Annotated in this window: 59 protein-coding genes and 1 other RNA gene (1 of these 60 cut by a window edge); 28 read left to right on the plus strand and 32 right to left on the minus strand. The window is 69.5% G+C overall.

Translation table 11 applies throughout. The features are described 5' to 3' along the window. The coding region (gene acnA / locus M9945_RS00005; RefSeq protein ID WP_367942911.1) for an aconitate hydratase AcnA at positions 1-1,435 on the minus strand (1,435 nt) is incomplete at its 3' end. A 278-nt stretch (positions 1,436-1,713) separates the two neighbouring features. Here acnA and ccmA point away from each other — a divergent pair. The 5 genes from ccmA to M9945_RS00030 all read left to right on the plus strand — a co-directional run bounded on the left by ccmA (position 1,714) and on the right by M9945_RS00030 (position 4,692). Continuing rightward, positions 1,714-2,322 carry a heme ABC exporter ATP-binding protein CcmA gene (ccmA, locus tag M9945_RS00010; protein ID WP_367942912.1) on the plus strand — a complete coding sequence of 203 codons (609 nt, stop codon included), beginning with the start codon at positions 1,714-1,716 and terminating at the stop codon, positions 2,320-2,322. A gap of 88 nt (positions 2,323-2,410) precedes the next feature. Next, the gene (ccmB, locus tag M9945_RS00015) at positions 2,411-3,076 is read left to right on the plus strand and encodes a heme exporter protein CcmB (RefSeq protein WP_367928826.1); all 666 of its coding nucleotides are present in this window, start codon (positions 2,411-2,413) and stop codon (positions 3,074-3,076) included. A 97-nt stretch (positions 3,077-3,173) separates the two neighbouring features. Further along, on the plus strand, positions 3,174-3,947 hold the full coding sequence (locus tag M9945_RS00020; protein ID WP_367928827.1) for a heme ABC transporter permease: 774 nt from the start codon (positions 3,174-3,176) through the stop codon (positions 3,945-3,947). Further along, a complete protein-coding gene (ccmD, locus tag M9945_RS00025) occupies positions 3,944-4,114 on the plus strand; it encodes a heme exporter protein CcmD (protein WP_367928828.1) in 171 nt (56 codons plus the stop codon). Before M9945_RS00020 ends, ccmD begins: the two co-directional genes overlap by 4 nt. After that, positions 4,111-4,692 (plus strand): DsbE family thiol:disulfide interchange protein, encoded by a 582-nt coding sequence (locus M9945_RS00030; RefSeq protein WP_367942913.1) that lies wholly within the window; start codon positions 4,111-4,113, stop codon positions 4,690-4,692. The genes ccmD and M9945_RS00030 overlap by 4 nt, the downstream gene beginning before the upstream one ends. Before the next feature lie 22 nt (positions 4,693-4,714). On the opposite strand, the gene M9945_RS00035 is transcribed toward M9945_RS00030, so the two are convergent. Then, positions 4,715-5,173 carry a YbaK/EbsC family protein gene (locus M9945_RS00035; protein ID WP_367942914.1) on the minus strand — a complete coding sequence of 153 codons (459 nt, stop codon included), beginning with the start codon at positions 5,171-5,173 and terminating at the stop codon, positions 4,715-4,717. A gap of 171 nt (positions 5,174-5,344) precedes the next feature. Here M9945_RS00035 and M9945_RS00040 point away from each other — a divergent pair, with 171 nt between their 5' ends. From M9945_RS00040 to M9945_RS00050, 3 genes are all read left to right on the plus strand, one after another. Next, positions 5,345-5,593, plus strand: a complete 249-nt coding sequence (locus tag M9945_RS00040) for a hypothetical protein (RefSeq protein WP_367942915.1) — start codon at positions 5,345-5,347, stop codon at positions 5,591-5,593. Further along, on the plus strand, positions 5,548-7,611 hold the full coding sequence (locus M9945_RS00045) for a TonB-dependent receptor family protein (protein WP_367942916.1): 2,064 nt from the start codon (positions 5,548-5,550) through the stop codon (positions 7,609-7,611). Before M9945_RS00040 ends, M9945_RS00045 begins: the two co-directional genes overlap by 46 nt. A 118-nt stretch (positions 7,612-7,729) precedes the next feature. Next, the gene (locus M9945_RS00050; protein ID WP_367942917.1) at positions 7,730-8,083 is read left to right on the plus strand and encodes a YbaN family protein; all 354 of its coding nucleotides are present in this window, start codon (positions 7,730-7,732) and stop codon (positions 8,081-8,083) included. 64 nt (positions 8,084-8,147) lie between these two features. Here M9945_RS00050 and pal read toward each other — a convergent pair whose 3' ends face one another. From pal to M9945_RS00130, 16 genes are all read right to left on the minus strand, one after another. Then, a complete protein-coding gene (gene pal, locus M9945_RS00055; RefSeq protein WP_367931589.1) occupies positions 8,148-8,651 on the minus strand; it encodes a peptidoglycan-associated lipoprotein Pal in 504 nt (167 codons plus the stop codon). A 310-nt stretch (positions 8,652-8,961) separates the two neighbouring features. After that, a complete protein-coding gene (tolB, locus tag M9945_RS00060) occupies positions 8,962-10,278 on the minus strand; it encodes a Tol-Pal system beta propeller repeat protein TolB (RefSeq protein ID WP_367942918.1) in 1,317 nt (438 codons plus the stop codon). Positions 10,279-10,328: 50 nt separating this feature from the next. Further along, entirely contained in the window at positions 10,329-11,387 is a 1,059-nt protein-coding gene (locus M9945_RS00065) for a TonB family protein (RefSeq protein ID WP_367942919.1), read from the minus strand. A 6-nt stretch (positions 11,388-11,393) separates the two neighbouring features. Then, entirely contained in the window at positions 11,394-11,849 is a 456-nt protein-coding gene (gene tolR, locus M9945_RS00070) for a protein TolR (RefSeq protein ID WP_367931586.1), read from the minus strand. A 12-nt stretch (positions 11,850-11,861) separates the two neighbouring features. Continuing rightward, the gene (gene tolQ / locus M9945_RS00075; protein WP_367931585.1) at positions 11,862-12,578 is read right to left on the minus strand and encodes a protein TolQ; all 717 of its coding nucleotides are present in this window, start codon (positions 12,576-12,578) and stop codon (positions 11,862-11,864) included. Positions 12,579-12,780: 202 nt separating this feature from the next. Then, positions 12,781-13,662 (minus strand): NAD-dependent epimerase/dehydratase family protein, encoded by an 882-nt coding sequence (locus tag M9945_RS00080; protein WP_367942920.1) that lies wholly within the window; start codon positions 13,660-13,662, stop codon positions 12,781-12,783. 29 nt (positions 13,663-13,691) lie between these two features. Beyond that, positions 13,692-14,159, minus strand: coding sequence for a tol-pal system-associated acyl-CoA thioesterase (gene ybgC / locus M9945_RS00085; RefSeq protein ID WP_367942921.1), 468 nt, complete (start codon positions 14,157-14,159; stop codon positions 13,692-13,694). Further along, complete coding sequence (gene ruvB, locus M9945_RS00090; protein WP_367931582.1) at positions 14,156-15,193, minus strand: Holliday junction branch migration DNA helicase RuvB; 1,038 nt, start codon at positions 15,191-15,193, stop codon at positions 14,156-14,158. The genes ybgC and ruvB overlap by 4 nt, the downstream gene beginning before the upstream one ends. Next, positions 15,190-15,708, minus strand: coding sequence for a HEPN domain-containing protein (locus tag M9945_RS00095; protein WP_367931581.1), 519 nt, complete (start codon positions 15,706-15,708; stop codon positions 15,190-15,192). Before M9945_RS00095 ends, ruvB begins: the two co-directional genes overlap by 4 nt. Further along, entirely contained in the window at positions 15,705-16,319 is a 615-nt protein-coding gene (gene ruvA, locus M9945_RS00100) for a Holliday junction branch migration protein RuvA (RefSeq protein ID WP_367942922.1), read from the minus strand. Before ruvA ends, M9945_RS00095 begins: the two co-directional genes overlap by 4 nt. 19 nt (positions 16,320-16,338) lie before the next feature. Continuing rightward, positions 16,339-16,854 (minus strand): crossover junction endodeoxyribonuclease RuvC, encoded by a 516-nt coding sequence (gene ruvC, locus M9945_RS00105; RefSeq protein WP_367931579.1) that lies wholly within the window; start codon positions 16,852-16,854, stop codon positions 16,339-16,341. A 72-nt stretch (positions 16,855-16,926) separates the two neighbouring features. After that, positions 16,927-17,460, minus strand: a complete 534-nt coding sequence (locus M9945_RS00110; RefSeq protein ID WP_367931578.1) for a DUF1465 family protein — start codon at positions 17,458-17,460, stop codon at positions 16,927-16,929. Positions 17,461-17,837: 377 nt separating this feature from the next. Beyond that, positions 17,838-18,629, minus strand: a complete 792-nt coding sequence (locus M9945_RS00115; protein ID WP_367931790.1) for an inositol monophosphatase family protein — start codon at positions 18,627-18,629, stop codon at positions 17,838-17,840. A gap of 32 nt (positions 18,630-18,661) precedes the next feature. Next, a complete protein-coding gene (gene efp, locus M9945_RS00120; protein WP_367931791.1) occupies positions 18,662-19,228 on the minus strand; it encodes an elongation factor P in 567 nt (188 codons plus the stop codon). 97 nt (positions 19,229-19,325) lie between these two features. Next, positions 19,326-20,336, minus strand: a complete 1,011-nt coding sequence (locus M9945_RS00125) for a tetratricopeptide repeat protein (protein ID WP_367942923.1) — start codon at positions 20,334-20,336, stop codon at positions 19,326-19,328. A gap of 4 nt (positions 20,337-20,340) precedes the next feature. Then, on the minus strand, positions 20,341-20,988 hold the full coding sequence (locus tag M9945_RS00130; RefSeq protein WP_367942924.1) for a thiamine phosphate synthase: 648 nt from the start codon (positions 20,986-20,988) through the stop codon (positions 20,341-20,343). Positions 20,989-21,164: 176 nt separating this feature from the next. Here M9945_RS00130 and M9945_RS00135 point away from each other — a divergent pair, with 176 nt between their 5' ends. The 3 genes from M9945_RS00135 (at position 21,165) to M9945_RS00145 (ending at position 25,098) form a co-directional block, all read left to right on the plus strand. Beyond that, entirely contained in the window at positions 21,165-22,805 is a 1,641-nt protein-coding gene (locus M9945_RS00135) for an acyl-CoA synthetase (RefSeq protein ID WP_367942925.1), read from the plus strand. 127 nt (positions 22,806-22,932) lie between these two features. Continuing rightward, complete coding sequence (locus M9945_RS00140; protein WP_367942926.1) at positions 22,933-24,063, plus strand: flagellar motor protein MotA; 1,131 nt, start codon at positions 22,933-22,935, stop codon at positions 24,061-24,063. Further along, positions 24,064-25,098, plus strand: coding sequence for a peptidoglycan -binding protein (locus tag M9945_RS00145; protein WP_367930106.1), 1,035 nt, complete (start codon positions 24,064-24,066; stop codon positions 25,096-25,098). It abuts the gene before it with no gap. Positions 25,099-25,102: 4 nt separating this feature from the next. On the opposite strand, the gene M9945_RS00150 is transcribed toward M9945_RS00145, so the two are convergent. Beyond that, entirely contained in the window at positions 25,103-25,456 is a 354-nt protein-coding gene (locus M9945_RS00150; RefSeq protein WP_367930105.1) for a DUF1304 domain-containing protein, read from the minus strand. 247 nt (positions 25,457-25,703) lie between these two features. Between M9945_RS00150 and M9945_RS00155 the strand changes: the two genes are divergently transcribed. The 5 genes from M9945_RS00155 to M9945_RS00175 all read left to right on the plus strand — a co-directional run bounded on the left by M9945_RS00155 (position 25,704) and on the right by M9945_RS00175 (position 32,070). Then, positions 25,704-26,654, plus strand: coding sequence for a hypothetical protein (locus tag M9945_RS00155; protein ID WP_367942927.1), 951 nt, complete (start codon positions 25,704-25,706; stop codon positions 26,652-26,654). Between the two features lie 2 nt (positions 26,655-26,656). Next, positions 26,657-28,141 carry a carboxypeptidase M32 gene (locus M9945_RS00160; RefSeq protein ID WP_367942928.1) on the plus strand — a complete coding sequence of 495 codons (1,485 nt, stop codon included), beginning with the start codon at positions 26,657-26,659 and terminating at the stop codon, positions 28,139-28,141. A gap of 67 nt (positions 28,142-28,208) precedes the next feature. Further along, positions 28,209-29,867 (plus strand): FAD-binding dehydrogenase, encoded by a 1,659-nt coding sequence (locus M9945_RS00165; RefSeq protein ID WP_367942929.1) that lies wholly within the window; start codon positions 28,209-28,211, stop codon positions 29,865-29,867. Positions 29,868-29,985: 118 nt separating this feature from the next. Then, a complete protein-coding gene (purU, locus tag M9945_RS00170; protein WP_367942930.1) occupies positions 29,986-30,837 on the plus strand; it encodes a formyltetrahydrofolate deformylase in 852 nt (283 codons plus the stop codon). Positions 30,838-30,921: 84 nt separating this feature from the next. Continuing rightward, positions 30,922-32,070: an amidohydrolase gene (locus tag M9945_RS00175; protein ID WP_367942931.1), complete on the plus strand. Its 1,149-nt coding sequence runs from the start codon at positions 30,922-30,924 to the stop codon at positions 32,068-32,070. 169 nt (positions 32,071-32,239) lie between these two features. Here M9945_RS00175 and M9945_RS00180 read toward each other — a convergent pair whose 3' ends face one another. Beyond that, on the minus strand, positions 32,240-34,042 hold the full coding sequence (locus M9945_RS00180) for an ABC transporter transmembrane domain-containing protein (protein ID WP_367944727.1): 1,803 nt from the start codon (positions 34,040-34,042) through the stop codon (positions 32,240-32,242). Between the two features lie 220 nt (positions 34,043-34,262). Here M9945_RS00180 and rpmE point away from each other — a divergent pair, with 220 nt between their 5' ends. Further along, complete coding sequence (rpmE, locus tag M9945_RS00185; protein WP_367930099.1) at positions 34,263-34,484, plus strand: 50S ribosomal protein L31; 222 nt, start codon at positions 34,263-34,265, stop codon at positions 34,482-34,484. 102 nt (positions 34,485-34,586) lie between these two features. Here the strand turns inward: rpmE and M9945_RS00190 are convergent, their stop codons facing one another. Continuing rightward, positions 34,587-35,336: a YebC/PmpR family DNA-binding transcriptional regulator gene (locus M9945_RS00190; protein ID WP_367942932.1), complete on the minus strand. Its 750-nt coding sequence runs from the start codon at positions 35,334-35,336 to the stop codon at positions 34,587-34,589. 187 nt (positions 35,337-35,523) lie between these two features. Between M9945_RS00190 and M9945_RS00195 the strand changes: the two genes are divergently transcribed. Next, positions 35,524-36,360, plus strand: coding sequence for an MBL fold metallo-hydrolase (locus tag M9945_RS00195; RefSeq protein WP_367942933.1), 837 nt, complete (start codon positions 35,524-35,526; stop codon positions 36,358-36,360). A 3-nt stretch (positions 36,361-36,363) separates the two neighbouring features. Further along, positions 36,364-36,924: a hypothetical protein gene (locus M9945_RS00200; RefSeq protein WP_367942934.1), complete on the plus strand. Its 561-nt coding sequence runs from the start codon at positions 36,364-36,366 to the stop codon at positions 36,922-36,924. A gap of 4 nt (positions 36,925-36,928) precedes the next feature. Here the strand turns inward: M9945_RS00200 and M9945_RS00205 are convergent, their stop codons facing one another. From M9945_RS00205 to ssrS, 4 genes are all read right to left on the minus strand, one after another. Next, positions 36,929-37,696, minus strand: a complete 768-nt coding sequence (locus M9945_RS00205) for a TerC family protein (RefSeq protein ID WP_367930095.1) — start codon at positions 37,694-37,696, stop codon at positions 36,929-36,931. An 85-nt stretch (positions 37,697-37,781) separates the two neighbouring features. Then, positions 37,782-38,606: a YmdB family metallophosphoesterase gene (locus M9945_RS00210; RefSeq protein ID WP_367930094.1), complete on the minus strand. Its 825-nt coding sequence runs from the start codon at positions 38,604-38,606 to the stop codon at positions 37,782-37,784. Between the two features lie 64 nt (positions 38,607-38,670). After that, a complete protein-coding gene (locus M9945_RS00215) occupies positions 38,671-39,258 on the minus strand; it encodes a 5-formyltetrahydrofolate cyclo-ligase (RefSeq protein ID WP_367942935.1) in 588 nt (195 codons plus the stop codon). 28 nt (positions 39,259-39,286) lie between these two features. Further along, positions 39,287-39,442, minus strand: a non-coding RNA gene (gene ssrS, locus M9945_RS00220) — 6S RNA. Between the two features lie 149 nt (positions 39,443-39,591). On the opposite strand from ssrS, the gene M9945_RS00225 reads away from it, so the two are divergent. The 4 genes from M9945_RS00225 (at position 39,592) to msrB (ending at position 42,563) form a co-directional block, all read left to right on the plus strand. Next, positions 39,592-40,431, plus strand: coding sequence for an AAA family ATPase (locus M9945_RS00225; RefSeq protein WP_367930092.1), 840 nt, complete (start codon positions 39,592-39,594; stop codon positions 40,429-40,431). Positions 40,432-40,438: 7 nt separating this feature from the next. Further along, positions 40,439-40,885: an N-acetyltransferase family protein gene (locus tag M9945_RS00230; protein ID WP_367942936.1), complete on the plus strand. Its 447-nt coding sequence runs from the start codon at positions 40,439-40,441 to the stop codon at positions 40,883-40,885. Between the two features lie 4 nt (positions 40,886-40,889). After that, a complete protein-coding gene (locus tag M9945_RS00235; protein WP_367942937.1) occupies positions 40,890-42,080 on the plus strand; it encodes a VWA domain-containing protein in 1,191 nt (396 codons plus the stop codon). 81 nt (positions 42,081-42,161) lie between these two features. After that, complete coding sequence (msrB, locus tag M9945_RS00240) at positions 42,162-42,563, plus strand: peptide-methionine (R)-S-oxide reductase MsrB (protein WP_367942938.1); 402 nt, start codon at positions 42,162-42,164, stop codon at positions 42,561-42,563. 50 nt (positions 42,564-42,613) lie between these two features. On the opposite strand, the gene M9945_RS00245 is transcribed toward msrB, so the two are convergent. The 6 genes from M9945_RS00245 to hemC form a co-directional block, all read right to left on the minus strand. Continuing rightward, entirely contained in the window at positions 42,614-45,040 is a 2,427-nt protein-coding gene (locus M9945_RS00245; RefSeq protein ID WP_367942939.1) for a methyl-accepting chemotaxis protein, read from the minus strand. Between the two features lie 377 nt (positions 45,041-45,417). Next, complete coding sequence (locus M9945_RS00250) at positions 45,418-45,897, minus strand: TerB family tellurite resistance protein (protein WP_367930087.1); 480 nt, start codon at positions 45,895-45,897, stop codon at positions 45,418-45,420. Positions 45,898-45,932: 35 nt separating this feature from the next. Beyond that, a complete protein-coding gene (locus M9945_RS00255; RefSeq protein ID WP_367942940.1) occupies positions 45,933-47,552 on the minus strand; it encodes a heme biosynthesis protein HemY in 1,620 nt (539 codons plus the stop codon). A gap of 10 nt (positions 47,553-47,562) precedes the next feature. Continuing rightward, on the minus strand, positions 47,563-48,951 hold the full coding sequence (locus tag M9945_RS00260; RefSeq protein ID WP_367942941.1) for a phage tail protein: 1,389 nt from the start codon (positions 48,949-48,951) through the stop codon (positions 47,563-47,565). A gap of 145 nt (positions 48,952-49,096) precedes the next feature. Then, complete coding sequence (locus M9945_RS00265; RefSeq protein WP_367942942.1) at positions 49,097-49,798, minus strand: uroporphyrinogen-III synthase; 702 nt, start codon at positions 49,796-49,798, stop codon at positions 49,097-49,099. Continuing rightward, complete coding sequence (gene hemC / locus M9945_RS00270; protein ID WP_367942943.1) at positions 49,798-50,739, minus strand: hydroxymethylbilane synthase; 942 nt, start codon at positions 50,737-50,739, stop codon at positions 49,798-49,800. Before hemC ends, M9945_RS00265 begins: the two co-directional genes overlap by 1 nt. Before the next feature lie 59 nt (positions 50,740-50,798). On the opposite strand from hemC, the gene tsaD reads away from it, so the two are divergent. From tsaD to M9945_RS00295, 5 genes are read left to right on the plus strand one after another with little or no spacing between them, the layout of a single operon-like run. Next, entirely contained in the window at positions 50,799-51,896 is a 1,098-nt protein-coding gene (gene tsaD, locus M9945_RS00275; protein ID WP_367944728.1) for a tRNA (adenosine(37)-N6)-threonylcarbamoyltransferase complex transferase subunit TsaD, read from the plus strand. Then, entirely contained in the window at positions 51,893-52,891 is a 999-nt protein-coding gene (locus M9945_RS00280; protein ID WP_367942944.1) for an NAD(P)H-dependent glycerol-3-phosphate dehydrogenase, read from the plus strand. The genes tsaD and M9945_RS00280 overlap by 4 nt, the downstream gene beginning before the upstream one ends. A 48-nt stretch (positions 52,892-52,939) precedes the next feature. Continuing rightward, positions 52,940-53,236: a YciI family protein gene (locus M9945_RS00285; protein WP_367942945.1), complete on the plus strand. Its 297-nt coding sequence runs from the start codon at positions 52,940-52,942 to the stop codon at positions 53,234-53,236. Next, positions 53,236-53,679, plus strand: a complete 444-nt coding sequence (locus tag M9945_RS00290) for an EVE domain-containing protein (protein ID WP_367942946.1) — start codon at positions 53,236-53,238, stop codon at positions 53,677-53,679. Before M9945_RS00285 ends, M9945_RS00290 begins: the two co-directional genes overlap by 1 nt. Further along, on the plus strand, positions 53,616-54,341 hold the full coding sequence (locus M9945_RS00295; RefSeq protein ID WP_367942947.1) for a methyltransferase: 726 nt from the start codon (positions 53,616-53,618) through the stop codon (positions 54,339-54,341). The genes M9945_RS00290 and M9945_RS00295 overlap by 64 nt, the downstream gene beginning before the upstream one ends. Before the next feature lie 15 nt (positions 54,342-54,356). Here M9945_RS00295 and M9945_RS00300 read toward each other — a convergent pair whose 3' ends face one another. Beyond that, on the minus strand, positions 54,357-54,709 hold the end of the coding sequence (locus tag M9945_RS00300) for an IS481 family transposase (protein ID WP_367942948.1). The gene runs 604 nt beyond the window's last position; only the last 353 of its 957 coding nucleotides appear in the window; its start codon lies off the right edge, out of view — the gene reads right to left on this strand; it ends in the stop codon at positions 54,357-54,359.

The following is a 54,709-nucleotide window of genomic DNA, read 5'->3' on the forward strand; positions in this document are numbered from 1 at the left end:
CAACCACCTGGGAACCCGGTGCCAGCGAGGTCTTGACCCAGGGTTTCGACTTGAGGCCGAGCCTGACCGCATTGCGCGCCACCAGGCCGGCGGCAATCAGCACCGACGGGTTGGAGGTGTTGGTGCAGGAGGTAATCGCGGCAATCGCCACATCGCCATGGCCGAGATCGTATTTCTCGCCTTCCACCTTGTAGCGGCGGGTGGCGTCAGCCGTCTTCTTGTATTCGTTGGCGAGCGCATCGGCGAAGTTCTCGGCGACATTTTCCAGCGCCACGCGGTGTTCGGGGCGCTTTGGTCCTGCCAGCGAGGGGACGACATCGCCGAGGTCGAGTTCGAGCGTGTCGGTGAACACCGGCTCTTCGGCACGGGTGGTGCGGAACAGGCCCTGGGTCTTGGCATATTTCTCGACCAGTGCGACGCGGGCCGGCTTGCGGCCGGTCATGGTGAGGTAGCGCAGGGTTTCCTTGTCAACGGGGAAGAAGCCGCAGGTCGCGCCGTATTCCGGCGCCATGTTGGCGATGGTGGCGCGGTCGGCGAGCGACATGTGGACGAGGCCGGGGCCGAAGAACTCGACGAACTTGCCGACGACGCCCTTCTTGCGCAGCATCTGCGTCACGGTCAGCACGAGGTCGGTGGCCGTGACGCCTTCCTTCAGCTTGCCGGTGAGCTTGAAGCCGATGACTTCCGGCAGCAGCATCGAGATCGGCTGGCCAAGCATCGCCGCTTCCGCCTCGATACCGCCGACACCCCAGCCCAGCACGCCGAGGCCGTTGATCATCGTGGTGTGCGAATCGGTGCCGACGCAGGTGTCGGGATAGGCGACGGTCTCGCCGTCCTCTTCCCTGATCCAGACGACCTGGCCGAGATATTCGAGGTTGACCTGATGGCAGATGCCGGTGCCGGGCGGCACGACGCGGAAGTTGCGGAACGCCTGCTGGCCCCACTTCAGGAACTTGTAGCGCTCCTCGTTGCGCTGGTACTCCAGCTCGACGTTGCGGGCGAAGGCGCGCGGCGTGCCGAACTCGTCGACGATGACCGAATGGTCGATGACGAGGTCGACGGGAACCAGCGGGTTGATCTTCTGCGGATCGCCGCCGAGCGCGGCGATGCCGTCACGCATGGCGGCGAGGTCGACCACGGCCGGCACGCCGGTGAAGTCCTGCATCAGGACTCGCGCCGGGCGATAGGCGATCTCGACGCCGGCCGAGCCGCGGTCATTGAGCCAGCCGGCGACGGCGGCGATGGCGTCCTTGGTGACGGAGCGGCCGTCCTCGTTGCGCAGGAGGTTCTCCAGCAGCACCTTCATCGAGAAGGGTAGGCGGGAAATCCCGTCGAGGCCGTTCTTTTCGGCCTCGCGCAGATCGAAATAGGTGTATTCCGCGTCGCCCACGGTGAGCGTGCGGCGGCACTTGAAGCTGTCGAGAGAATTGGACACGTGCGATCCCTAACGTTCGGTTGCCGATGGGGTAACGGACGCCAGTGCATGCTCATCACGCGCAAAGGTGCGGGTACGGTCATTTCCGCTGCCCGTTCCCCCGCGTGCAGCCGTTCAAGGCGGCGCTCGCGCTGGTTCGGCACAAATTGGTTCCCGTGCCGACCGCTGGCACGGTTGCCCCGCATATAAAGAGTTTCGTAGAATAGTTCCAGAGTAAGTTTGGGTGATTTTACCGCGTCGTGCGGGGTCGCCCGCAGCAAGACGAAAGCGGGGCATCCATGCGGCTGATCGCCGACGACCTTGGCGCCGAACGCGGCGGCGAGCCGGTGTTTTCCGGCATCTCCTTCGATCTCGGCGACGGCGAGGGCCTCGTCGTCACCGGGCCGAACGGCTCCGGCAAATCGACGCTGCTGCGCGTCGTCGCTGGGCTGCTGCCGGCCGCCGGCGGGGCGATTCGCCTCGAGGGCGGCGGCGAGGAATGGCCTAGCCCCGAGGCCGCCTGCCACTATCTCGGCCACCAGAACGCGATGAAGACGGCGCTGACCGTGGAGGAGAACCTGCGCTTCTGGCGCGAGTTCTGCGGCGCGCCGCACATGGAGACCAGCGAGGCGCTCGACATGGTCGGCCTGCCGCAGGTGGCAAGCCTGCCCTTCGGCTATCTCTCCACCGGCCAGAAGCGGCGCATCGCCATTGCAAAGCTCCTCGTCGCTTACCGCCCGGTCTGGCTGCTCGACGAGCCGACCGCCGGTCTCGACGCCGCCTCCGAGCGGCAGTTCGCGGCGCTGATGCGCGCCCATCTCGACGATGGCGGCATCGTCGTCGCCGCCACCCACATCCCGCTCGGGCTGGACGGGATGAAGGATCTGCGGCTGGAAGGGGCGGCGTGATGCCACACTTGCCGCCTGCCGCGCCGCCCCTTACCTGCCCGACGGCCCGAACCGGCGCGACCGGAAGTGCAATCAAAGGTGCGGCCCGATGCTAGCCCTCTTCGTCCGAGACCTTCGCCTCGGCGTGCGCGCCGGCGGCGGCGCGCTGGTCGGCGTGCTGTTCTTCCTCGCCGTCGTCGCCGTGGTGCCGTTCGGCGTCGGGCCGGACCTGAACCTCCTCGCCCGCATCGGCCCGGCCATATTGTGGATCGGCGCGCTGCTCGCCTCGCTGCTCGGCCTCGACCGGCTGTTCCAGGCCGAGCGCGAGGACGGCTCGCTCGACCTGATGATCATGAACGACGCACGCCACATGCTGGCGCTGACGGTGGCGACAAAATGCCTCGCCCACTGGACGGCGAGCGTGCTGCCGCTGGTGATCGCCTCGCCGCTGCTCGGCCTCTTCATGAACATGGAGCCGGTCGGCATCGCCGCGACGACGCTGACGCTCCTCGTCGGCACCCCGGCCATCGCCTTCGTCGGCGCTGTCGGCGCCGCGGTCGCCGTGTCGCTGCCGCGCGGCGGGCTGCTGGTCTCGGTGCTGATCCTGCCGCTCACCATCCCCGTGCTGATCTTCGGCGTCTCGGCCGCCTATGGCGCGGTCGCCGATCCCAACCCGTTCCTGCCGCCCTTCCTCATCCTCTGCGCGCTGACCATGGGCTTCGCCGTCATCGGCCCGCTCGCCGCGGCGCTGGCGCTGAAATTCGGCCTCGATTGATCGGCATCATATCGTCCGGAGGGGAAAGCTGCGACAGATGAGCAGAATTGCGAAGCCGAGCGACCCGATTTATGAAGGCAGCCGTGAGAAGAAAGCAATGAGCGACACCGCAGCCGCACGCCCCGCACGCTGGACGGACCTCGCCAATCCGACGCGCTTCATCGCGCTGGCCGACAGGCTGGTGCCGTGGCTCGCCGCGCTGGCGGCGCTGGTCATCGCCGCGGGCCTGTGGCTCGCCTTCACCGCGCCGGAAGACTACCAGCAGGGCATGACCGTGCGCATCATGTACATCCACGTGCCCTTCGCGTGGCTGGCCATGATGTGCTACTCGATCATGGCGGTCTCGTCGCTGGGCACGCTGGTCTGGCGCCATCCGCTCGCCGACGTCTCGGTCAAGGCGGCCGCGCCCATCGGCGCCGTCTTCACCCTGCTGTCGCTCGTCACCGGCTCGATCTGGGGCAAGCCGATGTGGGGGACGTGGTGGGTGTGGGACGCGCGCCTCACCTCGGTCTTCGTGCTGTTCCTGATGTATCTCGGCCTGATCGCGCTGACCCGCGCGCTCGACGATCCGGCAAGGAGCGCGAGGGCCGCGGCCATCGTCACGCTCGTCGGCTTCGTCAACATCCCGATTATAAAATTCTCGGTCGACTGGTGGAACACGCTGCACCAGCCCGCCTCGGTCCTCCGGCTCGACGGGCCGACCATCCACCCGACCATGCTGTGGCCGCTCTTGACCTGCGCCGTCGGCTTCACGCTGCTGTTCGTGACCCTGCACCTGATGGCGATGCGCACGGAGATCCTGCGCCGCCGCGTCTCGGCGATGCGGCGCATGGCCGCCCGCGCCGCCGACGCGAAGGAGAAGGGCCGATGAGCGCGCACGCCCTCTACGTTGCCGCTGCCTATGGCGTCTCGGCGCTGGTGCTGGCCGGCCTCGCCCTGTGGATCCTCGCCGACCAGCGGGCGCGCCGGCGCGAGATGGCGGCACTGGAAGCTGCCGGCGTGCGCCGCCGCTCCGACGCCGGCGGGGCGAAGCCGTGAGCGCGCAGGAGAAGGGCGAAGCGACGCCCGAGCCGAGGCGCTGGCTGGCGATCCTGCCGCTGCTCGTCTTCATGGCGCTGGCGGGCGTCTTCCTCGCCCAGCTCCTGTCCGGCCGCGACACCTCCACCGTGCCCTCGGCACTGATCGGCCAGCCCGCGCCGAACACGCCGCTGCCGGCGCTCGAGGGCGTCGATCTGCCCGCCTTCGACCCGGCCGCGCTCGCCGGCAAGGTCACGCTGGTCAATGTCTGGGCCTCGTGGTGCGTGCCGTGCCGGCAGGAACACCCGGTGCTGATGGAGCTGGCCAGGGACGGCCGCGTCGATATCGTCGGCTTCAACTACAAGGATAGACCTGAGAACGCGCGCCGCTTCCTGTCCGAGCTCGGCAATCCCTACAGCGCGCTCGGCGTCGACCAGTCGGGCCGCGCCGCGATCGACTGGGGCGTCTACGGCATTCCCGAGACCTTCCTTGTCGGCAAGGACGGCACCATCGCCTGGAAGCATGTCGGCCCGTTCGATCCGCAGAATGTCGGAACGACGCTGATGCCCGAGATCGAGAAGGCGCTGGCCGCCGAGTAGCGCCGCCAGTAGCGACAGGCGCCTACTGGCAGACGTCCACCCACTCCGCCCCGGTCAGCCCGGCGAGCCGCTGCGGCGTGATCCTGAGCGCAGAATTGGTCGCGCCGGCCGCCGGCAGCACTTCCTCGAAGCGCTTCAGCGACACGTCGCAATAGACCGGCAACGGCGCGGGCAGGCCGAACGGGCACACGCCGCCGACCGGATGGCTGGTCAGCTCGACCACCTCCTCGGCCCCCAGCATGCGCGGCTTGGCCGCGAACGCCTCCTTGAACTTGCGGTTGTCGAGCCGCGACGTGCCCGAGGCGACGACCAGCACCACGCGCTCGCCGGCGCGCACGCAGATGGTCTTGGCGATCTGCGCCGGCTCGACCCCGTGGGCGGCGGCGGCGAGATCGACCGTCGCCGAGCTTTCTTCGGTGACGAGGACTTCGATGTCGGGGGCGTTTTCGGCGAAGAAGGTGCGGACGGATTCGAGGCTCATGACAGCCGATCTAGCCCAACCGTCCCTGCGGCGCAATCACACAGCGCCATCGGCAATGTTGACAATTACAGTCCACTATGATGTGAGAAGTTGCTTTTTAAATTCCACTTTGGAAAGCCGCTTCGGCTCCGGATCGGACCCGGCCCGGCGGGCGGCAGACGGGGGCATGACATGCAGGTGAAATCGGAACGCAGGCACGCCGGCCGCGGCATCGCCGCGGGGGCGGCGGCGCTGCTGCTGGTCGGGGCGAGCCAACAGGCGCTGGCGCAGTCGGCCGCGCCCGGCTCGGTCATCGTCCTCGATCCCATCGTCATCTCGGCCGGCGCGGTCGAGGGCTCGACGCTGTCGGAGCGTCTTTCGGTGCTGCCGGGGGCGTGGCGCTGGTCGAGCGCGAGGAGATGGCGCAAAGCGCCAACTTGACCGCCTCGCGCGCGCTGTCCACCGTTCCCGGCGTCGTCGTGCAGGACTTCTTCGGCGGCAACGACCAGCCGCGCATCCAGATCCGCGGCTCGGGCCTCCAGCAGAACCCGGTCGAGCGCGGCATCCTGATGCTTCAGGACGGCCTGCCGCTCAACCGCGCCGACGGCTCCTACATCGTCGGCTTCCTCAACCCGAACGCCGCGAGCGCGCTCGAAATCTATCGCGGCTACACCGCCAACCGCCTCGGGGCCAACGTGCTCGGCGGCGCCATCAACATGATCTCGCCCACCGGCTCGAGCCGGCCGGGCGTCTCGCTCAGCGCCAGCGGCGGCTCGTTCGGCCAGTTCGGCGGCTCGGCCAGCGCCGGCTTCCAGGGCGACGGCTACGACGTCCACCTTCACGGCAACCTCACCCGCCGCGACGGCTTCCGCACGTGGAACGAATCCAGCCGCGCCAACATCGGCGGCAATGTCGGCATCGAACTCTCCGACAATGTGAAGACGCGGCTGTTCTTCGGCTACACCGATCTCGGCTTCGACGTCGCCGGGCCGCTGCCCAAGTCGTATCTGAAAGCCGATCCCTCGCAGGTCCATACCGGGCCGGTCATGACGCTGCCGGGTCCGGTCGCCACCTTCCCCGGTCCCAACGTCATACGCGACAAGCCGCGGCGCGAGGCCGAGCAGTTCCTGATCGGCTCGCGCACCACGGCCGAGTTCGACGCCCACCTGTTCGACATCGTCCTCGGCTATACCTACACCGACGACATGTTCCGCTTCCCCATCGCCTCGGGCATCCGCACCACCAAGGGCGGCGACTTCACCGGCGTGCTGCGCTACGCCTACAAGCCGGATGCGAGCGCCGTCCTGCCGCTGTTCGAGAGCACCGCGCAGTATACGATCGGCTCCGCCGACCGCGAGAACTACCACAACCTCTCCGGCACCCAGGGGCCGCTGTTCGGCAAGAGCGAGCTCGACGCCACCTCGCTGTCGCTCAACGCCGGCTTCAACGTGCCATTCGGCGAAAGCTTCATCGTCTCGCCGGCCATCGCCTATTCGCACGCCACGCGCGACAACCGGGACGTCTTCACCGGGGCCACGCGGCCGACCGTCGGCTACAACCCGATGAATCCGACGATGCGGGTCCCCGACGGCACCGTCCCGGCACGGGATTCGAGCTACGAGCGCCGCTACAGCGGCTGGTCGCCCAGCCTCGGCGTCTCCTACAGGCCGGACGAGAGCCAGATCGTCTTCGGCGCGGTCAGCCGCAGCTTCGAGCCGCCGACGCATGACGACCTGCTCGCCACCGTCAACGGAACGCCGAATACGGGACCGGGCCGCAACCCGCAGAACCCCGCCGCCACCGACATGTTCAACACGCCGGACCTTGACGCGCAGACCGCGACCACCATCGAGGCTGGCTGGCGCGGCAGCCACGGCGACTATGCCTGGGATGCGACCGCCTATTACTCATGGGTCGACAACGAGCTTCTCAACCTGCGCGACGCGTCCGGCACCTCGCTCGGCGCGATCAACGCCGACAAGACCACCCATTTCGGCGTCGAGCTCGGCCTGACGGCCCGGATCGCCGACCAGTGGACCGCGCGCCTCGCCTACACCTATCAGGACTTCCGCTTCGCCAGCGACATGGTATCCGGCCCCGGCCGCGTCATCCCCAAGGGCAACCGGCTGGCCGGCGCGCCGCGCCATGTCGTCAACGCCGTGCTGCAATACGACGCCACCGAGAACTGGATGCTGCAAGGCGCGGTGCGCTGGCTTCCCTCCAAAACTCCCGTCGACAACATGAACACGCTCTACGCCGACCCCTATGCCGTGGTCGACCTGCGCACCCAGTACCGCGTCAACGAAAATGTGTCGCTGTTCGCCGAGGTCACCAACGTCTTCGACACCGCCTATGCCGCCTCGACACTGGTCATCGACCAGGCGACGCGGCCGGATCAGGCCGCCTTCATCCCCGGCGACGGGCGCGGCTTCTTCGTCGGCGTCAACGCGAAGTTCTGACCGCGGCGCGGCGGTGGACGATTTGTCCCGTTGATCGGACCGGCCCGACAATCGATGGTGGGACGATGAGCACTCGTCACGCCAGAGGACGTCCCCGGACGGCGGAGGGATGAGGCCGATGCGCGGCCTCTACCTCGCGCTCGGGCTCGTCTTCGCCGGGCTCGGCATCGCCGGCGCGTTCCTGCCGGTGCTGCCGACGACGCCGTTCCTGATCGTCGCCGCGGCCTGCTTCACCCGTTCCTCCGAGCGGCTGGAGCGGTGGCTGCTGGAGCATCCCCGCTTCGGCCCGACGCTCTCGGAGTGGCGCGAGCGCGGCGCGATCCCGCTGAAAGCCAAGCTGCTGGCGCTCGCCGGCACCATTTCGGGCTTCCTCGCCATCTGGCTGGTCGCCGACGCCAGCCCCGCGATCCTCGCCTACACCGCGCTGCTGATCGCGGCCGGCCTCGCCTATGTCTTCTCGCGGCCGTCCTGAGGGTTTCCGAGCGAAAAAGGGCGGCCCCGAGGCCACCCTTCCGATTGCTTCCGTTCCGCGGCGATCAGCTTCCGCCGGACAGCACGGTGACGGCACGGCGGTTCTGCGACCAGCACGAGATGTTGTCGCAGACCGCGACCGGGCGCTCCTTGCCGTAGGAGATGGTGCGGATGCGGTTCGACTGGACGCCGCGCGCGACGAGGAAGTCGCGGGCCGCGGCGGCGCGGCGGGCGCCGAGCGCGAGGTTGTACTCGCGGGTGCCGCGCTCGTCGGCATGGCCCTCGACGGTGATCGCGTAGTTCGGGTACTGGCCGAGCCACTGCGCCTGGCGGGCCAGCGTCGTCTGCGCGTCGGCGCGGATCACCGAGGAGTCGGTGTCGAAGAAGATGCGGTCGCCGACATTGACGGTGAAGTCCTGGCTGGAGCCGGGCGCGCCGCCGGCACCTGCGCCGAGGCCGAGGTCGGCCGGGTTATTGGGGGTCTGCTTGCTGGCGCAGCCCGCGACGGCGAGCATGGCGACAAGAGCGACCGCGGCGGGGTTGCGGGTGATTGCTGCGATTCGGCGCATGGCCGCCTCTCCTTGGCATTTGCACGATTTGGTTGAGCAATGAGTAACCACAACTGGGTTAAAGCCCGCTCAAGAAACAAGGTTAACGATTACTGAATGCCCGCCCTTATGCGCCGGCTTCCCGGCCGGCGCCCCCTGCATTAACCGCACACTAGGCCGAAATGCGGCCGAAACGCGGCTTTTTCCGCATTAGAGCATTTTGCGGCCGCGCGGGTGCGCCCGGCGTCGCGCAAATGCAGGAAGGCAAAGAGAAAAAGCGGCGGCCCGGATTCACCCGGGCCGCCGCTTCGTGGTCACGAATCCGGGAGCTTCAGTCGAGCAGCGGCGACCATGCCGGGTCGGACGCGAAGTGCGGCGTCGGGATCGCCTGCTCGTTCCTGCCCGTCAGGTCGATGGAGTGGAGCTTCGGCCCGCCCTGCCCCGAGCCCTCGCGGAAGAACATGATGACGCGGCCGTTCGGCGCCCAGGTCGGTCCCTCCTGCAGGTAGCCGGTCGAGAGGATGCGCTCGCCCGAGCCGTCGGTGCGCATCACGCCGATCTGGAACTGGCCGCCGGTCTGCTTGGTGAAGGCGATCAGGTCGCCGCGCGGCGACCACACCGGCGTCGAATAGGTGCCGTCGCCGAAGGAGATGCGCTGCGGGTTGGAGCCGTCCGCGCCCATGACGTAGATGTGCGGCCGCCCGCCGCGGTCGGAGGTGAAGACGACGCGGGCGCCGTCCGGCGAATAGGAGGGCGAGGTGTCGATGGCGTTGGACGAGGTCAGGCGCGTCGTGGTCCGGCTTCTCAAATCCATGGTGTAGATGTTGGAGTTGCCGTCGTCGCGCAGCAGGCTCATGATCACCTTCTGCCCGTCGGGCGAGAAGCGCGGCGCGAACGTCATGCCGGGAAAATTGCCGACGAGCTCGCGCTGCCCGGTCTCGATCTGGAGCAGATAGACCTGCGGCTGGCCGCCCTCGTAGGACATGTAGGTGATTTCCTGCCGGTTCGGCGAGAAGCGCGGCGTCAGCACGATGGCGCGCCCGTCGGTCAGCGGCCGGTTGTTGGCCCCGTCCTGGTCCATGATGGCGAGGCGCTTGACGCGCTTGTCCTTCGGCCCGCTCTCCTCGACATAGACGACGCGGGTGTCGAAATAGCCCTTCTCGCCGGTCAGCCGCTCGTAGATCGTGTCGGCGATGATGTGGGCGACGCGCCGCCAGTTGGCCTTGTTGGCGAAGAACTGCTCGCCGATCAGCTGCTGGCCGGCGAAGGTGTCCCACAGGCGGAACTCGGCGCGCAGCCGCCCGTCCGCCTCGTGGTTGACGCGGCCCGTCACCAGCGCCTGCGCGTTGAGGACGGTCCAGTCGGAAAAGCGCGGCGCGGCGTCGGGATTGGTGATCTTCTCGATGAACGCGCCCTTCTCGATCGGCTTGAACAACCCCGAGCGGGCGAGGTCGGCCGCGACCACCGCGGCGATCTCCTGGCCGATGGCGTCGTTGGCGATGAAGTCGGTGATGGCGATCGGCATCGGCTCGACCACGCCCTGCGTGATGTCGATCACCAGCTGGGCGCGGGCGGGCATGGCGGCGGCGAGCGCCGCGCCGAGCGCCAGGCCGGCCACCGCAACGAGGGATTTCAGCGTTTTCATCATACGTTTGGCCTCATGGGTCCTGATGGGCTCATGTCCGGGTCGTGCCGGGTTCAGAACATGTCTCGCGGGTCGAAATTGACGGTGACTTCCGCCCACGCGTCGTACTTGTCGGCGGGAAGCTGGAAGCCGCGCTGGTTGCAGACGCGGACCGCGCGCAGCGTGCTGTCGTCGAACACGCGGTCGCCGCTCGATTTCTCCACCGCCGGCTGCCCCTCCAGCGCGCCGCTGGGGTCGAGCCTGAAGCGGATGGTCGTCTTGAGGTCCGACGCGCCGATCGCGCCGGCGGGCACGTTCCAGCACGAGATGAGCTGGCGGCGGATGGCGTCCTCCTCGCTCTGGCTGAGCTTCGCGCCGGTCGTCTGGCGCCCGCCCAGCGCGGCCTCGTCGTTCGAGCGCCGCGCGCCGCCGCCCGAGGCCCGCTCGCGGTTGAGCAGGGCCGCCACCTGGTCCTCGACGTTCTGCGACTGGGACTCGCTCGACGCCGTCTCGCGGCGCTGCTCGCGCGGCCGCTCGGGCTCGCGGCGCTCCGGCGTGCGCGGGGCCTGCGCCTGCGGCGGCTGCGGCTGGGGCCGCGCCTCGGGCCGCGGCGCGCTGGTCGGCAGTTCGGGCGCATCGGGACGCGGCGCCTCGGCCACGACCGTCTCCGGCACGGGGTCGGGCGCGACCTCCTGTTTAGGCTGCGGCTCGGGCGCGACCTCGGTCGTCGGCACCGGCTGCGGCTCGGGCTGGCGCTCCGGTTGGGGGGCGGGCTCCGGTTCGGGGGTCGGCGGCGTCGGCTCGGGCGCGGGCGGCGGCGCCTCGGCCGTCTCGACCGGGCGCGGCTTGGGGTCCGGCGTCGGCGGCGTGGCGAGGTCGGTCGTGTTGTCGCCGGCCTCTTGCGCGTTCTCCACCACGTCCGGGCGCGTGGTCGGCGTCGGCGCCGGCCGTTCGGCCACCGGGGCCTGCCTGTCGCCGCGCACGCTCTGCGCGACCTCCTCGATCGGCACGATGTCGACGGGGAAGGATTCGACGTTCGTCAGCTCGAGCGGGCTGGGCGACGAGAAGGTGACAAGACCCACGCCGAGGGCGACCGCGTGCAGCGCCAGCGATGTGGTCAGACCTGTCTTCATCGAAGCCTAGCTGCCCTGTTCCGGAATGGAGACCAGCCCGACATTGCGGAAGCCCGCGCCGTTGATGCGGCCGAGCACGCGCATGACGCTTCCATAGTCCGACGCGCCGTCGGCGCGCACGAAGATGCGCTCGTCATAGCCCGTCTGGGCGATGGCCTGCAGGCGCGGCACGATCTCGTCGATGCTTATCTCGGTCTCCTGCAGGAAGATCTGCCCCTGCCCGTTGACGGACACGGTGATCGGCTGCGTCTGCGCGTTGAGCGCGGCGGCCCGCGTCTCCGGCAGGTCGATCGGCACGCCGACCGTCAGGAGCGGCGCCGCCACCATGAAGATGATGAGCAGCACCAGCATCACGTCGACGAAGGGCGTGACGTTGATTTCCGAGACCAGCGCGTGATGGCGGCCCCGCCGCCTGTGGCCGCGTCCGCCCCGCCCGCCAGACTGCCCGATGGACATGCCCATTCGTGAACTCTCCTAAGCGACCGCCTTGAGCGGGACCTTCTCATCGATTTGCCGCGACAGTATGGCGGAGAACTCGTCGGCGAACCCCTCCATCCTCAGGCCGAGCTTGCCGGCGTCGGACGACAGCTTGTTGTAGGCGATGACCGCCGGGATGGCCGCGAGCAGGCCGAGCGCGGTGGCGAGCAGCGCCTCGGCGATGCCCGGCGCGACGACGGCGAGGTTGGTCGCGCCCGAGGCGGCGATGGCCTGGAACGAGGTCATGATGCCGACCACGGTGCCGAACAGGCCGATGAAGGGCGCGGCCGAACCGACCGAGGCGAGGAAGCCGAGCCGGCCCTCGAGCCGCTCCATCTCGCGCGTCAGCGCAAGGTCCATCGCCTTGTCGATGCGGTTCTGCAGGCTGATCGGCGACTTGACGCCCTTCTCGAAGCTCTTCTTCCATTCGCGCATCGCCGCGACGAAGATCGAGCCCATGCCGCTCGTCTTGCGCTCGGCCAGCGTCCGGTAGAGCTCCTCGAGCGACTGGCCCGACCAGAAGATCTCCTCGAAGCGGGTCAGCGATGCGCGCATGCGGGCAAACGCGATCAGCTTGTCGACGATGATCGCCCAGGTCCACACCGAGGCGGCGATGAGGCCGATCATCACCAGCTTGACGACCCAGCCGGCCTGCCAGAACAGTGCCCATATCGAGTGGTCGCCGCCTGGCGCGGCAAGAGCCATTTGTTCCATATCGCATTGGTCCCTAATCGTGCGGGGGCGGCTCGCCGTGGCCCCGTCGCGCATCCGTTCCTGCCTGCCGTCCGTCATGGCCGGAACGCGCCGGATGCGCCGTTCCCGGGCCTTTTCCGGGCGAATTTTGGTGAAAGGAAGGCGCGAGCCTTATGCGCAATCCTCACCATCTTCTTGATGAACGGTTAAGGTTAAGGATCGGTTAGGATCGGCCAGCCGCCGTGCAGAGAGCCGCCATCGCCGCCGCTTCGTCGACGATCTCGGCATAGCCCAGCGCCTTGCGGATCCGGGTCGTGTCGAGGACGAGGTCCTGCCCGAAATCGAAGGGTGGCGGGACGGGCGGCTCGCCGGACCGCGCCGGCAGCCGCGCCAGCCTCTCGCCCATGGTCGGCCTCTCCCGCTCGCCGACATTGAAGACCGCGTTCCGCGCCTTCGGATGGGTCGCGGCCCGCGCAATGGCAGCCGCGACGTTCGCCACATGGCCGTGCGTCCAGCGCCAGTGCGGCACGGCGGCGAAGCCGTAGACGGTGGCGAGATCGCCGTTGTCCTCCGGCCCGTAGACCTTCGGCAGTCGCAGGATCGTCCAGTCGAGGCCCGCCGCGTTCCGCACCGCCGCCTCGGCCAGCACCTTGTCGTAGTCGCGGGCGAAGGCGCCGAGCTGGGCCTCCATGCCGCGATAGGGATAGGGCACGCTGCGCAGCGGCGCGTCCTCCGTCAGCGGCACCGGGTCCGGCGGGCCGGGCTCCGCCTTCGTCAGGCGGCCATAGGCGCGATAGACGTCGCAGGACGAGACCAGGACCAGCCGGCCGGCACGGCCCTGGAACGTCGCGACGGCCGCCTGCGTGTCCGCCTCGCCCATCGCCGTCATGTGGACGACGACGTCCCAGTCGCGCCGGAGCCGGTCGGGAAACGCGGTGATCGGATAGGCGGCGCCCGCGTCGAGCACATGCTCGATGCCCACCGGCAGCACCGGGTTGCGGCTCGTCCCGCGATGAGAGACCGTGACATGCGCGCCGGCGTCGTGCAGGCGGCGCACCGCATGCGCGCCGATGAACCGCGTGCCGCCGATGACCAGTACCTGCATCGCCCTTGCCTTCCGGTCCGACGGCGGCGTCACGCCTTCGGCAGGAACGCCTCCGCCCACTCCTTGGGGAAGCGCCGCGGCCTGCCGCTCTCGGAGATGATCGCGGCCTCGACCCGCGCTTCGATCAGGAGGTCGTCGCCGCGCCTGATCTGCTGGGCCATGAAGATGCGCGCGCCGGAGACGCTTTCCGTGCGGGTGTCGATGGTCAGCACGTCGTCGATCCGCGCCGGCGCCCGGAAGTCGATCTCCATGCGCCGCACCACCCAGACCAGCTTCTCGCCATGCACGCCATCTGCGAGCTCGGTATGGTGGACGCCGGCCAGCCGCAGGAAGTCGGAGCGGCCGCGCTCGAGGAATTCGAGATAGCGCGCATGATAGACGACGCCGGAAAAGTCGGTGTCGGCGTAGTAGACGAGCGCCTTCAGCCGGTGGCCGAAATCGGTCAGCTCCCCGGCAAGCCCGGCGAGCCCGGGGTCGATGGTGTCGTTCCCGCTCATTCTTCCTCGAACAGTCCGATCTGCCGCTGGGCGATGTCCTTCGGCGCGTCGAGGCCGAGATGCCGCCAGGCATTGGCCGTCAGCATCCGACCGCGCGGCGTGCGCTGGATGAAGCCCTGCTGGATGAGATAGGGCTCGATGATGTCCTCGATGGCGTCGCGCGGCTCGGCGAGCCCGGCCGCGATGGTCTCGATGCCGACCGGCCCGCCGCCGAAATTCCTCGCGATCATCGAAAGGTAGCGGCGGTCGAGCGTGTCGAGGCCGAGAGCGTCGACTTCCAGCCGCGACAGCGCCGCGTCCGCCGTCTTGCGGTCCACCACCTCGGCGCCCGCCACCGAGGCGAAGTCGCGCACCCGGCGCAACAGGCGCCCGGCGATGCGCGGCGTGCCGCGCGCGCGCCGGGCGATCTCGACCGCGCCCTCGTCGTTCATCGGCAGGGAGAGCAGCCGCGCCCCGCGCCTCACGATGGTCTCCAGCTCGTCCACCGTATAGAAATCGAGCCTGACCGGGATGCCGAAGCGGTCGCGCAGCGGGTTGGTCAGGAGGCCGAGCCGCGTCGTCGCCGCGACCAGCGTGAAGCGGGCGAGGTCGATCTTGACCGAGCGCGCCGCCGGCCCCTCGCCGATGATCAGGTCGAGCTGGAAATCCTCCATCGCCGGGTAGAGGATCTCCTCCACCGCCGGGTTGAGCCGGTGGATCTCGTCGATGAACAGCACGTCGCGGTCCTCGAGATTGGTCAGCAGCGCCGCGAGGTCGCCGGCCTTGGCGATGACCGGGCCGGAGGTCGAGCGGAAATTGACGCCGAGCTCGCGCGCCATGATCTGGGCGAGCGTCGTCTTGCCGAGCCCCGGCGGGCCGACGAACAGCACATGGTCGAGCGCCTCGCCGCGGTTCTTCGCCGCCTCGATGAACACCTTGAGGTTGGCGCGCGCCGCCTGCTGGCCGACGAACTCGTCGAGCGACTGCGGCCGCAACGACACGTCCGCGTCCTCGCCGCGCTTTTCCGAAGAGATCAAACGGGGTGCCAGGTTCATGGCTCAGCCTTTATCAGACTAGCTTCCGCCTGTCTTATCTCAAGCTCCGGCCATGCCCATGAATAGTCAGGTTCGAACCTTCCCCAGTCGCGCTCGAAGCAGCTTACGAGTTCAGGTTTGGCCCGTCGTATTTCCTTGTGGCACGCGATAAACGCCCGGCGCGGGTTATCAAAATTCCCTTCAAGCCATTCCTTCTCATAAGGATAGCGCCAGTGGTGAAAATACTCGCTTATCTCATCGACACATTCATCAACAGCGACAAGCGTCGCGCGCCTCGTATCGGGAAGCTTTTCAAAGAGACCTTTCAGGTCGTGCTCCCGCTTCGGATCAATGCCGTCGATTCTCAAGAGCAGCTTGAGCGCTAATTCTACCGAGAGCGCATAGCAAACGATACGCGGCGCAGCCGGCGAATGCGGCCCATAAGGTCCAAATTTTAACTCCGGAGCACAACGTTCAGCAGCGAGAAAGAAAGACGTTGCGGTGTCGATCATCCTTTGGAAGTCGGTGTCTTTCACCGCGCCAGCTCCTTGAGGCCGAGGCGGATCAGCTTCGCCGAATCGGCGTCCTCGCCGGCCGCCTTCATCGCCGCGGCGACGGCGCTCGCCGCGATGTCGCGCGAATAGCCGAGATTGGTCAGGGCCGAGACCGCGTCGGCCGCCGGCGCGGGCGCGACGCCCGCGCCCAGCTCCTGCGCGAAGCCGATCGTGGCGGCAGCCTCGCCGGCCAGCGCCGGGGCCTTGCCCTTCAGCTCGGTGACGATGCGCTCGGCCACTTTCCTGCCGACGCCCGGCGCGCGCGAGACCATGGCGATGTCGCGCAGCGCGACGGCGTTGGCGAGCTCGGCCGGCGCCAGCGTCGACAGCACCGACAGCGCGACCTTCGCCCCCACCCCTTGCACGTTCTGCAACAGGCGGAACCACTCGCGCTCCAGCGTCGAGGAAAAGCCGTAGAGCCTGATCATGTCCTCGCGGACATAGGTCTCGATGTGGAGCACCGCCGCCTCGCCGGCATTCAACCCCGCGAGCGTGCGCGCCGGGCAGAACGCGACGTAGCCGACGCCGTGGACGTCGAGGATGCAGTGGTCCTCGCCGACCTCGTCGACCGTACCCTTCAGCTTGCCGATCATCCCCGCACCCCCTGGCCCTTCAGGCCGATGCCATGGCGGCCAGCCGCCCGGTCACGCTCTGGCGATGATGCGCGTGGCAGACGGCGATGGCGAGCGCGTCGGCCGCGTCGTCGCCGTCGAAGACCGCCTTCGGCATCAGCACCCTGACCATCATGTGGATCTGCTTCTTGTCGCCGTGGCCGACGCCGATCACCGCCTTCTTGACCGCGGTGGGCGCGTATTCGGCGACGCCGAGGCCGGCCAGCGCCGGCACCAGCATGGCGACGCCGCGCGCCTGGCCAAGCTTCAGTGTCGCGGTGGCGTCCTTGTTGACGAAGGTCTGCTCCACCGCCGCCTCGTGCGGCCTATGGGAATGGACAACCCCGGAAAGCCCGTCATGGAGCTGCCGCAGCCGCGAGGCGAGGTCGGCCTTGTCGTCGGAGCGCACCGTGCCGGAGGCGACGAAGCGCAGCGAATTGCCCAGAACGTCGACCACGCCCCAGCCGGTGCGGCGCAGGCCCGGATCGATGCCGATGATGCGAATCGCCTCTCTCATGCGTCCACCCTATTGCGAGCGCATGGAAATGCCATCGAAAAGTGAACAAAGCAGAAACGGAGGCTGCGAGCCTCAACCGTGCGCGAACGCGGTCTTCAGGAGGCTGATCTGGTCGGAGACCGGATTGCCGGGGCGCGCCGCGGCCTGCACGCGCGGCTGGCCCGACTCGCCGTAGATCTCGTCGTCCATGCGGCGCACCAGCGCCTGGAGCCGCAGCGAATGCTCGACGATGGCGCGGAAGGCGTCCGGCAGCTCGCTCCAGCCGGCGGCGTCCCCTTGCGCCGAGGCGGTGTCGAGCCGGACCTTGGATTTCTCGGTGGCGACCTGGTCGCGGGTCATCTCGCCGGAATTGGCGGCGCGCTGCAGCAGCAGCCACGAGGCGATCTGCATCAGGCGGGTGGTGAGGCGCATGGATTCGGCGGCGTAGAGCGTCGCGCCGACGCGCGAGAGCCCCTTGGCGGCGGCGCGGCCCTCGCCGTCGAGATAGTCGGCCGCCTGCTCGACCAGCCCCATGCCCTCGTCGTAGAGCGGCTTGAACGAGGCCGAGAAGATGCGCCTTTCCGCGAGGCTGACCGTGTTGGATCCCTCGTGATCCCTGCTCTGCATGACCGCTACCCCGTACTCGTTAGACGCCGCCGCCCGTCGCGAAGAGACGCGGTTCTTGGCGCAGCGCCTTCGACCCGCGACGGGAAGCCGGAATTTGATACGTCGCGCGGCCGATGGCAAGCCGGTGTTTAACAGAAGGTTAACGCTACCCGAAAACCATGGAAAATGGCCCGAAAACAAAAAAAGAGCCGCGAAAGCGGCTCTCAGGAGTTTAACAGGGAGGCGTCAAACGGAGTGGCGAGGGCCACTCGGTCAGAATCCAGAAAACTGGATATGCACAGTAATAGCCTGTAAAGCTTAACCGAAGCTTAACAGCCGGGCGCGACCTGCACGAAATTGTGCCGCTTCGGCACAGGAAGGCAGGCGCGGAACGCGCCTCACGCCTTCTTCTGCACCGTCTTCAAGAGCGCCTTGTGGATCGATTCGTTGCCGGCGACGATCGTGCCGCTGTCGAAGATCGCCTGCCCTCCGGAAGCGTCGGTGCAGAAGCCGCCGGCCTCGCGCACCATCAGGATGCCTGCCGCCATGTCCCACGGCGCCAGCCAGCTTTCCCAGAACCCGTCCATGCGTCCGGCCGCGACATAGGCCAGATCGAGCGCCGCCGAGCCGAGCCGGCGGATGCCCGCCACCTCGCCCATGACGTTCTTCAGCTCGATCAGCGCGTGGCCGTGATGGCCGCGCCCGAGATGCGGGATGCCGGTGCCGATCACCGCGTCGGAGAGGTTGCGCCGCGCCGCCACGCGCAGCCGGCGGTCGTTCATGAACGCGCCGCCGCCGCGCTCGGCGGTGTAGAGCTCGTCCATCGCCGGGTTGTAGATCACCCCGGCGACGAGTTGGCCCTGCCGCTCCAGCGCGATCGAGATGGAAAAGAGCGGGATGCCGTGCAGGAAGTTGGTGGTGCCGTCGAGCGGATCGACGATGAAGCGGTGCTGGTCGTCCTCGCCTGCTACCTCGCCGCGCTCCTCCATGACGAAGGAATAGCCCGGCCGCGCCTTGGAAAGCTCGGTGAAGATGATCTCCTCGGCCCGCCTGTCGGCCTGGCTGACATAGTCGCCGGGGCCCTTGAGCGAGACCTGGAGGTTCTGCACCTCGCCGAAATCACGGCCGAGCGAGCGGCCGGCCTTCATGGCCGCCTGCACCATGACGTTGATGATGGCGGAGCGCGCCATGAATGTCTCCGAAGTCTCGGGTTGCGGCCGGGCTAGTCCGCGCGGCGGATATAGGTGATCTCGTTGGTGTCGACGACGATCCTCTCGCCCGACGAGATGAAGGGCGGGACGAGGACGCGGATGCCGTTCTCCAGCACCGCCGGCTTGTAGGACGAGGCCGCCGTCTGGCCCTTCACCACCGGGTCGGCCTCGGTGATGGTCAGCGTCACCTGGTCGGGCAGCGAGACGCCGATCGGGCGCTCCTCGTGCAGCTCGACCGTCACCTTCATGCCGTCCTGGAGGAAGGCGGCGCGGTCGCCGACGAAGTCCTTTTCCAGCTCGAGCTGCTCGTAGCTCTCGTCGTCCATGAACACCAACGCGTCGCCCTGCTCGTAGAGGAAGGTGAAGTCCTTCTGCTCGAGGCGCACCTTCTCCACCGTCTCGGCGGCGCGGAAGCGCTCGTTGAGCTTGGTGCCGTTGATGAGGTTCTTCAGTTCGACCTGGTTGTAGGCGCCGCCCTTGCCGGGCTTCACCGCGTTGGTCTTCACCGCCACCCACAGGCCGCCATCGTGCTCGATGACGTTGCCCGGACGGATTTCGTTGCCGTTGATCTTAGCCATTGTTCGGTTCCGGAAAATGTGCGCGCCGCAGGCGCTTTATCGCGGCTCCAAGACCATAAAACGCGGCCTGAGGCAAGTGCAGCCAGATAGCCGGGGGTCAGCCGAGCGTGGCGGCGCGCTTTCCGGCCTCGTCCATCTCCTCCTCGGTCAGGCCGTCGAGCTGGTCCTCCATCACCGGATCGACGAGCCCGGCCCGCCGCGCGCGCAGGTACCACGCCGCCGCCGTCACCCGGTCCGGCTCGACGCCGATGCCGGCGCGGTAGAGCTTGGCCACCCGGTTCTGCGCTGCCGCGTTGCCGGCCGCGGCCGCTCGCATCAGCCAGGCAAAGCCGGCCTTCTCGTCGCGCGGACCGCCCTCACCCTCGACCAGCATGGTGCCGAGATCGATCTGGGCGGTGTCGTGGTTCTGCGCCGCGGCCAGCGACAGCCAGCGCCGGGCCTCGGCCAGATCGACCGGCCGCCCGGCCGCGCCCTGGCGGGCGACCTCGGCCATGGCGTATTGCGCGTCGGCCAGCCCGGCGCGCGCGGCCTTCTCGTACCAGGCGACGGCGCGCGCCGTTCCCTGCGGCGTCGTATCGCGCTCGACCAGCATCTGGGCGAAGTTGAACTGGGCGAGGCTGTGCCCGGCCTCGGCCGCCGCCTCGATCAACTGCGCCGCCCGCGCCCTGTCGCCGAACTCGGCGCCGCCGTCGTAGAGGATCATGGCGAGCTGGAACAGCGCCTCCGGCACCTTCTGCTCGGCCGCCTTCTCGTACCACTCGATGGCCGTGGGCAGGTCGCGGCGCACGCCGAGCCCGCGCGAATAGATCTCGCCGATCAGCGTCTGCGCCGCCGGATCGCCTTGAAGCGCCAGCGGCGTCGCGAGGTTGAGCGCGGTGATGTAGTAGCCGCGCTGGAACGCGCCATAGGCCTCGTCGGACGGCCGCTCGGAAAAGCGGCTGCGCCGGACCGCGTCGGCGTCGGGCGCGACGGTCCCGGTCGGCGCGGCGGTTTCGGCCTCGGCCGGCGCGGCGGGGGCGGCGCCCGGGGTTTCCTGCTGCGCCGACGCCGGCAGCGCCAGCGATGCCGGGACCAGCGACAGAAACAGGATAAGCGGGCGCAGACGCAACGGATCAGCCCTCGAAACGCGGCGCGTGCTCGTCGAGCAGCGCGTTGGCGCGCGCGACCGCCTCGGCGGGGTCGACGCCCTCGCCGAACACGGCCGCCGACAGCGCGACGAAATCGGCCCCGGTGCCCGCGACCTCGGCGAGCGAGGCCATGTCCGAGCCCCCCATGACGATGCAGGGCAGCGCCACCATCTCGGCCCACCACCGGCCGAGCTTCAGGTTGCGCGGATGCGGCTCGGGCTTCAGGTCGTAACCGAAGCGGCCGAAGAAGATGTAGTCGGGCCGGGTCTCGCCGAGCTCCAGCGCGTCGTCGCGGGTCGTCGCCCCGCCGGTGCCGACGATCAGCTTGCCCTGGTGCTTGCCCACGATGTCGGCGAGGTCGCGCTTGTTCGTCTCGATATGGATGCCGTCGGCGCGGGCGCGCATGGCGATGCGCATGTCGCCGGCGATCACCGCCGCCACGCCCGCTTCCTGCGCCGCCGGCACAACAGCCTCCGCGTGCGCCTGGAACGCGGCCTCGTCCATGTCCCATTGCGGCAGGATCAACGAGGCGACGTCGCCGCCCGAAAGCGCAGCGGCAAGCACCTGCGGCGTCGCGCCCTTCGGGGCGATCAGCACCAGGCGGCAGCGGTTCGGCGTCTCGGTCGGGTTCATTGCCGGATTCATGGCGGTCCTGTCGGGTTCGGTCTCAATGACGGGCGATCGTGGTTGGAATGCGGCATAGCTCAAATGGTGGCAAGGGGAGAAGCGCAATCGCATCCTTCGCCCTGCCGAGGCCTGATGACGCGCTATCCGCTTTGTGCATAATCGGCGGCGACAGGGAGGCATGAATGACCAGTCTATACGATCTCGACCTCGGCAAGAACCCGGCCAACCACCAGCCGCTGACGCCGCTGACCTATCTGGAGCGCGCGGCGAAGGTGTTTCCCGCCCATGTCGCCATCGTCCACGGCGATGCCCGCATCACCTATGCCGAGTTCTGGCGCCGGTCGCTGAAGCTCGCCTCCGCGCTGTCGAAGCGAGGCATCGGCAAGGGCGACACGGTCTCGGTGATGCTGTCCAACACGCCGCCGATGCTGGAGGCGCATTTCGGCGTGCCCATGGTCAAGGCGGTGCTGCATTCGCTCAACACCCGCCTCGACGCCGCCATCCTCGCCTTCCAGCTCGACCATGCCGAATCGAAGGTGCTGATCGTCGACCGCGAGTTCTCCAACGTGGTCAGGGAGGCGCTGGCGATCGCGAAGGCGAAGCCGCTGGTCATCGACTTCGACGATCCCGATTATGGCGACGACGCGCCCTACCCCAAGGGGAACCGCATCGGTTCGCTCGACTACGAGGATTTCGTTGCCTCGGGCGACGAGGGCTTTTCGTGGTCGATGCCCGACGACGAATGGGACGCGATCTCGCTCAACTACACTTCGGGCACGACCGGCAACCCCAAGGGCGTCGTCTACCACCACCGCGGCGCGGCGCTGATGGCCTATGCCAACACCGTCCATGCCGGCATGGGCCGCCATCCGGTCTATCTGTGGACACTGCCGATGTTCCACTGCAACGGCTGGTGCTTCCCGTGGACGCTCGCCGTCACCGGCGGCACGCATGTCTGCCTGCGCTGGGTCAGGGCGAAGGCGATGTACGACGCCATCGCCGACCATGGCGTCACCCATCTGTGCGGCGCGCCCATCGTCATGTCGACGCTGATCAACGCGCCCGCCGGCGACAAGCGCGACTTCCCGCAGACCGTGACCTTCAACACCGCCGCTGCCCCGCCGCCCGAGGCGGTGCTGTCCGGCATGGCCGATGCCGGCTTTGCCGTCACCCATCTCTACGGCCTGACCGAGACCTACGGGCCGGCGGTCGTCAACGAATGGCTCGCCGACTGGGACGACCTGCCGAAGGGCGAGCGCACCCAGAAGAAGGCGCGGCAGGGCGTGCGCTACGCCGCGCTCGAAGGCCTGAGCGTGCGCGACCCCGAGACGATGGAGCCGACGCCGGCCGACGGCGAGACCATCGGCGAGGTCATGTTCCGCGGCAACATCGTCATGAAGGGATACCTCAAGAACAGGGCCGCGACCGAGGAGGCCTTCGCCGGCGGCTGGTTCCATTCGGGCGACCTCGGCGTCATGCACCCGGACGGCTACATCCAGCTGAAGGACCGCTCCAAGGACATCATCATCTCCGGCGGCGAGAACATCTCCTCGATCGAGGTCGAGGACGCGCTCTACAAGCACCCCGCCGTCGCCTCCTGCGGCGTGGTGGCGAGGCAGGACGACAAATGGGGCGAGACGCCGGTGGCCTATGTCGAGCTGAAGCCGGGCGCCAGCGCGACCGAGGAGGAGATCATCGAGCATTGCCGCGCGCTGCTCGCCCGCTTCAAATGCCCCCGCACCATCGTCTTCGCCGAGATCCCCAAGACCTCGACCGGCAAGATCCAGAAATTCCAGCTGCGCGAGATGGCCAAGGCGCTTTAACGGCAAGCGTGGCGAAACGCCGCCGGAGCCGGCGCGAGCCGGCTCTCACGGCGGATTTCAATTTGGTCACAATTCCGTTTAGGATCGCGGGCACCTTGATGCCGAAATCATGAGCAGGGGCGCGCCGATGGCAGTTCTGGGAAGGGTGGAGTCCGACGACGGCCTGACGGAGGCCGAGCCGTACGATCCGCGAAAGCTGTCCAGCCCGCAGGTCTTCCTCCTGTCGATGCTGATCTTCCTCGCCATCGTCGGCTTCGTCGCGGCCATCCTCTACCGGCAGATCTCCTCGGCCTTCCAGACCAATCCGGGCTTGAACGGACTGATCCTCGGCGTGTTGGCGGTCGGCATCCTTCTGGTGTTCGGGCAGGTCATCGGCCTGATCCGCGAGGTGCGCTGGGTCAATTCCTTCCGCGTCGGCACCGACCGGCGCGATCCCGTGCTGCTCGCGCCGATGAAGGCGCTGCTGTCGCGTTCGTCCTCGACCGCGCTGTCGACCGCAACGACGCGCTCGATCCTCGATTCGATCGCCACCCGCCTCGACGAGAGTCGCGACATCTCGCGCTACCTCACCGGCCTGCTGATCTTCCTCGGCCTGCTCGGCACCTTCTGGGGCCTGCTCCAGACCATCGGCTCGATCGGCGAGACCATCGGGTCGCTCGACCCCGGCTCAGGCGACGTCAACGACGTGCTCGATTCGCTGAAGGCGGGCCTGTCGGCGCCGCTGGCCGGCATGGGCACGGCGTTCTCCTCGTCGCTGTTCGGCCTGTCCGGCTCGCTGGTGCTCGGCTTCCTCGATCTCCAGGCCGGCCGCGCCCAGACCCGCTTCTACACCGAGCTGGAGAACTGGCTGTCCTCCGTCACCGATCTCGGCTCCGACTTCGTCGGCCCGCCGCGGGACGGGGACGCGCTGGAGGAGATCCGCGAGCTGTCGCGCCGGCTTCACGCCGCGCAGGAGCATGCCGGCCACGACCATGCCGGCGCGGCCAACCCGCGCATCGCCGCGTCGATGGCCAGCCTCGCCGACGGCATCAGCGGCCTCGTCAAGAACATGCGCTCCGAGCAGCAGATGATGCGCGACTGGGTCGAGGCGCAGGCCGGCGAGCAGAAGGCGATGCGCGCGACGCTCGACCGGCTGGCCGATTCCATCCGCCGGCAGGAGGAGCGCCAGTCCGCCGGCAAGGCAGCGGAAGGCCGGCCGGCCGGCAAGCCCGCCCCCGAAGGCGCCGGCGGGGAGAGCGCCAGTGGGGAGAACGGCTAGATGGCGCTGGCGCGGACGAGACGCGGCAGCCATCGCGGCGTCGACTACTGGCCCGGCTTCGTCGACGCGCTGTCGACGCTGCTCCTCGCCATCATGTTCCTGCTCTCGGTCTTCGTGCTGGCGCAGTTCCTGCTGTCGCGCGAGATCAGCGGCCGCGACGAGGTCCTGAACCGGCTGAACTCGCAGATCAACGAGCTGACCCAGCTTCTGGCGCTCGAACAGTCGAACGCGCAGGACCTCGACGACATGCTCGCCAACATGCGCGCCTCGCTCGCCACCGCCGAGGGCGAGCGCTCGCGGCTGGAGCAGTTGCTCGCCGCCGGGGCGGGCGCCGGCGCGCAGGCCGAGGCCCGGGCCACCTCGCTGGCCGGCGAGCTCGACAGCGAGAAGCAGATCAGCCAGCGCGCGCTCAGCCAGGTCGAGCTGCTCAACCAGCAGATCGCCGCCCTGCGCAGCCAGATCGGCGCGCTCGAAGCGGCGCTGGAGACCTCCGAGGCCCGCGACCGCGAATCGAACGCCAAGATCGCCGACCTCGGCCGGCGCCTCAACGTCGCGCTCGCCCAGCGCGTGCAGGAGTTGAACCGCTACCGCTCCGACTTCTTCGGCCGGCTGCGCGAGATCCTCTCCGACCGCGAGAACATCCGCATCGTCGGCGACCGCTTCGTCTTCCAGTCCGAGGTGCTGTTCCCGTCCGGCTCGGAGATCATCAACGACGCCGGCCGCGAGGAGATGAAGAAGCTCGCCGGCGCGATCCTCGAATTGCAGCGCGAGATTCCGCCCGAGATCAACTGGGTGCTGCGCGTCGACGGCCACACCGACACCATCCCGCTCTCCGGCACCGGGCGCTACCGCGACAACTGGGAGCTGTCCTCGGCCCGCGCCACCGCGGTGGTGAAGTACCTGATCGAGAACGGCGTCTCGCCCGAGCGGCTGGTCGCCGCCGGCTTCGGCGAGTTCCAGCCGCTCGATCCGGCCGACACCGCTGAGGCGCGCAACCGCAATCGCCGCATCGAGCTGAAGCTGACCGAGCGCTGACCGCTCAGACGCCGGCCCAGAGCGCGGCGAGCGCCAGCGCCGCCGGCAACGCCTGCACGTAAAGAATTTTTCGGCTCGCCGTCGCCGCGCCGAAAAGCCCGGCCACCAGCACGCAGGCGAGGAAGAACGTCTTCACCGCGAAACCCGCCTCGCCGAGCCAAAGCCCCCAGGCGAGGCCGGCGACGAGGAAGCCGTTGTAGAGTCCCTGATTGGCCGCCAGCGCCCGGGTCGCGGCCGCGAACTCGGCCGTGGTGCCGAACGCCTTGCGGCCCTGCGGCTTCTCCCACAGCGCCATTTCGAGGACGACGATATAGACGTGGATCAGCGCGACGACGGAAGTCAGGACGGTGGCGATCATGGCGGCGGGCCTTTCGCAGCGGCGACGTTGGAGCATTCTGCGCAAATGCGGCTGAAACGAACAGCTGGAGCAGGCAAACGGCATTTGCCGCAATGCCCGTCGCTCCACCCGCCATTCAGCACGCGCCCACCCCACGGCGCAAGAGTGCTGCCGCCATGTTGACAGCGCGGCGACGGCGCGTAGCCTGCCCTCGGCCGGACGGCCTGCGCCGCCGCGCGCCGCCCGTCCTCCCGATCCCGGAGCCGTCATGCCGAAAAGCGCCATCCCCCTTCTTCTCGCCCCCGTCCTTCTCGCCACAGCCTCGCTGCTGTCGCCTGCCGCCCATGCGGCCGGCGTGGACGACGCCGTCGCGACATTCATCGGCGAGGACGGCTTCGAGGCGCAGGACGTAGCGACCGTCGACGAAAGGCTGCTGGCCGCCTTCACCGCTTCCCCGGCCGGCGCGGCCCGCCCCGACGGCGAGGCCTCGCCGCTGGAGAAGGCGCTGCTGCTGGTCGAGACGCTGGAGCCGGCGCTGCCGCGCACGCGCACCATGCTGCGCTACGGCCAGATGCTCGACGGCGACACGCCCTATGCCTTCGTCACGGTCGAGCGCTACAATTTCGGCCCGGCCATCCGCCAGATGGTGATCGAGGATTACGGCGAGGAGAACACCGACGAGCCCGAGGCCTTCGGCGTCGGCCCGCATGTCGCCTGGCGCATCGTCACCATGCCGCTGATGGGCCAGCAGGCGGCGCTGGTCTCCGTCGCCCGCGGCGAGATCACTGACAAGGACGCCGAGGCCACCGAGTGCGGCGGGCGCGGCTGCCTCGCCTTCGAGCCTTTCCCCGACGACCTGCACCAGTGGCAGGAGACTGAAACGACGATCGACATCGCCTCCCCCTATGCGGAGAAGACGCAAGGCGACGTCGCCGCCCCGGCGCGTATCGCTGCCGAGCTCGCCATCGCCGCCGGCATCGCCGGGAGCCATGACGGCCGCATGAGCTGGCACGGCCCGGAGCAGCCGGAGGCCGCGCGCCATGCCGAGCCGTTCCTGTTCCTGTCGATCGACCGCGACCTCGGCCAGGAAACCGCCATGGACGCCATGCTCGGCCAGACGCTGCTCAACGACGACGCGGTGGAGGAGCTCTGGCAGCGCCGCGTCGAGTTCCCCGGCATGGTCGCCTTCATGCAGGCGGCGACGCCGCGGAGCCGCTAGCCATGTCGTTCGAGAAGCTCGACATCCTCAACCGCCGCCTCCACGCGCTCGACCACGCCGTCTCGATCCTCGCCGCCGACGAGGCCACCCACATGGCGCCCGGCGGCGGCGAGGACCGCGCCGCCTCGCTCGCCACGCTTTCCGGCATGCGCCACCGCATGGCGACCGCGCCGGAGGTGGCCGAGTGGATCGAGGCGGCCGCAAGCGAGGCGCTGAACGAGGAGCAGGCGGCGGCGTTTCGTGAATTCCGCCGCGTCCATCTCAACATGACCTCGCTGCCGCCCGACTTCGTCGAGCGCCAGACTCATGCGCGGCTGCGCTGCGAGCAGCTGTGGCGCGACGCGCGGGCGAAGAACGACTGGGCCGGCTTCGCCCCGGCGCTCGAAGGCGTCGTCGCGCTGGTGCGCGAGGAAGCCGCGCTGCGGGCCGACGCGCTCGGCCTTTCCCCCTACGACGCGCTGATGGAGCAGTACGATCCCGGCGCGCGCGTCGCCGAGGTCGCGCCGCTGCTCGACGATCTCAAGGCCTTCCTGACCGGCTTCGTGCCGCAGGCGCTGGAGGCGCAGGAGAGGCGGCTGACGAAAGCGCCGCTCAAATCCCTCGCCGGCTCCTATCCCGTCGACCGGCAGCGCGAGCTGGCTCTGTCGATGATGGCGGGGGTCGGCTTCGACCTTTCGCATGGCAGCCTTTCGGTCTCGCACCATCCGTTCTGCGGCGGCGTGCCGAGCGACGTGCGCATCACCACGCGCTACCGTACCGACGACTTCCTGTCGGCGCTGATGGGCGTCCTGCACGAGACCGGCCACGCGCTCTACGAGCAGAACCTGCCGCGCGAATGGGCGCACTGGCCGCTCGGCCAGGCGCGCGGCATGGCGGTCCATGAAAGCCAGAGCCTGTTCGTGGAAAAGCAGATCGGCCGCAATCCCGCCTTCTGGCGCTTCGCGCTGCCGATGGTCGAGCGCCATCTCGGCGAGAGCCTGTCGCTCGCCGACATCCTGCCGCATGTCCACCATGTCGAGCGCGGACTGATCCGGGTCGACGCCGACGAGGTGACCTATCCGCTCCACATCGTGCTGCGCTTCGAGCTGGAGCGCGCGCTGGTCGAGGGCGGGCTCGACGTCGCCGACCTGCCCGAGGCGTGGGACGAGGGCATGCGCCGCTATCTCGGCCTCTCGACCCTCGACAACCCGGCCGACGGGCCGATGCAGGACGTCCACTGGCCCTCGGCCGCCTTCGGCTATTTCCCGTCCTACACGCTCGGCGCGATGATCGCGGCGCAGCTCTGGGCGGCCATCGAGCGCGACCACCCCGACATAGACGACGACCTCGCCGCCGGACGCTTCGGGCGGCTGAACGACTGGCGCCGCGAGCGCGTCTGGTCGCTCGGCTCGCGCCTGTCGACGCCGGATTTGATCCTTCACGCCACCGGCGAGCCGCTCGACGCGGGCTATCTGAAGCGCCATCTCGAACGCCGCTACGGCGGCTGACGCCGCCTCTTGCCGCGCCCGAAAATCCGTCCGACAGTAGCCCGGACCAACGACAGGGAGGGGAGACATGGCCGAGGATGCGGACGCCATCGTGGTCGGCGGCGGGCTGGCCGGGCTGGTCGCGGCATGCGAGCTGGCCGACGCCGGCAAGCGCGTCGTCGTGCTCGATCAGGAAGGCGAGAACTCGCTCGGCGGGCAGGCGTTCTGGTCGCTGGGCGGCCTGTTCCTCGTCGATTCCCCGGAGCAGCGCCGCATGGGCATCCGGGACAGCCGCGATCTCGCGCTCCAAGACTGGCTGGGCTCGGCCGGGTTCGACCGCGCCGAGGACCATTGGCCGCGCCGTGTCGCGGAAGCCTATGTCGATTTCGCCGCCGGCGGGATGCGATCCTGGCTCCACGCCATGGGCATGCGCTGGTTCCCGGTCGTCGGCTGGGCCGAGCGCGGCGGCGGCCACGCCCACGGCCACGGCAATTCGGTGCCGCGCTTCCATGTCACGTGGGGCGTCGGGCCGGGCGTCCTCGAGCCCTTCGTCGCCCGCATCCGCGAGCATGCCAAGAGCGGCCGCGTCGCGCTGAAATTCCGCCACCGCGTCAGCCGGCTGGTGAGAAGCAGCGGCCGTCTGACCGGCGTCGCCGGCGAGGTGCTGGAGCCGTCGACGGTCGCGCGCGGCGAGCGCTCCGGCCGCGAGGTCGCAGGTTCGTTCGAGCTTTCCGCCCCCTGCATCGTCGTCGCGTCCGGCGGCATCGGCGGCGATCTCGATCTGGTCCGCAGGAGCTGGCCGGTCGACCGGCTCGGCCCCGCGCCGAAAACCATGGTCGCCGGCGTGCCGCACCACGTCGACGGCCGCATGATCGGGATCACGCAGGAAGCCGGCGCGGCGGCCATCAACACCGACCGGATGTGGCACTACACCGAGGGCGTGCGCAACTGGGGCCCGATCTGGCCCGACCACGGCATCCGCATCCTGCCCGGCCCGTCCTCGATGTGGTTCGACGCGCGCGGCAACCGCCTGCCCGCGCCGTGCATGCCCGGCTTCGACACGCTGGCGACGCTCAAGCACATCCTCGCCACCGGCCATGACTATTCCTGGTTCGTGCTGACGCAGAGCATCATCAAGAAGGAGTTCGCCCTCTCCGGCTCGGAGCAGAATCCCGACCTCGCCTCGAAGAAATGGCTGGAGGTGCTGAAAAGCCGGCTCGGCGGCGGCGCGCCGCCGCCGGTCGAGGCGTTCAAAAGACACGGCGAGGATTTCATCGTCCGCGACACGCTTCCCGATCTCGTCGCCGGCATGAACGCGCTCGCCGGCGCGGCGCTGATCGACCACGACCACATCGCCGCCCAGATAAAGGCGCGCGACCGCGAGATCGACAACCCCTTCTCCAAGGACGCGCAGGTCATCGCCCTGCGCGGCGCCCGCGCCTATCGCGGCGACCGGCTGATCCGCACGGCGAAGCCCCACAGGATCCTCGATCCGAAGCACGGGCCGCTGATCGCGGTCCGCCTCCACATCCTCACCCGCAAGACGCTCGGCGGCCTCCACACCGACATCGACGCGCGGGTGCTCGACCCTGCCGGCGAGCCGATCCCCGGCCTTTACGCGGCGGGCGAGGTCGCCGGCTTCGGCGGCGGCGGCTATCACGGCTACAACGCGCTCGAGGGCACCTTCCTCGGCGGCTGCCTGTTCTCGGGCCGTCAGGCCGGCCGCCACGCGGCGGCGAACCTCTAAGGGGGCCACTTTTTTCGCTGTTTGCCGCCGGGCGGCCAACAAAAGGCGCGGGCGCGATTGATCCGGACGGCCCGGCCCCGCTATGAGCAAGCCTCGATCAGCCCACCGGATGCCGCCCATGATCCGCCCGACCCATATCCTCAACCTCGCCTGCGACGACCGCCCCGGCATCGTCGCCGCCGTCAGCGCCGCGCTTGCCGGCATCGGCGCCAACATCGTCGAGAGCGCCCAGTTCTGGGACCAGCAGACCAACCGCTTCTTCATGCGGGTGGCGCTCGACGCGCGCGGCGCCGAAAGCGCCGCCATCCGAGCGGCCACAGCGCCCGCCGAGACGCGTTTCGGCATCGACCTTCGCCTCACCGACACGGCGCGGAAGCCGAAGATCATCGTCATGGTCTCGAAGTTCGACCATGCGCTGCTCCACCTTCTCTACCAGATCCGCGTCGGCTGGCTCGACGCCGAGGTCGCGGCCATCGTCTCCAACCACGAGGACAGCCGCGCCGAGGCGGAAAGCGCCGGCATCCCCTATCATTGCTGGAAGGTGACCCCGGCCACCAAGGCCGAGCAGGAAGCGAGGCTGACGGCGCTGGTCGAGGAAACCGGCGCCGGGCTCGTCGTGCTGGCCCGCTACATGCAGGTGCTGTCGGACGATTTCTCCAGCCGCCTGTTCGGCCGCATCATCAACATCCACCATTCCTTCCTGCCGAGCTTCAAGGGCGCCAAGCCCTATCACCAGGCCCACGACCGCGGCGTCAAGCTGATCGGCGCGACTGCCCATTACGTGACGCCCGACCTCGACGAGGGGCCGATCATCGAGCAGGAGACCGAGCGCGTGACGCATGCGATGAGCGCCGAGGATTTCGTCGCCGTCGGCCGCGACATCGAATCGCGGGTGCTGGCCCGCGCGGTGAAGCTGCATCTCGAAAGCCGCGTCATGCTGAGCGGCAACAAGACCATCGTCTTTGCCTGAAGCAATTCCAGGAAAAGTGTGCAGCACTTTTCCGTCCGGAATTGCGCCAGAAAACGACCCGAACTTGCCGGAACGGAGCCCGTCATGACCCTGACCAACCGCGACATCGAGGACCTCGTCGCCTTCCGCCGCGATCTCCACCGTTTCCCGGAAATCTCCAATGAGGAGGCGGAGACCGCGAATCGCGTCGTCGCCTTCCTCGCCGACACCAGGGCGGACGAGGTGATCACCGGGCTCGGCGGCCACGGCATAGCCTTCGTCTACGACAGCGGCGTCGCCGGGCCGACGGTCCTGTTCCGCGCCGAGCTCGACGCACTGCCCATAGCCGAGATCTCCGACATCCCCCACCGCTCGGCAATTGCCGGCAAGGGCCATATGTGCGGCCATGACGGCCACATGGCGATCCTTGCCGCGCTCGGCCGCCTGTTCGGCCGGCAGCGCCCGGCGACGGGCCGCGTCGTGCTGATGTTCCAGCCGGCCGAGGAAACGGGCGACGGCGCGGCCGGCGTCACCGCCGATCCGCGCTACGGCGCGATCCGGCCGGATTTCGCCTTCTCGCTGCACAACCTGCCCGGCACGCCGCTCGGCCATGTCCGGCTGAAGGCCGGCGTCGTCAACTGCGCCTCGCGCGGCATGCGCATCGTCCTCGAAGGCAGGGAAGCCCATTCGTCGATGCCCGAGAGCGGCCTGTCGCCGATGCGGGCGATCAGCCGGCTGATGCCTGAGCTCGCCGCGCTCGGCGGCGGCTCGTTCGCCAGCGACGATTTCGCCATGGCCACCGTCACCCATGCCAGCATGGGCGAGCCGGTGTTCGGCGTCGCGCCCGGCCGCGCCGAGGTCCGGGCGACGCTGCGCACGCAGCTCGACGCGCGCATGGCCGACCTTTGCACCGCCGCCGAGGAGCTGGCGCGCGAGGCCGCCGCCGCCGACGGGCTGACATGCTCCATCGACTATCACGAGATCTTCGTCGCCAGCCTGAACGACGCCGAGGCCACCGCCCATCTCGCCGCCGCGCTCGACGCCGAGGGCATTTCCCATGACGGCGAGCAGCTGCCGATGCGCGCGTCGGAGGATTTCGGCCTGTTCGGCCACGGCTCCGGATCGGCGATGCTCTATCTCGGCGCCGGCGTCGAGCGGCCGAACCTGCACAACCCGGACTACGACTTCCCCGACGACCTGATCCCCATCGGCACGCGCATCTTCCTGCGCGCGGCGCGCAATCTGCTGGGATAGGCGCTACCCCTCACCGACCCTTCGGGCCACCTCTCCCCAGAGGGGAGAGGAAAGGGAGGCAGCGTTTATCAGACCCGGACTTTTCCTCTCCCCTCCGGGGAGAGGTGGCGAGCGCAGCGAACCGGTGAGGGGTCTGCGCCGACGCCGCAGGAAATCGGATACCCCGCGCCTACTCCGCCGCGCGGCCGAACGCGCCGGCGCCGTGGTCGAACTGGAGGCGGGCGAGGCGGGCATAGACGCCGCCGGCCGCGACGAGGCTCTGGTGCGTGCCTTCCTCGACGATCCGGCCGCCTTCCATGACGAGGATGCGGTCGGCCTTGAGCACGGTGGCGAGGCGGTGGGCGATGACCAGCGTGGTGCGCCCCTGCATCAGCCGCTCCAGCGCCGTCTGCACCAGCGTCTCGCTCTCGGCGTCGAGCGCCGAGGTCGCCTCGTCGAGCAGCAGGATCGGCGCGTCGCGCAGGATGGCCCGCGCGATGGCGAGGCGCTGGCGCTGGCCGCCGGACAGCGTCACCCCGCGCTCGCCGAGCGGCGTGTCGTAGCCCCTGTCGAGCCGGGCGAGAAACTCGTCGGCGCGGGCGTCTCGCGCCGCCGCCTCGATCTCCGCCATTCCTGCCCCCGGCCGGCCGAAGGCGATGTTGTCGGCCGCGCTGGCCGCGAAGATGGTCACGTCCTGCGGCACGATGGCCATGCGGCCGCGCAGTGCCTGCGGGTCGACCTGCCGCACGTCGACGCCGTCGACCAGCACCGCGCCACCCTGCGGGTCGTAGAAGCGCAGGAGCAGCGAGAACACCGTGCTCTTGCCCGAGCCGGACGGGCCGACGATGGCCACGGTCTCGCCGGGCCTGACCGTGAACGACAGCCCCTCGAGCGCCGGACGGTCGGGCCGCATCGGATAGGCGAAGGAGACGTCGCGGAACTCGACCCCGCCCTTCGCCGGCTCGGGCAGGGCGACGGGCCGGGCCGGCGCGCGCACCTGCGGCTCCTCCGCCAGAAGCTCGGTCAGCCGCTCGGTGGCGCCGGCGGCCTGCGCGAGTTCGCCCCACACCTCCGACAGCGCGCCGAGCGCGCCGGCGGCGAAGACGGCGTAGAACAGGAACTGGGTGAGCGTGCCCGGCGACATCGCGCCCGAGAGCACGTCGGCCGCGCCGATCCACAGCACCGCGACCACCGAGGCGAACACGGCGAAGATGGCGAAGAAGGTCAGCACCGCGCGCGAGCGCACGGAGGCGCGCGCCGCGTCGAAGGCGATCTCGACGGCGCGGCCGAAGTGGTCCTCGACCAGCTTCTCGTTGGTATAGGCCTGGAGCGTGCGCACCGCGCCGATCTGCTCCGAGGCGTAGGCGGTGGCCTCGGCCAGCGTGTCCTGCGCGAAGCGCGAGCGCCGCCTGACCGAGCGGCCGAAGGCGACGATCGGCACCACGACGACGGGAATGGCGGCGATGACGAGGCCGGAGAGCTTCGGGCTCGTCACCACCATCATGGTGAGCGCGCCGACGGCGAGGATGATGTTGCGCAGCGCCGTCGAGGCGGTGGCGCCGACGGCCGACTTGATCTGGGTGGTGTCGGCGGTCAGCCGCGAGACGATCTCGCCCGACTGCACCGCGTCGAAGAAGCCCGGCGACAGCGCCGAGACATGGGCGAACACCGCGCGCCGCAGATCCGCGACCACGCGCTCGCCCAGCGTGATGACGAAATAGTAGCGCGCGGCCGAGGCCGCCGCCAGCAGGCCGGCCAGCACGATCAGCATCGAGAAATAGCTGGAGATCAGGCTGGAATCGGAATCGGAGAAGCCGTGGTCGACCATGCGGCGCACGGCGATGGGCATCATCAGCGTGGTGACGGCCGCCGCCAGCAGCGCGAGGCACGCCCCGAGCACCAGGCCGCGATAGCGCATGACGAAGGGGATGAGTTCCCCGAGCGGCCCGAGCGTGCGCAGCCGCCTGTCCTTTTCATGCCCGGTCTCGGCCATGCCTGCCCTTTCCTTCATGCCCGGCCTTTCCTGCGGCCGCGGCGAATTTGCCGCGTTGCCGGCCTTGTGGTTTGACGCCGGCTCCTGTATAGGCGGCCGACCGTTTCCGAAGCTGCGGCATCAATAGCCGCGTCTTCAGGTTTTGACAGTGGGCGCATCGCCGCATCCTCGAAAGAGGCGCGATCCTGCCCGGCAGCCCGACGATACCAGGAAGACAGCGATGAAAGCCGATATCCATCCCGATTACCACACCATCAAGGTCGTGATGACCGATGGCACCGAATACCTGACCCGCTCCACCTGGGGCAAGGAGGGCGACACGATGAATCTCGACATCGACCCCACCACCCATCCGGCGTGGACCGGCGGCCAGCAGACCCTGCTCGACCGCGGCGGCCGCCTGTCGAAGTTCAAGAAGCGCTACGAGGGCCTCGGCATCTGAGCCGAAACCCCGCATCGGAACGAAAAAACCCGCCTTCGAGGCGGGTTTTTTGTTGCCGGACTTCGCCGCTCAGGCGGCGCGCGGCCTGACCACGCGCGCTGCTTACGCGGCGCTGAGCTTGGCCATCGTCTCGTCGTCGACCTCGAAATTGGCGTAGACGTTCTGCACGTCGTCGTCGTCCTCGAGCGTGGCGACGAGCTTGAGGATCGAGCGGGCGCGGTCCTCGTCGACGTGCGTGTTGGTCTGCGGCTTCCAGATGGTCTTGACCGACTCGGCCTCGCCCAGCGCCTTCTCCAGCGCCGAAGTCACCTCGCCGATGTCGCCGAAGGCGCACAGGATGACGTGACCGTCCTCGTCGGACTGCACGTCGTCGGCGCCGGCCTCGATGGCGGCCTCCATCACCGCGTCGGCGTCGCCGGCCGCGGGCTTGTAGACGATCTCGCCGACGCGGTCCCACAGGAAGGATACCGACCCCGTCTCGCCCAGCGCGCCGCCGGCCTTGGTGAAGGCCGCGCGCACGTTGGAGGCGGTGCGGTTGCGGTTGTCGGTCAGCGCCTCGACGATCAGCGCGACGCCGCCGGGCCCGTATCCCTCGTAGCGCACTTCCTCATAGTTCTCGCCGTCGTTTCCGGCCGCCTTGTTGATGGCGCGCTGGATGTTGTCCTTCGGCATCGACTGCGCCTTGGCGTTCTGGATCGCCAGGCGCAGGCGCGGGTTCATGTCGGGGTCGGGCATCCCCGTCTTGGCGGCGACGGTGATCTCGCGCGCGAGCTTGGAAAACATCTTCGAGCGGACGGCGTCCTGCCGCCCCTTGCGATGCATGATGTTCTTGAATTGAGAATGGCCGGCCATGGAACCCCTTCGAGCGCCTTCTTTCGCGATGTCCGTTGAATGGCGCGCTTATAGAGAAAAGCCGCCAAAACGTCCAGAAGCTGCGGCAATCGCGAAGAAGTGAAGCGCGGCGGCGGCCAAAGCCGTGGCGCGCGCCCGCCAGACCTGTACCTTCGACGGCCGATGCACCCGCCCGGAGAAAGCCGCCATGCGCCTCACCGTGCCTGCCGCCGCCTTCCTTGCCCTTTTCGCGCCCTTGCAGGCCGTAGCGCAGGACGCGCCCGATCCGGTGCCGTCGCAGTGCATCGCCATCGCCGAGGCGCTGCCGAAGGCGACCTATGCCAGCTTCGCGCCCGCGCCCGTCCCGCCCTTCGCCAGCCCGGCGCAGGCGAGGGAAGGCGTCGTCACAATCACCTATGCCGGCCATTCGACCTATGTGATCGAGACGCCGGCCGGCGTGCGCGTCGCCACCGATTTCTCCGGCCATTACGGCTTCGACCCGCTGCCGCGCGTCGTCACCATGAACCGCGCGCACGGCACCCACTTCACCGACTTTCCCGATCCCGGCATCGAGCACGTGCTGCGCGGCTGGAACCCCGACGGCGGGCCGGCGCGCCATGCGCTCACCGTCGACGACGTCTATATCCGCAACGTGCCGACCGACATAAGGAGCTGGGGCGGCGGCATGGTGGCGGACGGCAACTCGATCTTCATCTTCGAGGTCGCGGGCCTGTGCATCGGCCATCTCGGCCATCTGCACCACCACCTCGAGGACGCCCACTACGCCGCCATCGGCCGGCTCGACATCCTGATGGTGCCGATCGACGGCGGCATGACGCTGTCGGTCGGGGCGATGAGCGAGATCGCCAAGCGGCTCTATTCGTCGCTGATCCTGCCGATGCACCGGCATTCGACGCCGCTGCGCGAGTTCACCGCCCGCATGGGCGAGGATTTCGAGGTGCGTCTTTCCGAGGAGCGTTCCCTCACCGTGTCGCTGCGCGACCTGCCGCGCCGGCCAACCATCCTCGTCCTGAAAGGGGTGTAAGCCATGCCGACCCGGCGCCTCGTGCTTGCCGGGCTCGGTGCGCTCCTTCTCGCCGGGCCGGCCCCGGCGCAAGAGGCCACCGACCGCGCCGCGCTGTTCCGGCGGCTGCGCGACGCGCGGACCGAGCGCGAGGGCCGCATGGCGGAAGACGCGATCTGGCGGCTGTGGATGGCTGAAGGACCGACGGCGGCGATCCGCGAGGCCGTGGCCGAGGCGATGCGCCGACGCGAGGCGTACGATTTCGCCGGCGCGCTCGTCATCCTCGACCGCGTGGTCGCGGAAGCCCCCGGCTACGCCGAGGGCTGGAACCAGCGCGCCTTCATCCGCTTCCTGCGCGACGATCCCGACGGCTCGCTCGAGGACATCGAGCGGGCGCTGGCGCTGGAGCCGCTGCATTTCGCGGCGCTTTCCGGCAAGGCGATCATCCTGATGCGGCAGGGCCGGATGGAGGCGGGCCAGTCGGCCCTGCGCCGGGCGGTCGAGATCCATCCCTGGCTAAAGGAGCGCGGGATGCTGATCCCGGTGCCGGGCGAGCCGACGCCGGGTCCCGGAAAGAACATCTGAGCCCCTATTCGGGCGCTCTTTCCTCCTGCTTGGCAACGGGGCGCTTGCGCCGCGCCAGCATGTTCAGCCCCTCGACCAGCGCCGAGAAGCCCATCGCGGCGTAGATGTAGCCCTTCGGCACATGGAAGCCCATGCCGTCGGCGATCAGCGTCGTGCCGATCATCAGCAGGAAGCCCAGCGCAAGCATGACGATGGTCGGGTTCTTCTCGATGAAGCGCGACAGCGGGTTGACCGCCAGCAGCATCGTCGCCACCGCGACGATGACCGCGATGTACATGATGGCGATCTCGTCGGTCATGCCGACCGCGGTGATGATCGAGTCGATGGAGAAGACGAGATCGAGCAGCAGGATCTGGAAGATCGCGCCGGCGAGCGAGGTCTGGATCGTCTCGCCGACGATGTTCTCCTTGCCGGCATCGGGATCGACCGAATGGTGGATTTCCTTGGTCGCCTTCCAGACGAGGAACAGGCCGCCGGCGATCAGGATCAGGTCGCGCCAGGAGAACGCCTTGCCGAACACCTCGAACACCGGATCGGTCAGGTGGACGATCCAGGCGATGGTGGCGAGCAGGACGAGGCGCATGACGAGCGCCGCGCCGATGCCGAGCCGCCGCGCCATGACGCGGTGCTCCTCGGGCAGCTTGTTGGTCAGGATCGAGATGAAGATCAAATTGTCGATGCCGAGGACGACCTCGAGCACGATCAGGGTGACGAGCGCGACCCAGGCGGTCGGATCGTTCAACCAGTAGAAATGGTCGGCGAGAAATTCCATCGGCGTCGTCCCCGGCTGCCTGAGAAAGCGGAATGCGGACAGAGGTAGGAACGGGATTCCGCTCCGTCAATGCCGGCCGGTCGCTTTAACGCCAAAACGCCGGAACGGTTTCCTCGAGTCGCGGCCCGAGCCGCAAGGGCGCGATCCTCTCGGCGAGCCCGGTGCGGTCGGAAATATCGACCCCGACGCCACAGATCGTCGCCGGCCCGGACGCGGCCTCGAAGCGCCCCTTCGGCACCTTGTAGAGGAAACGGTTCAGTGGTTCCTCCTTCTCCATGCCGAGCGAGGAATCGTAGTCGCCGCACATGCCGGCGTCGGAGATGTAGGCGGTGCCGCTGTTCAGGATCTGGTGGTCGGCCGTCGGCTGGTGGGTGTGGGTGCCGACGACGAGCGAGGCGCGGCCGTCGACGAAATGCGCCATGCACATCTTCTCCGAGGTCGCCTCGGCGTGGAAGTCGATCACCACCGCGTCGGCCTGCTCGCCGAGCGGGCAGGCCGCGAGCTCGCGCTCGGCCGCCTGGAACGGGTCGTCCAGTTCCGGGTGCATGAAGACGCGGCCCATGATGTTGGTGACGAAGACGCGCGCGCCGTTCTTCGCCTCGTAGAGCCCGGTTCCCCGGCCCGGCGTGCCGACGGGAAAGTTGGCCGGGCGCAGGAAGCGCTCCTCGCGCGGGGCGAAGTCCAGCGCCTCGCGCTGGTCCCAGACATGGTTGCCGGTCGTCACCACGTCCGCGCCGGCGTCGAGCGTGTTGCGGAAGATTTCCTCGGTGATGCCGAAGCCGCCGGCCGCGTTCTCGCCGTTGACGATGACGAAATCGAGCCGGAAATCCGAGATCAGTCCAGGCAGGCGCTCCCACACCGCCGTGCGGCCGGTCCGTCCCACCATGTCGCCGAGAAAAAGAAGCCTCATGGGGCCTCTATAGAGCAGTTCCAGGAAAAGTGTGAAGCGGTTTTCCGCCCGGAACTGCGTGAAATCAGGGAGCGAGGGGAAACAGGCGCAAGCCGCTTTCGCTGAGGATTTCGCCGAGCGGCGCGTCGTGCGCCTCGGCCGGAACGGCCTCGACGCGCTGGCAGTCGAAGGCCGTGCCGATCAGCCGCGGAAACCGGCCCTTCGCATGAAGGCGCGCGATCGCCCGATCGTAGTGGCCGGCGCCGTAGCCGATGCGGTTGCCGGCCGCGTCGAAGGCGGCGAGCGGCACCAGCATCAGGTCGGGATCGAGGACCGCCGCATCCGCTCCCGGCCCCTTCGTGCCGAAGCCCATGTCGATCAGCGGCATGCCGGGGACATATTCTCGGAAGGCGATGGTCGTGCGGTCGAGGATCGCCGGCAGGCAGAGCCGCGCCCCGCCGTCGGCCAGCGCTGCCATCAGCGGGCGCAGGTCGATCTCCGAGCGGATCGGCCAGAAGCCGGAGACGACGCTGCCCGGCGCGACGCCGAGCGCCCCGGCCGCCTCGCCGAGCCCGGCCGAGACCCGCGCGCGGAACCCGGGATCGAGCGCGTCGCGCCGGGCGAGCGCCCCGGTCCGCAGCCTGTCCTTGATGTCTATGGCGGCAGAATTCATGGATGGGTGTTATTCTTTCGGGGAGAAAGTGCGATCCACGACGACCGATGGAGAGGTTGATCCCGGGTGCCTACAAAGTAGGTGGGCGCCGTATGTCCGAACCCACGGGTCCGGCCAGGCACAGCTCCCTAGGGATCAATAAGGCCCCGGGGAATGTTACTCCTGTCGGGAAGCGCAGATCGCATATCCAATATAGGCCTCTCCCTGCCGGCTGGCCAGTGCGTTTCGTGCCGACCGTCCCGGAAAGACCGGCGAGGCGCCGGGGCTTGCGCCGGCCCGCCCGCATCCTTAGTTTCGCCCTGAACAATCGCCTCCCGAAGGAAGATAGACGAGATGCGCTTCGAAGGAACGGCGGCCTATGTCGCCGACAAGGATCTCATGGTCGCGGTCAACGCCGCGATCGCGCTGGAACGGCCGCTGCTGGTCAAGGGCGAGCCGGGCACCGGCAAGACGGAGCTCGCCCGCCAGATCGCAGCCGCGCTCGGCACCGAGCTGATCGAGTGGCACGTCAAGTCCACCACCAAGGCGCAGCAGGGCCTCTACGAGTACGACGCCGTCTCGCGCCTGCGCGACAGCCAGCTCGGCGACGAGCGCTTCAACGACATCCACAACTACATCCGCCGCGGCAAGCTGTGGGAGGCGTTCGCGGCCGAGCGCAAGGTCGTGCTTTTGATCGACGAGATCGACAAGGCCGACATCGAGTTCCCCAACGACCTGTTGCAGGAGCTCGACCGCATGGAGTTCCACGTCTACGAGACCGGCGAGACCGTGCGCGCGCGCCAGCGCCCGATCGTCGTCATCACCTCGAACAACGAGAAGGAGCTGCCCGACGCCTTCCTGCGCCGCTGCTTCTTCCACTATATCCGCTTCCCCGACGCCGAGACGCTGCAACGCATCGTCGATGTCCACTATCCCGGCATCAAGCAGAACCTCGTGCGCGCGGCCCTGACGCGCTTCTACGAGATCCGCGAGGTGCCCGGCCTCAAGAAGAAGCCCTCGACCTCCGAGGCGCTCGACTGGATACGCCTGCTCGTCGCCGACGACGTCAGCCCCGAGGATCTGCGGGTCGACGCCAAGAACGCGCTGCCCAAGCTGCACGGCGCCCTGCTCAAGAACGAGCAGGACGTCCACCTGTTCGAACGCCTCGCCTTCATGGCGCGGCGGCAGGGGTGAGCCGGCGATGAGCGCCGTCACCGTCCGCCCGCTGGAACGATCGGACCATGCCGAGTGGCGGCGGCTGTGGACGGCCTACCTCGCCTTCTACGAAACGAGCCTGCCGGAAGAGGTCTATGCCGCGACATGGGAACGGCTGTTCGACGGCGGAACCTACGAGCCGCGCGGCCTGATCGCCGAGACGGACGGCAGGCCCTGCGGCCTTGTCCACTACCTCTTCCACCGCACCTGCTGGGCGGTGGCGGACAACTGCTATCTCCAGGACCTCTACGCCGACCCGGACGTGCGCGGCGCGGGCGTCGGCCGCGCGCTGATCGAGGCGGTCTACGCGAGAGCCGACGAGGCCGGCGCGGCCAACGTCTACTGGACGACGCAGCATTTCAACGAGACGGCGCGCCGGCTCTACGACCGGATCGCGACGCTCACGCCCTTCATCAAGTACCAGCGCGGCTGACGCCATGTTCCTGCCCTTCTTCCTCGAGCTGAAAGCCGCGAAGGTTCCCGTCTCGCTCCGGGAATATCTCGCGCTGCTCGAAGGCATGGAGGCGGGGCTGGTCGAGTACGACGTCGAGGGCTTCTACTATCTCGCCCGCGCCGCCATGGTGAAGGACGAGCGCCACATCGACCGCTTCGACAAGGTGTTCGCCCACGTCTTCCGCGGCGTCGAGGCGGTTTCCGGCGAGGGTGCCGTCGACGTCGCCGACCTGCCCGAGGAATGGCTGCGCCGGCTGGCCGAGAAGCACCTGACCGAGGAGGAGAAGAAGCTGGTCGAGGCGCTGGGCGGCTTCGACAAGCTGATGGAGACGCTGAAGAAGCGCCTCGAGGAGCAGAAGGGCCGCCATCAGGGCGGCTCGAAATGGATCGGCACCGCCGGCACCTCGCCCTTCGGCGCCTATGGCTACAACCCCGAAGGCGTGCGCATCGGGCAAGCCGAGAGCCGCCACCGCCGCGCGGTCAAGGTCTGGGACAAGCGCGAGTTCAGGAACTTCGACGATTCGGTCGAGCTCGGCACCCGCAACATCAAGGTCGCTCTCAAGCGGCTGCGCCGCTGGGTGCGCGAGGGCGCGGAGGAGGAGCTGGACCTGCCCGGCACCATCCAGTCCACCGCCGAGCACGGCTATCTCGACGTCAGGACGCGGCCCGAGCGGCGCAACGCGGTCAAGCTCCTGATGTTCTTCGACGTCGGCGGCTCGATGGACGACCACATCCGCATCGTCGAGGAGCTGTTTTCGGCCGCCCGCGCCGAGTTCCGCCACATGGAGTATTTCTACTTCCACAACTGCCTCTACGAGGGCGTGTGGAAGGACAACCGCCGCCGCCATTCGGAGGTGATCCCGACGCTCGACGTGCTGCACAAATACGGCCCAGACTACAAGGTGATCTTCGTCGGCGACGCCTCGATGAGCCCCTACGAGATCGCCTATGCCGGCGGCTCGGTCGAGCACTGGAACGAGGAGCCGGGCCATGCCTGGCTCGGGCGCGTCCTCGCCCAGTGGGGCAACGCGGTCTGGCTCAATCCGGTGCGCGAGCAGCACTGGAGCTACACCCACTCGATCAAGATGATCCGCGAGCTGTTCTCCGAACGCATGTACCCGCTGACGCTGGCCGGGCTGGAGGCAGCGACCCGCGAGCTCTCGCGCAAGCACTGAGCCCGGGCACTGAGCGGGGCATTGAGCCGGCAGGCGGTGCGCCCTACATTGATGCGGCAGGCATTCCCGGAGACAGCGATCATGGACACGAAGACGTTTCCCGTCACCCGCAGCGAGGCCGAATGGCGCGCGATGCTGACGCCGGAGCAGTACCACATCATGCGCGAGCACGGCACCGAGCGGCCGGGAAGCTGCGCGCTCCTTCACGAGAAGCGCGCCGGTGCCTTCTCCTGCGCCGGCTGCGGGCAGGAGCTGTTCCGCTCGGGCCTCAAGTTCGAAAGCGGCACCGGCTGGCCGAGCTTCAACGATCCCCTGCCCGGCGCGGTCGAAACCACGCAGGACCGCTCCTGGGGCATGGTCCGCACCGAGGTCCACTGCGCGCGCTGCGGCAGCCATCTCGGCCACGTCTTCCCCGATGGCCCGCCGCCGACCGGCCTGCGCTACTGCATCAACGGCGTCGCGCTCGACTTCACCCCCGCCTGACGCTCATTCGGCGGCCTCGAGCGCCGCATCGCGCCGGGGCGGCTCCTGCGTCAGAACTCTTCCCAGCCCTGCTCGGTCCCGGCCGGAACGAGCGCTGCCGCCGTCCCGCCCCGCCCGAAGACGCCGGCCACCTTGCGCACCAGCGCGCGTGCCGGCGACGGCGCGGGCTGCGTTTGCACCTGGGTCGCCGCGACAGGTCTCGCCTGCGCCGGCGCGCCCTCGCCGAAGCGGAACTGCGCGAGGAGGTCGTTCAGCGACACCGCCTCGCGCGCCAGGCTGTGGCTGGCCGCCGTGGTCTGCTCCACCATGGCCGCGTTCTGTTGCGCGCCCTGGTCCATCTGGTTGACGGCGGCGTTGATCTCCTCCAGCCCGCCGGCCTGCTCGCGCGCGGCCTCGACGATCGCCGCGACATGGCGGTTGATCTCGTCGACCTCGGCCGCGATGGTCGTCAGCGCCGTTCCGGTCTCCCCGACCAGCGCGACGCCGGAATGGACCTGCTGCGACGACGAGGTGATCAAATCCTTGATCTCCTTCGCCGCCGTGGCCGAGCGCTGGGCGAGCTCGCGCACCTCCTGCGCCACCACCGCGAAGCCCCTGCCCGCCTCGCCGGCGCGCGCCGCCTCGACCCCGGCATTGAGCGCCAGGAGGTTGGTCTGGAAGGCGATCTCGTCGATGACGCCGATGATGTTGGCGACCTCGCGCGAGGACGCCTCGATCCCACCCATCGCCGCGACCGCCTGCTGGACGACACGCGAGGAATGCTCGGCCTGCTCGCGGGTTCGCGCCACCATCGCCCCGGCCTCGGCCGCGCGGCGGCTGGAGTCGCGCACCGTCGCGGTGATCTCCTCGACCGCCGCCGCCGTTTCCTCGACCGAGGCGGCCTGCATCTCGGTGCGCTTGGCGAGGTCGTCGGCCGCGGCGCGGATCTGGTCCGAGCCGGCATGGATGGCCCCGGCATTGTCGCCGACCGAGCGCAGCGCGGTTTCGAGCTTGCCGACCGATTCGTTGAAATCGGCGCGCAGCCTGTCGAGCGAGCCGGAAAAGCTCTCCTCGATGCGGTAGCCGACATTACCGTCCGAAAGCTGGCCGAGGGCGGCGGCGAGGCCGTCCATCGCCTGCTGGAGCTCCTGCGCCTCCTTCGCCTTCTGCGCCTCGCGCTCGCGCCGTTCGCGCTCGCCCGACGCGCGGCCTTCCTCGGCCTCCGCCTCGAGGCGGCGGTTCTCGCGACCGGCATCGCGGAACACCGCGACGGCGCGTGCCATCTGGCCGATCTCGTCCTGCCGGTCCGCCGAGGGGATCGCGACCTCGAGGTCGCCGCCGGCCAACCGCGCCATCGTGTCCGTCAGCGACCGGATCGGCCGGACGACGCGGAAAACGACGATCCGGAACGCGGCGAGCCCGACCAGCACCACCATCAGGAGCACGACGGCGCTGACGATGACGCCGGTGCGGCCCTGGTTCTCGACCTGGAGCGTATAGTCGCCCGCCGCCTGCCCGACGGCCGAGGACAAGGCGAGCAGGCTGTCGATGCCGCGCGTCGCCGCCTCCACCCACTGCTCGCTCTTCATCGGATGGGGCTCGCCCGCCGCGCCGGCGGCATAGACCGCGCCGCGCACCGTATCGAACGTCCCGAAGAATTCCGAGCGCACCGTGGCCATCGCAGTGAGCACGAGGGGATTGGCGAACTCGCGCGCGCCATAGGCCTCGACCATGCTCCACGCCTGTTCGAGGCGGCCGCGATATTCGGCCAGCATCGCCAGCGTGGCCGCATCGATCCGGCCGCCGCGCCCGACCAGCGCCCCGACCGTCGCGCGCTCGCGCCCGGCATATTCGCTCATCACCCACATCGCCTGCTTGAGATCGAGCAGGATCTGGGTGCGCGCCAGCGCCGTCGACGGCACCACCTGCGCGGCGACGCGCAGCTCCTGCGACGACAGGACGAGTGCCGTGGCCGTCGGGATCCAGCGCTTGACCATGGCCTCGTCGCGGCTCCCACCCAGCTCGCCGAGCTGCCTGTCGGCCTCGGCGCGCAGCGAATCGAGCGCCGCCATGTCCCGCGTCACGCGGGAAAGCAGCGCGTCCCGGCCGGAGAAGCCGGCACCGGCGCGCACTTTGTCGAGCGCCGGGCGAAGCGCGGCGTCCGCCTCCTCGCGCAGCCGTGCGAGCTGGTCGCGCACCCGGGCGTCGGCCGGCATCGGGCTGGCGAGCGCCGTGTTGGTGACGCCGCGCTCGGCGGCGAGCGAGCCCGCAGCGGCGAGGAAGATGTCGCCGACCTCGTTGTTGGCGCGCATGGCCTGGGCCGAGTCCATCGAGGTCCAGGCCGAGAAGAGGTTGCTCACCGCCAGCGAGAACAGCCCGACGATGAACAGGGAAAGGATGGCGAGAAGGCTGGCGCGGACGGAGAAGGAAAAGCGGCCGGCGGTTGCCCGGCCTTCCTCCGCAACAGGCCGCGGCGCGGCGGTTGTGCTGATGGTCATGATGACGGTTCCCGAAAGAAGGACGAATTGGCTCAGCCCCGGACGCGCGGCGGCAGCCGCGTGGCGGGCGTGAAACGCAGATGAAGGACGGCCGCCGCCCGCGAAGGGCGGCGTCGGGATCATGGGTTACGCTGGAAGAAGCATCCCGGGCGCATGCGGGTGCATGCGGCGTGCGGTCAAACTCTGTTAACGGGAAAAGCACCTTCGCCGGCTCGCGCCGACGGTCCTGAAATCACACATCCTTGGCCCCCCATGATGTGTCCGGTTTCATACAAAAGGGAGCGTATCAATAGTTTAGTAAATACTTGTTTAATGCTGCGACGCCCTGTCGCAGCGTCACACGGGGGTGGGGGTGGGCGGCAAAGCCGAAGAGCGGTTCAGTCGTCCCAGGCGGCGTCGGGCAGGCCGTGCCGCTCGCGCACCTGCCGGCGCTGCATCACCCGCTCGTGCTGCGACACGCCGATCAGCTCGGCGATGCGCCAGACGGTGTTGTCCTCCAGCTCGTGCAGGTCGCCGTCGGCATGGACGATCTCCCACAGGATGCCGACGAAATCGGCCTTGGCCGCATCGTCGAGGGCGCGGGCCAGCACCGCGGTGTGGGCGGAAAGGTCGACCGCCTCGCGAAAGGCCGCCTCGCCCGCCGCCATCACCTCGGCCAGCGCCTCGCCCGAAAGCCCGTAGGCGGCCTTGAGCGCGTCGCGCAGCCGCATGCGCTCGGCCTCGCCGTGCAGCCCGTCCGCCTCGATCACCGACAGCATCAGCGCCGCCGCCGCGACATCGGGCTCGTCGGCGCGCACCGGCGCGTGCCGCTCGCGTTCGGGCAGCGAGCCGAAGAATGATTTCAACCTGTCGAGCATGGTGCCTTCCCGGATGCGCAAGAGAAACGGATCTGTCAGAACAGGCGGAACATGCCCGGCTTCTCGACGCGCTCCTCCTCCGGCGGGACGCCGGGATCGTCGGGCAGGCGGGCCGGTTGGACCACCGCCTCGTCCGAGTCCTCCGCAGGCCCGGCGTCGACCACCGGCGGGCTTTCCTCCGGCGCGGCAGGCTCCGCGACGGACGGCGGCGCGGCGGCAGCGGCCGCCGGCGCGGCCTCGATCACCGCATCCTCCACCTCCGCCGCGCGCACCACCGGGTCGGCGGCGGGCGGCGCAAGCGGCGCAGGGGCAGATACTGGCGCAGGGCCCCTCGTCTCCTCCTCGCTCCCATCGACGAGCTGGCCGAGCCGCTCGCCCGGCGAGCGCCATTCGAACGCGTCGAGCCGCCCCGTCACCGGCGAGACGGGCGACCAGCGTTCGCTGACATAGCCGTCCGCCACCCAGGCCGGGTCGCGCGGCGCGCGGACGGCCCTGCCGAGCCACTGCCGCACCTTGCCCTGATCGCCGGTATCGGCTTCCTCGATGTCGGCGAGCAAGAGGTACGCGCCTTCGCGGGGGCCGATTCTCGCCGCCGATTCCGCCTCGGAACGGGCGAGCGCGAACTCGCCGGCGTCGAGCGCGGCGCGGGCGACGGCCAGCGCCGATTCGACATGGTTGCGCCTGAGCGATTGCAGCTTCTTCGCCCGGTCGAGCCGGTCGTGGGTGGAATCGCCCGGCCGTGCATGGATATAGGCGTCGGCGATCTCGGGATGCGGCTCTGCTTTCCACGCCGCCTCCAGCACCTTAGCGCCCTTGCGCACGTCGCCGAGGCGGAACGCGGCCTTCGCCGCCGCCACCGCCGCCGGCACCAGCGTCGGCGCCAGCTTCACCGCCTCCAGCGCGGCCGCCTTGGCGCCGGTCGGGTCGGCCTCCAGCGTGTCGAGCGCCTTGGCGGTCAGCAGCACCGCCTTGCGGCGGGCGGCGGCGTCGCGCTCGATCTGCACCGTCGATTTCTGCGCCTCAACGATGCGCAGCGCCGCGTCCCATTCATGGGCCTCGGCTTTCTCCTCCAGCGACACGTCCGTGGCCCAGCCGAGCTGCGGCGCGGCCTGCGCCGCACTTGCCGCATAGTGGCGCGCGGCCGTCCGGTCGCCCAGCCGCTCGGCCTCGAGATAGAGCCCGCGCAGGCCGAGAAGCCGTGTCTCGGGGTCCTCCAACATCGCCTCGAACTTGCGCCGCGCCGCCTCGTGGTCGCCTTCGAGCAGCGAGGCCTGCGCGTCGAGAAGATGGATCAGCGGCTCCTGGTCGGCGCTGATCAGCTTCATCGCCTCCTTCTTCTTCGCCCGCGCCAGCCCGGCGTCGCCCGCCCCGGCAGCGATCATGCCGGTGGAGAGCGCCTGATAGCCGCGGTCGCGCCGGCGCACGCGGAAATAGCGCGACACGAGATAGGGGCTGCGCCAGATGCCCTTGACGATCCACCACGCCAGCATCGTCGCCGCGACGATGGCCGCGACGGCAACCGCCGCCACCATCAGCGTCACCTGGTACTGGTAGCCGTCGAAGGTGACGACGAGGTCACCCGGCCGGTCTGCGAGCCAGGCGAAGCCGAGCCCGAGCGCGAAGACGACGGCGAGGAAGAAAAGGATGCGCAGCATATTTGCCCCCTTATGCCCGCAGCGCGGCGGCGAGCGCCTCGTCGGCCAGCCGGTCGGCGCTATAGCGCGCGCGCAGCCGGCCGATGAACGCCTCGCCGGCCGCCTTGGCTTCCGCCGGCAGCGTCTCGTACTCAGTGAGCGCCCGTTCATAGTCGCCGGCCCGCACCGCGGCGTCGAGCCGCGCCGCGATCTCCGGCACGCCCTCGCCCTCGACCATGCCGATCGGCCGTACCTGGACAAGGCCCATCATCGAGCCCATCAGCCGGTCGACGATGCCGGCTTCAGGGTCGACCGGCCGCGCGGCGGCGATCATGGCGTTGGCGGCGGCGTCCGATTCGGCGGTGATCTGCGCCCGCGTCGGCACGCCGGAGGCGGCGAGCGCGCGCAATTCGTCGAGCTGCGGCGCGTCGGGCACCAGCGCGGCATAGGTGTCGAGCTCGGTCGCGAACGGCGTTCCGCGGTCGATGGCCGCCTTGAGGGACGAGGCGGCGATGATGATCGCCGTCGCCGGCGCCTCGGCCTGCTCGTCGACGCGGCCGGTGAGCGCGGCCACCGCCGCCTCCAGCGCGTCGAGCCGCGCCACTGAGGCGGCCTGCCCCTCACCGCTGGCTGCAAGCTCGCCGCGCAGCACCGCCAGCGCCTGCTCGACCGCCGCCAGCGCCGAGGCCGGCGCGAGGGTCTCGCGCAGGCCGCCAAGATCGGCTTCGAGCGCGGCGATCCGCTCCTCGAACGGGGAAAGATCGGCCGGCGCGGCCGGGGCCCCGCCTTCCGGCGAAGGCCGCGCGGCGATCTCCGTCACCTCGGCGCGCAGCGCCTCGAGACCGGAGGCCAGCTCCGTCACCCGCTCCTCGATCCCGGCAACGCGGGCGTCGAGCGCCTCGCTGCCCTCGCCGGGGGCGGGAAGCGCGGCAAGCTCGCTTTTCAGGCCGGCGATCTCGGCCTCCAGCGCGGCGATGGCGGGGCCGTGGTCGGGCGCGGCCGGCGCGGGCTGGGTCGTCGCCCCCGGCAGCAGCCCGGCGAACTGGAGCCCGGCGGCGATGGCGAGCGCGGCGACGCCGCCGAGAAGGCCGGCAAGCAGACCGCCGCCGCGCGAAGCCGGCGGGGCCGGCGGCGGAGTGACCGGGCGGGACGGTTCTGCGGCCCGCTCGCTCGCGGCCGCATCCTTCGGCGCCTTGCCGGGCGCATCGGGACGGCCGAAGGCGGGCGCTTCGTCCCGCGCAGCGGCCGCGGCCGGCCGCGGATCGACCGTATCGGCGGACTTGGCGGCCGGCTCGTGCGCAACCGTATCCTTCGGAGCATCGCTCGTCTCGGTCCGGTCCCGCACGGGCTCGGCTCCGGCCGCCGGCGCATCGCCCGGCGTCGCGCGCGAGACCTCGTCGGGGGCGAGATCGATCGTCACCGGCTCCTTCTCCGTCCGGGAGTGGCGAGTTCGCGGCGTTTTGACCATTCCGGCGTTCCTCCAGCGGCTGCGGCGGGCCTATGCCTGCCAAGGGTCTGATCTAGAGGCATGGATGGCCGCTGAAAAGGGTGGCAATGCGGCCCGTTCACCCCTGCGACGAAAGGAGCGCCAGAACGGCGTCCTCGTCCGGCCCGGCCGCCACGAAGGTGTTGCGACCCGAAAGCGCCGCCGCGACCTTGGCCGAGATGCAGAAAAACCTCGTCTCTTCAAACAGATGCCCCAACCCGTCCCGTTTCGCAAGTGCGTCGAGCAACTGCCCGCCGCGCTCGGAGAACACCGGCGCGCCCCAGACCGGCGCGTCGCCAAGCCGCGCGCGGACGGTTGCGGCATCGTAACAACGCTCCTCGGCGCGATAGGTTTCGGCGATCTCGACGGCGAATCCCCGCCGCGCGAGGTCCTCCGCGAAGCCGGCGGTGCGCTCGCGCCCGGCCAGATGCAGGAGCCGCGCGCCGGGGGCGAGCGCGTTGCCGATCAGGCCGGCGAGGTCGGCCGCCGTGCCGGCGGCGACCGCGATGTCGGCAAAGCCCGCCTGCCGCGCCGCCTCGGCCGTCGCCGCGCCGACGGCGTAGAGGCGCTTGTCCCGCAGCGCGGCGAGACAGGCCGCCGGCGCGTGGCGCAGCGCATTGGCGCTCGTCGCCACCACCGCGTCGCATGGCCCGGCCGGAGCCATCGGCGTCGCCACGATCTTCGTCAGCGGCAGCACGACCGGCTTGAAGCCCATCGCGGCCAGCCGCGCCGCGGTCGCCGCCGCGCCCGGCTCGGGGCGGGTGACGAGGACGCTGCGCATCAGCCCCAGCCGGCGAAGAAGCCCGGCCCGGCCTTGTCGCGGATGCGCGCGCCGGCTTCCGCGCCGATGCGCGCGGCATCCCCGGCTGCGCCGTCCGCCTCGATCTCGTGGGCCTCGCGCCCGTCCGGCGTCAGGATCGTGCCGGAAAAGGCAAGGCGCGTCCCGTCGATGCGGGCGAGGCCGGCGATGGGCGTGCGGCAGGAGCCGTCGAGCGCGGCGAGGAAGGCGCGCTCGCAGGCGAGCGCCTGCGCCGTCGCCGCGTGGCCGATGGGTGCGAGCAAATCCAGCACCCGCCCGTCGCCGACACGGCTTTCGATGCAGATCGCCCCCTGCCCCGGCGCGGGCGGGAACGCCTCGGCCGGCAGAAGCTCGGTGACGATGTCGGCAAGGCCCAGCCGGCGCAAGCCCGCATAGGCGAGGAGCGTGCCGGCGACCTCCCCCTCGTCCAGCTTGCGCAGCCGCGTCTGGACGTTGCCGCGGAACATCACCACCTCGATGTCGGGCCGCAGCCGGCGAATCAGCGCCTGCCGCCGCAGCGACGACGAGCCGACCACGGCCCCCTGCGGCAGGTCGGCGAGGCGCGGCGCGGCGCGGCCGATAGCCCCGGCGATAAACGCGTCGCGCACGTCCTCGCGCTCGAGAAAGGCGGAAAGCTCCAGCCCTTCCGGCAGCGCGGTCGGCATGTCCTTCGAGGAATGGACGGCGATGTCGATGCGGCGGTCGAGCAGCGCCTCCTCAATCTCCTTGGTGAACAGGCCCTTGCCCCCGGCCTCCGACAGCGGCCGGTCCTGGATGCGGTCGCCGCTGGTGGTGATGACGACGATCTCGAACGCGTCCTCGGGCAGACCGTGCGCCGCCATCAGCCGCGCCCGCGTCTCGTGCGCCTGGGCGAGCGCCAGCGCGCTGCCGCGCGTTCCGATCTTCAACACATCCGTTTGCATGCCGGTCCGTCCGTGATAGGTCGGGCCAGTCCTATCGGGGAACGGCTGGAACGGCAATGATGCGCGTGCTTGGCATCGAGACCAGTTGCGACGAGACGGCGGCTTCGGTCGTCGCGCTCGACGATGCCGGCATGCCGGACATCCTCTCGAACGTGGTGCTGAGCCAGATCGAGGAGCATGCCGCCTTCGGCGGCGTGGTGCCGGAGATCGCCGCCCGCGCCCATGTCGAGGCGCTCGACGGCATCGTCGCGGCCGCGCTTGAAGAGGCGAAGGTCGGCCTTGCCGACATCGACGCCGTCGCCGCCACCGCCGGCCCCGGCCTGATCGGCGGGCTGATCGTCGGGCTGATGACGGCCAAGGCCATCGCCGCCGCCGCGCAAAAGCCGCTGTTTCCGATCAACCACCTCGAAGGCCACGCGCTGACCGCGCGGCTGACCGCCCCTATGACCGGCAATGTCGACTTCCCCTATCTGCTGCTCCTCGTCTCCGGCGGGCACACGCAAATGGTGCTGGTGCGCGGGGTCGGCTGCTACGAGCGCTGGGCGACGACCATCGACGACGCGCTCGGCGAGGCCTTCGACAAGACGGCGAAGCTTCTCGGCCTGCCCTATCCCGGCGGCCCGAGCGTCGAGCGCGCCGCGGCAGAAGGCGATGCTTCCCGCTTCTCCTTCCCGCGCCCGCTGAAGGGCGAGCGGCGGGCCGATTTCTCCTTCTCGGGCCTGAAAACCGCCGTGCGGCAGGCGGCCTCGGCCATCGCGCCGCTGTCGGACAGGGACGTCGCCGACATCTGCGCCTCCTTCCAGCTCGCCGTCACCGAAACGCTGGCCGAGCGCGTCGGCAAGAGCCTCGCCCGCTTCCGCGAGGCCTTCCCTGATATCGCGCAGCCGGTGCTGGTCGTCGCCGGCGGCGTCGCCGCCAACAGGGCGATCCGCGCCGCGCTCGACGCGACGGCGGCGCGGCACGGCGCGCGCCTCGTCGCGCCGCCGCTCAAGCTGTGCACCGACAATGCGGCGATGATCGCCTGGGCCGGCATCGAGCGCCTGCGCGCGGGCCTTTGCGAAGACGACGCGCTCGACTTTGCGCCGCGCTCGCGCTGGCCGCTGGACGAGGAGGCCGCGCCGATGGTCGGCTCGGGCAAGCGGGGGGCGAAGGCGTGAGCGCAGGGAAGCTGAAGATCGCGGTTCTCGGCGGCGGCGCGTGGGGAACGGCGCTGGCAACGACCGCCCTGCGCGCCGGCCACGACTGCGTGCTGTGGGCGCGCGACGGCGAAACCGCCGCGGCCATCGACACGCGCCACGAGAACCCGCGCTATCTTGCCGGCATCGCGCTCGATCCGGCGCTCGCCGCCACGACCGACCTCGACGCCGCCCTTGCCGACGCGGCCTGCGTCCTCGCCGTCGTGCCGGCGCAGGCGATGCGCGGCCTCATCAGTGCGCTGGCATCCCGGCTCCACCCGGGAATCCCCCTCGTCCTCTGCGCCAAGGGCATCGAGCGCGACACCGGCAAGCTTCTGTCGGAGATCGCCGCCGAGCTCTTGCCGGAAACGCCCGTCGCCGCCCTGTCCGGGCCAAGCTTCGCGGCCGACGTCGCCGCCGGCCTGCCCACCGCCGTCACCGTCGCGGCGCAAGACGAGGCGCGCGCGGCCGGGCTTGCCGCGCTTCTGTCGTCGCCTGCCTTCCGCTGCTATTCGAGCACCGACCTGATCGGCGTCGAGGTCGGCGGCGCGCTGAAGAACGTGCTCGCCATCGCCGCGGGCGCGGTCGCCGGGGCCGGCCTCGGCGCCAGCGCGCAGGCCGCGCTGGTGACGCGCGGCTTCGTCGAGCTGCGCCGCGTCGGCGCCGCCTTCGGCGCCGAGCCGGAAACGCTGATGGGCCTTTCCGGCCTCGGCGACCTGATCCTGACCTGCGGCTCGTCCCAGTCGCGCAACTTCTCCTACGGGCTGGCGATCGGCCGCGGCGAAAGCCTCGAAGGCCGCCCGCTCGCCGAGGGCGTGGCGACGGCCGGCATCGCCGCCCGCATCGCCCGCGAGAAGGGCGTCGACGCGCCGATCATCGCCGCTGTGGACGCGCTGCTTTGCGGCCGCATCACCATCGCCGACGCCGTGGCGGCGCTGATGGCGCGGCCGCTGAAAAGCGAATTCGGCGGCCCGTGACCGGCTGCCGGCAATGACCTCCACCGACAAAGACCAAGGGAGACCGACATGATTTTCGCCGTCATCTGCAAGGACTGGCCCGGCAAGCTCGACGTGCGGCTGGCCACCCGGCCCGCGCATCTCGACTACATCAACGCGCTCAACGCCGCCGGCAAGCTGCGGTTCGCCGGGCCGATGCTCGGCGACGACGGCAAGCCGCTCGGCAGCCTCGTGGCGCTCGAAGTGGCCGACCGCGCCGAGGCCGAGCAGATCGTCGCCGACGATCCCTATACCGGGGCCGAGCTGTTCGAAACCGTCGACATCCATGCCTGGAACTGGGCGTTCAACCCGCCGGAGGCGAAGTGATGGCCTATTGGCTGTTCAAGTCCGAGCCGGACGTCTTCTCCTTCGATGGGCTGAAGGCGAAGGGCAAGAAGGGCGAGCAGTGGGACGGGGTGCGCAACTATCAGGCGCGCAACAACATGCGCGCGATGAAGGTCGGCGATCTCGGCTTCTTCTACCATTCCAATATCGGGCTCGAAGTCGTCGGCATCGTCGAGGTCTGCGCGCTGGCGCATCCCGATTCGACCACCGACGACCCGCGCTGGGAATGCGTCGACATCCGCGCCGTGCGCGCCGTGCCGAAGCCGGTGACGCTGAAGGACGTCAAGGCCAACCCGAAGCTGGCCGACATGGCGCTCGTCACCTCGATGCGGCTTTCCGTCCAGCCGGTGACGGACGACGAATGGATCGAGGTCTGCCGTATGGGTGGCCTTACCGGCGACCTCGTGCCGGCTCCCAAGGCGTGACCCTGACCCCGGAACAGGCCGCAGGCTTCATCCGGGCGAACACCGCCCCGATCGCCCCGCCGCATGTGCCGGAGATCATGCTTTTCCTCGCCGACGAAGCGCACGCGCTCTGGCACCGCACCGAGGAGGAGCTTGAGGAGATCGGCCTGCCGCCGCCCTTCTGGGCCTTCGCCTGGGCCGGCGGGCAGGGGCTGGCGCGGCACGTCCTCGATCATCCCGCTCTCGTCGCGGGCAAGCGCGTCCTCGACTTCGCCGCCGGCTCCGGTCTGGTGGCCATCGCCGCGGTGAAGGCCGGCGCGGCCCATGTGCTCGCCGCCGACATCGATCCGTTCTGCGCCGCCGCGGTTCGCCTCAACGCCGAGGCCAACGGCGTCGCGATCGACTTCACCGCCGACGACCTCGTCGGCAGCGCCGGGGGCTGGGACGTGGTGCTGGCCGGCGACGTCTTCTACGACAAGGCCTTCGCTGAACGCCTCTCGCCGTGGTTCCGCGCCCTCAGGGCGCAAGGCGCCGACATCCTCGTCGGCGATCCCGGCCGCGCCTATCTGCCGAAATCGGGCCTTGAGCGGCTCGCCACCTACGAGGTGCCGGTGACGCGCGCGCTGGAGGATTCGGAAGTGAAGCGCACCACCGTCTGGCGGCTAGAGCAACAGGCATTCTGACGAATGCCTGTTGCTCTAGCTGTGGAGCCTCAAGAGGTTGTCGCCGGTTAGATGGAGGCGACTGATTGGTGGTTTGGACTTTAGGCTGCCATGCGGGCGATGCCAATTGTAGCGGTGGAGCCAGATCGGCAGTTCAGCGGCACGGTGGCGTGATGTCGGATAGGCCACGGCATAGGCCCACTCGCGCAAGGCGGTCTGGATGAAGCGCTCGGCCTTGCCGTTTGTGCGCGGCGTGTAGGGCCTGGTTCGGATGTGCTTGAGGCCGAATTCGCGGCAAGCGCGCGCGAAAGCCTTCGAGCGATAGCACGAGCCGTTGTCGGTCATGACGCGAGTGACGGTGATTCCGAGGCTGGCGTAGTAGGCGACTG

Source organism: Aquamicrobium sp. (genome assembly GCF_023954335.1).
Classification (GTDB): domain Bacteria; phylum Pseudomonadota; class Alphaproteobacteria; order Rhizobiales; family Rhizobiaceae; genus Aerobium.

Excerpts from the sequence above, each read along its gene's own strand:
- tolQ (WP_367931585.1), bottom strand. The coding sequence starts at position 12,578 with ATGGAACAAATGGCTCTTGCCGCGCCAGGCGGCGACCACTCGATATGG.
- M9945_RS00215 (WP_367942935.1), bottom strand. The coding sequence starts at position 39,258 with ATGAATTCTGCCGCCATAGACATCAAGGACAGGCTGCGGACCGGGGCG.
- M9945_RS00265 (WP_367942942.1), bottom strand. The coding sequence starts at position 49,798 with ATGCGCAGCGTCCTCGTCACCCGCCCCGAGCCGGGCGCGGCGGCGACC.
- M9945_RS00200 (WP_367942934.1), top strand. The coding sequence starts at position 36,364 with ATGCCGACCCGGCGCCTCGTGCTTGCCGGGCTCGGTGCGCTCCTTCTC.
- M9945_RS00235 (WP_367942937.1), top strand. The coding sequence starts at position 40,890 with ATGTTCCTGCCCTTCTTCCTCGAGCTGAAAGCCGCGAAGGTTCCCGTC.
- tsaD (WP_367944728.1), top strand. The coding sequence starts at position 50,799 with ATGCGCGTGCTTGGCATCGAGACCAGTTGCGACGAGACGGCGGCTTCG.
- M9945_RS00150 (WP_367930105.1), bottom strand. The coding sequence starts at position 25,456 with ATGATCGCCACCGTCCTGACTTCCGTCGTCGCGCTGATCCACGTCTAT.
- M9945_RS00035 (WP_367942914.1), bottom strand. The coding sequence starts at position 5,173 with ATGAGCCTCGAATCCGTCCGCACCTTCTTCGCCGAAAACGCCCCCGAC.
- M9945_RS00135 (WP_367942925.1), top strand. The coding sequence starts at position 21,165 with ATGACCAGTCTATACGATCTCGACCTCGGCAAGAACCCGGCCAACCAC.
- M9945_RS00245 (WP_367942939.1), bottom strand. The coding sequence starts at position 45,040 with ATGACCATCAGCACAACCGCCGCGCCGCGGCCTGTTGCGGAGGAAGGC.
- M9945_RS00175 (WP_367942931.1), top strand. The coding sequence starts at position 30,922 with ATGACCCTGACCAACCGCGACATCGAGGACCTCGTCGCCTTCCGCCGC.
- tolR (WP_367931586.1), bottom strand. The coding sequence starts at position 11,849 with ATGGGCATGTCCATCGGGCAGTCTGGCGGGCGGGGCGGACGCGGCCAC.
- M9945_RS00080 (WP_367942920.1), bottom strand. The coding sequence starts at position 13,662 with ATGCAGGTACTGGTCATCGGCGGCACGCGGTTCATCGGCGCGCATGCG.
- M9945_RS00020 (WP_367928827.1), top strand. The coding sequence starts at position 3,174 with ATGAGCGACACCGCAGCCGCACGCCCCGCACGCTGGACGGACCTCGCC.
- M9945_RS00250 (WP_367930087.1), bottom strand. The coding sequence starts at position 45,897 with ATGCTCGACAGGTTGAAATCATTCTTCGGCTCGCTGCCCGAACGCGAG.
- M9945_RS00195 (WP_367942933.1), top strand. The coding sequence starts at position 35,524 with ATGCGCCTCACCGTGCCTGCCGCCGCCTTCCTTGCCCTTTTCGCGCCC.
- M9945_RS00140 (WP_367942926.1), top strand. The coding sequence starts at position 22,933 with ATGGCAGTTCTGGGAAGGGTGGAGTCCGACGACGGCCTGACGGAGGCC.
- M9945_RS00285 (WP_367942945.1), top strand. The coding sequence starts at position 52,940 with ATGATTTTCGCCGTCATCTGCAAGGACTGGCCCGGCAAGCTCGACGTG.
- M9945_RS00040 (WP_367942915.1), top strand. The coding sequence starts at position 5,345 with ATGCAGGTGAAATCGGAACGCAGGCACGCCGGCCGCGGCATCGCCGCG.
- M9945_RS00205 (WP_367930095.1), bottom strand. The coding sequence starts at position 37,696 with ATGGAATTTCTCGCCGACCATTTCTACTGGTTGAACGATCCGACCGCC.
- M9945_RS00165 (WP_367942929.1), top strand. The coding sequence starts at position 28,209 with ATGGCCGAGGATGCGGACGCCATCGTGGTCGGCGGCGGGCTGGCCGGG.
- ccmA (WP_367942912.1), top strand. The coding sequence starts at position 1,714 with ATGCGGCTGATCGCCGACGACCTTGGCGCCGAACGCGGCGGCGAGCCG.
- ruvC (WP_367931579.1), bottom strand. The coding sequence starts at position 16,854 with ATGAGAGAGGCGATTCGCATCATCGGCATCGATCCGGGCCTGCGCCGC.
- pal (WP_367931589.1), bottom strand. The coding sequence starts at position 8,651 with ATGCGCCGAATCGCAGCAATCACCCGCAACCCCGCCGCGGTCGCTCTT.
- ccmD (WP_367928828.1), top strand. The coding sequence starts at position 3,944 with ATGAGCGCGCACGCCCTCTACGTTGCCGCTGCCTATGGCGTCTCGGCG.
- ruvB (WP_367931582.1), bottom strand. The coding sequence starts at position 15,193 with ATGAACCTGGCACCCCGTTTGATCTCTTCGGAAAAGCGCGGCGAGGAC.
- rpmE (WP_367930099.1), top strand. The coding sequence starts at position 34,263 with ATGAAAGCCGATATCCATCCCGATTACCACACCATCAAGGTCGTGATG.
- tolB (WP_367942918.1), bottom strand. The coding sequence starts at position 10,278 with ATGATGAAAACGCTGAAATCCCTCGTTGCGGTGGCCGGCCTGGCGCTC.
- M9945_RS00145 (WP_367930106.1), top strand. The coding sequence starts at position 24,064 with ATGGCGCTGGCGCGGACGAGACGCGGCAGCCATCGCGGCGTCGACTAC.
- M9945_RS00160 (WP_367942928.1), top strand. The coding sequence starts at position 26,657 with ATGTCGTTCGAGAAGCTCGACATCCTCAACCGCCGCCTCCACGCGCTC.
- purU (WP_367942930.1), top strand. The coding sequence starts at position 29,986 with ATGATCCGCCCGACCCATATCCTCAACCTCGCCTGCGACGACCGCCCC.
- M9945_RS00155 (WP_367942927.1), top strand. The coding sequence starts at position 25,704 with ATGCCGAAAAGCGCCATCCCCCTTCTTCTCGCCCCCGTCCTTCTCGCC.
- M9945_RS00050 (WP_367942917.1), top strand. The coding sequence starts at position 7,730 with ATGCGCGGCCTCTACCTCGCGCTCGGGCTCGTCTTCGCCGGGCTCGGC.
- hemC (WP_367942943.1), bottom strand. The coding sequence starts at position 50,739 with ATGCAAACGGATGTGTTGAAGATCGGAACGCGCGGCAGCGCGCTGGCG.
- M9945_RS00255 (WP_367942940.1), bottom strand. The coding sequence starts at position 47,552 with ATGCTGCGCATCCTTTTCTTCCTCGCCGTCGTCTTCGCGCTCGGGCTC.
- M9945_RS00230 (WP_367942936.1), top strand. The coding sequence starts at position 40,439 with ATGAGCGCCGTCACCGTCCGCCCGCTGGAACGATCGGACCATGCCGAG.
- ybgC (WP_367942921.1), bottom strand. The coding sequence starts at position 14,159 with ATGAGCGGGAACGACACCATCGACCCCGGGCTCGCCGGGCTTGCCGGG.
- M9945_RS00065 (WP_367942919.1), bottom strand. The coding sequence starts at position 11,387 with ATGAAGACAGGTCTGACCACATCGCTGGCGCTGCACGCGGTCGCCCTC.
- M9945_RS00180 (WP_367944727.1), bottom strand. The coding sequence starts at position 34,042 with ATGGCCGAGACCGGGCATGAAAAGGACAGGCGGCTGCGCACGCTCGGG.
- efp (WP_367931791.1), bottom strand. The coding sequence starts at position 19,228 with ATGGCTAAGATCAACGGCAACGAAATCCGTCCGGGCAACGTCATCGAG.
- M9945_RS00130 (WP_367942924.1), bottom strand. The coding sequence starts at position 20,988 with ATGAACCCGACCGAGACGCCGAACCGCTGCCGCCTGGTGCTGATCGCC.
- ruvA (WP_367942922.1), bottom strand. The coding sequence starts at position 16,319 with ATGATCGGCAAGCTGAAGGGTACGGTCGACGAGGTCGGCGAGGACCAC.
- M9945_RS00225 (WP_367930092.1), top strand. The coding sequence starts at position 39,592 with ATGCGCTTCGAAGGAACGGCGGCCTATGTCGCCGACAAGGATCTCATG.
- M9945_RS00210 (WP_367930094.1), bottom strand. The coding sequence starts at position 38,606 with ATGAGGCTTCTTTTTCTCGGCGACATGGTGGGACGGACCGGCCGCACG.
- M9945_RS00295 (WP_367942947.1), top strand. The coding sequence starts at position 53,616 with ATGGATCGAGGTCTGCCGTATGGGTGGCCTTACCGGCGACCTCGTGCC.
- msrB (WP_367942938.1), top strand. The coding sequence starts at position 42,162 with ATGGACACGAAGACGTTTCCCGTCACCCGCAGCGAGGCCGAATGGCGC.
- M9945_RS00110 (WP_367931578.1), bottom strand. The coding sequence starts at position 17,460 with ATGCAGAGCAGGGATCACGAGGGATCCAACACGGTCAGCCTCGCGGAA.
- ccmB (WP_367928826.1), top strand. The coding sequence starts at position 2,411 with ATGCTAGCCCTCTTCGTCCGAGACCTTCGCCTCGGCGTGCGCGCCGGC.
- M9945_RS00115 (WP_367931790.1), bottom strand. The coding sequence starts at position 18,629 with ATGGCGCGCTCCGCCATCATCAACGTCATGGTGCAGGCGGCCATGAAG.
- M9945_RS00190 (WP_367942932.1), bottom strand. The coding sequence starts at position 35,336 with ATGGCCGGCCATTCTCAATTCAAGAACATCATGCATCGCAAGGGGCGG.
- M9945_RS00290 (WP_367942946.1), top strand. The coding sequence starts at position 53,236 with ATGGCCTATTGGCTGTTCAAGTCCGAGCCGGACGTCTTCTCCTTCGAT.